The sequence below is a fragment of the Marinovum algicola genome (genome assembly GCF_900109145.1).
GTDB classification, from domain to species: domain Bacteria; phylum Pseudomonadota; class Alphaproteobacteria; order Rhodobacterales; family Rhodobacteraceae; genus Marinovum; species Marinovum algicola.
The window spans coordinates 1-55,776 of the sequence record NZ_FNYY01000004.1 but is presented as its reverse complement, the minus strand read 5'-3'; the positions used below and the strand labels follow the sequence as shown (position 1 = coordinate 55,776).

52 protein-coding genes and 1 tRNA gene are annotated in these 55,776 nt (G+C 65.7%); 40 read left to right on the top strand and 13 right to left on the bottom strand.

The features are described from left to right. The first annotated feature begins 6 nt into the window (after positions 1 to 6). From BMW90_RS07415 to speB, 4 genes are all read left to right on the top strand, one after another. Positions 7 to 402 carry a hypothetical protein gene (locus tag BMW90_RS07415; RefSeq protein WP_048533140.1) on the top strand — a complete coding sequence of 132 codons (396 nt, stop codon included), beginning with the start codon at positions 7 to 9 and terminating at the stop codon, positions 400 to 402. Between the two features lie 105 nt (positions 403 to 507). Continuing rightward, a complete protein-coding gene (locus BMW90_RS07410; protein ID WP_074835871.1) occupies positions 508 to 1,920 on the top strand; it encodes a leucyl aminopeptidase family protein in 1,413 nt (470 codons plus the stop codon). Then, positions 1,917 to 2,789, top strand: a complete 873-nt coding sequence (locus BMW90_RS07405) for a C40 family peptidase (RefSeq protein ID WP_074835869.1) — start codon at positions 1,917 to 1,919, stop codon at positions 2,787 to 2,789. Before BMW90_RS07410 ends, BMW90_RS07405 begins: the two co-directional genes overlap by 4 nt. Before the next feature lies 1 nt (position 2,790). After that, positions 2,791 to 3,741, top strand: coding sequence for an agmatinase (gene speB / locus BMW90_RS07400; RefSeq protein WP_074835868.1), 951 nt, complete (start codon positions 2,791 to 2,793; stop codon positions 3,739 to 3,741). A 56-nt stretch (positions 3,742 to 3,797) separates the two neighbouring features. Here speB and BMW90_RS07395 read toward each other — a convergent pair whose 3' ends face one another. Then, positions 3,798 to 4,283, bottom strand: coding sequence for a DUF3576 domain-containing protein (locus tag BMW90_RS07395; RefSeq protein ID WP_048533136.1), 486 nt, complete (start codon positions 4,281 to 4,283; stop codon positions 3,798 to 3,800). A 297-nt stretch (positions 4,284 to 4,580) separates the two neighbouring features. Between BMW90_RS07395 and BMW90_RS07390 the strand changes: the two genes are divergently transcribed. From BMW90_RS07390 to BMW90_RS07370, 5 genes are all read left to right on the top strand, one after another. After that, positions 4,581 to 5,633 carry a porin gene (locus BMW90_RS07390; RefSeq protein WP_048533134.1) on the top strand — a complete coding sequence of 351 codons (1,053 nt, stop codon included), beginning with the start codon at positions 4,581 to 4,583 and terminating at the stop codon, positions 5,631 to 5,633. Positions 5,634 to 5,771: 138 nt separating this feature from the next. Beyond that, entirely contained in the window at positions 5,772 to 6,428 is a 657-nt protein-coding gene (locus BMW90_RS07385) for a YggS family pyridoxal phosphate-dependent enzyme (protein ID WP_074835866.1), read from the top strand. A gap of 500 nt (positions 6,429 to 6,928) precedes the next feature. Further along, on the top strand, positions 6,929 to 7,381 hold the full coding sequence (gene hpaR / locus BMW90_RS07380) for a homoprotocatechuate degradation operon regulator HpaR (RefSeq protein ID WP_048533131.1): 453 nt from the start codon (positions 6,929 to 6,931) through the stop codon (positions 7,379 to 7,381). A gap of 90 nt (positions 7,382 to 7,471) precedes the next feature. Continuing rightward, positions 7,472 to 8,803, top strand: a complete 1,332-nt coding sequence (locus tag BMW90_RS07375; protein ID WP_074835865.1) for a UDP-glucose dehydrogenase family protein — start codon at positions 7,472 to 7,474, stop codon at positions 8,801 to 8,803. A gap of 3 nt (positions 8,804 to 8,806) precedes the next feature. Beyond that, on the top strand, positions 8,807 to 9,817 hold the full coding sequence (locus BMW90_RS07370) for an NAD-dependent epimerase/dehydratase family protein (RefSeq protein ID WP_074835863.1): 1,011 nt from the start codon (positions 8,807 to 8,809) through the stop codon (positions 9,815 to 9,817). A 285-nt stretch (positions 9,818 to 10,102) separates the two neighbouring features. Here BMW90_RS07370 and katG read toward each other — a convergent pair whose 3' ends face one another. After that, positions 10,103 to 12,274 (bottom strand): catalase/peroxidase HPI, encoded by a 2,172-nt coding sequence (gene katG, locus BMW90_RS07365; protein ID WP_139211253.1) that lies wholly within the window; start codon positions 12,272 to 12,274, stop codon positions 10,103 to 10,105. Between the two features lie 154 nt (positions 12,275 to 12,428). On the opposite strand from katG, the gene BMW90_RS07360 reads away from it, so the two are divergent. The 7 genes from BMW90_RS07360 to BMW90_RS07330 all read left to right on the top strand — a co-directional run bounded on the left by BMW90_RS07360 (position 12,429) and on the right by BMW90_RS07330 (position 18,856). Further along, entirely contained in the window at positions 12,429 to 13,379 is a 951-nt protein-coding gene (locus tag BMW90_RS07360) for a hydrogen peroxide-inducible genes activator (protein ID WP_074835860.1), read from the top strand. 180 nt (positions 13,380 to 13,559) lie between these two features. Beyond that, positions 13,560 to 13,805 (top strand): DUF4170 domain-containing protein, encoded by a 246-nt coding sequence (locus BMW90_RS07355; RefSeq protein ID WP_048533120.1) that lies wholly within the window; start codon positions 13,560 to 13,562, stop codon positions 13,803 to 13,805. 35 nt (positions 13,806 to 13,840) lie between these two features. Continuing rightward, positions 13,841 to 15,025 carry a 3-deoxy-D-manno-octulosonic acid transferase gene (locus BMW90_RS07350; RefSeq protein ID WP_074835859.1) on the top strand — a complete coding sequence of 395 codons (1,185 nt, stop codon included), beginning with the start codon at positions 13,841 to 13,843 and terminating at the stop codon, positions 15,023 to 15,025. Beyond that, complete coding sequence (gene lpxK, locus BMW90_RS07345; RefSeq protein WP_074835857.1) at positions 15,025 to 16,014, top strand: tetraacyldisaccharide 4'-kinase; 990 nt, start codon at positions 15,025 to 15,027, stop codon at positions 16,012 to 16,014. The genes BMW90_RS07350 and lpxK overlap by 1 nt, the downstream gene beginning before the upstream one ends. A 165-nt stretch (positions 16,015 to 16,179) precedes the next feature. Continuing rightward, positions 16,180 to 16,653: an SsrA-binding protein SmpB gene (smpB, locus tag BMW90_RS07340; protein ID WP_074835856.1), complete on the top strand. Its 474-nt coding sequence runs from the start codon at positions 16,180 to 16,182 to the stop codon at positions 16,651 to 16,653. A 155-nt stretch (positions 16,654 to 16,808) separates the two neighbouring features. Further along, positions 16,809 to 17,666 carry a 3-mercaptopyruvate sulfurtransferase gene (gene sseA / locus BMW90_RS07335; protein WP_048533114.1) on the top strand — a complete coding sequence of 286 codons (858 nt, stop codon included), beginning with the start codon at positions 16,809 to 16,811 and terminating at the stop codon, positions 17,664 to 17,666. Positions 17,667 to 17,671: 5 nt separating this feature from the next. Further along, positions 17,672 to 18,856: an amino acid aminotransferase gene (locus BMW90_RS07330; protein WP_074835854.1), complete on the top strand. Its 1,185-nt coding sequence runs from the start codon at positions 17,672 to 17,674 to the stop codon at positions 18,854 to 18,856. Between the two features lie 122 nt (positions 18,857 to 18,978). On the opposite strand, the gene BMW90_RS07325 is transcribed toward BMW90_RS07330, so the two are convergent. Next, a complete protein-coding gene (locus BMW90_RS07325; RefSeq protein ID WP_170850521.1) occupies positions 18,979 to 21,141 on the bottom strand; it encodes a transglycosylase domain-containing protein in 2,163 nt (720 codons plus the stop codon). Positions 21,142 to 21,401: 260 nt separating this feature from the next. Here BMW90_RS07325 and BMW90_RS07320 point away from each other — a divergent pair, with 260 nt between their 5' ends. The 4 genes from BMW90_RS07320 (at position 21,402) to BMW90_RS07305 (ending at position 26,380) form a co-directional block, all read left to right on the top strand. Then, positions 21,402 to 21,740: a P-II family nitrogen regulator gene (locus tag BMW90_RS07320; RefSeq protein ID WP_048533111.1), complete on the top strand. Its 339-nt coding sequence runs from the start codon at positions 21,402 to 21,404 to the stop codon at positions 21,738 to 21,740. A gap of 27 nt (positions 21,741 to 21,767) precedes the next feature. Next, complete coding sequence (locus BMW90_RS07315) at positions 21,768 to 23,108, top strand: ammonium transporter (protein ID WP_048533109.1); 1,341 nt, start codon at positions 21,768 to 21,770, stop codon at positions 23,106 to 23,108. Positions 23,109 to 23,351: 243 nt separating this feature from the next. Beyond that, positions 23,352 to 25,217, top strand: coding sequence for a DNA mismatch repair endonuclease MutL (mutL, locus tag BMW90_RS07310; RefSeq protein ID WP_074835851.1), 1,866 nt, complete (start codon positions 23,352 to 23,354; stop codon positions 25,215 to 25,217). Then, on the top strand, positions 25,214 to 26,380 hold the full coding sequence (locus BMW90_RS07305) for a DNA recombination protein RmuC (protein WP_074835850.1): 1,167 nt from the start codon (positions 25,214 to 25,216) through the stop codon (positions 26,378 to 26,380). Before mutL ends, BMW90_RS07305 begins: the two co-directional genes overlap by 4 nt. Before the next feature lie 98 nt (positions 26,381 to 26,478). Here the strand turns inward: BMW90_RS07305 and BMW90_RS07300 are convergent, their stop codons facing one another. Both BMW90_RS07300 and BMW90_RS07295 read right to left on the bottom strand, forming a co-directional pair. Continuing rightward, positions 26,479 to 27,120: a ChrR family anti-sigma-E factor gene (locus tag BMW90_RS07300; RefSeq protein WP_048533105.1), complete on the bottom strand. Its 642-nt coding sequence runs from the start codon at positions 27,118 to 27,120 to the stop codon at positions 26,479 to 26,481. An 8-nt stretch (positions 27,121 to 27,128) separates the two neighbouring features. Next, positions 27,129 to 27,674, bottom strand: coding sequence for a sigma-70 family RNA polymerase sigma factor (locus tag BMW90_RS07295; protein ID WP_048533103.1), 546 nt, complete (start codon positions 27,672 to 27,674; stop codon positions 27,129 to 27,131). 224 nt (positions 27,675 to 27,898) lie between these two features. Here BMW90_RS07295 and BMW90_RS07290 point away from each other — a divergent pair, with 224 nt between their 5' ends. From BMW90_RS07290 to BMW90_RS07280, 3 genes are all read left to right on the top strand, one after another. Next, positions 27,899 to 29,197 carry an NAD(P)/FAD-dependent oxidoreductase gene (locus tag BMW90_RS07290; protein WP_074835848.1) on the top strand — a complete coding sequence of 433 codons (1,299 nt, stop codon included), beginning with the start codon at positions 27,899 to 27,901 and terminating at the stop codon, positions 29,195 to 29,197. Next, positions 29,194 to 29,949 (top strand): DUF1365 domain-containing protein, encoded by a 756-nt coding sequence (locus BMW90_RS07285; RefSeq protein ID WP_074835846.1) that lies wholly within the window; start codon positions 29,194 to 29,196, stop codon positions 29,947 to 29,949. Before BMW90_RS07290 ends, BMW90_RS07285 begins: the two co-directional genes overlap by 4 nt. Before the next feature lie 145 nt (positions 29,950 to 30,094). Beyond that, the gene (locus BMW90_RS07280) at positions 30,095 to 30,826 is read left to right on the top strand and encodes an SDR family NAD(P)-dependent oxidoreductase (RefSeq protein ID WP_074835843.1); all 732 of its coding nucleotides are present in this window, start codon (positions 30,095 to 30,097) and stop codon (positions 30,824 to 30,826) included. Positions 30,827 to 30,866: 40 nt separating this feature from the next. Here BMW90_RS07280 and BMW90_RS07275 read toward each other — a convergent pair whose 3' ends face one another. Next, positions 30,867 to 31,463, bottom strand: a complete 597-nt coding sequence (locus BMW90_RS07275) for an MlaC/ttg2D family ABC transporter substrate-binding protein (RefSeq protein WP_074835841.1) — start codon at positions 31,461 to 31,463, stop codon at positions 30,867 to 30,869. A 1-nt stretch (position 31,464) separates the two neighbouring features. Continuing rightward, positions 31,465 to 32,277: an MlaA family lipoprotein gene (locus BMW90_RS07270; RefSeq protein WP_244526453.1), complete on the bottom strand. Its 813-nt coding sequence runs from the start codon at positions 32,275 to 32,277 to the stop codon at positions 31,465 to 31,467. A gap of 192 nt (positions 32,278 to 32,469) precedes the next feature. On the opposite strand from BMW90_RS07270, the gene BMW90_RS07265 reads away from it, so the two are divergent. The 6 genes from BMW90_RS07265 (at position 32,470) to BMW90_RS07240 (ending at position 38,299) form a co-directional block, all read left to right on the top strand. After that, positions 32,470 to 34,194, top strand: coding sequence for a type I secretion system permease/ATPase (locus BMW90_RS07265; protein ID WP_074835840.1), 1,725 nt, complete (start codon positions 32,470 to 32,472; stop codon positions 34,192 to 34,194). After that, entirely contained in the window at positions 34,191 to 35,489 is a 1,299-nt protein-coding gene (locus BMW90_RS07260; protein ID WP_074835838.1) for an HlyD family type I secretion periplasmic adaptor subunit, read from the top strand. Before BMW90_RS07265 ends, BMW90_RS07260 begins: the two co-directional genes overlap by 4 nt. Positions 35,490 to 35,557: 68 nt before the next feature. Continuing rightward, positions 35,558 to 36,022 carry a RidA family protein gene (locus BMW90_RS07255; protein ID WP_074835837.1) on the top strand — a complete coding sequence of 155 codons (465 nt, stop codon included), beginning with the start codon at positions 35,558 to 35,560 and terminating at the stop codon, positions 36,020 to 36,022. Next, positions 36,019 to 36,771 (top strand): glycerophosphodiester phosphodiesterase family protein, encoded by a 753-nt coding sequence (locus BMW90_RS07250; RefSeq protein WP_074835835.1) that lies wholly within the window; start codon positions 36,019 to 36,021, stop codon positions 36,769 to 36,771. The genes BMW90_RS07255 and BMW90_RS07250 overlap by 4 nt, the downstream gene beginning before the upstream one ends. Positions 36,772 to 36,818: 47 nt before the next feature. Continuing rightward, positions 36,819 to 38,006, top strand: coding sequence for a GNAT family N-acetyltransferase (locus BMW90_RS07245; protein ID WP_074835834.1), 1,188 nt, complete (start codon positions 36,819 to 36,821; stop codon positions 38,004 to 38,006). Further along, positions 38,003 to 38,299, top strand: a complete 297-nt coding sequence (locus BMW90_RS07240; protein ID WP_048533087.1) for a 4a-hydroxytetrahydrobiopterin dehydratase — start codon at positions 38,003 to 38,005, stop codon at positions 38,297 to 38,299. Before BMW90_RS07245 ends, BMW90_RS07240 begins: the two co-directional genes overlap by 4 nt. Before the next feature lie 95 nt (positions 38,300 to 38,394). On the opposite strand, the gene BMW90_RS07235 is transcribed toward BMW90_RS07240, so the two are convergent. Beyond that, the gene (locus BMW90_RS07235) at positions 38,395 to 38,883 is read right to left on the bottom strand and encodes a peroxiredoxin (protein ID WP_048533085.1); all 489 of its coding nucleotides are present in this window, start codon (positions 38,881 to 38,883) and stop codon (positions 38,395 to 38,397) included. A 101-nt stretch (positions 38,884 to 38,984) separates the two neighbouring features. Here BMW90_RS07235 and BMW90_RS07230 point away from each other — a divergent pair, with 101 nt between their 5' ends. Continuing rightward, positions 38,985 to 40,193 (top strand): NAD(P)/FAD-dependent oxidoreductase, encoded by a 1,209-nt coding sequence (locus BMW90_RS07230; protein ID WP_074835832.1) that lies wholly within the window; start codon positions 38,985 to 38,987, stop codon positions 40,191 to 40,193. Then, entirely contained in the window at positions 40,190 to 40,753 is a 564-nt protein-coding gene (rsmD, locus tag BMW90_RS07225; RefSeq protein ID WP_074835831.1) for a 16S rRNA (guanine(966)-N(2))-methyltransferase RsmD, read from the top strand. Before BMW90_RS07230 ends, rsmD begins: the two co-directional genes overlap by 4 nt. A gap of 267 nt (positions 40,754 to 41,020) precedes the next feature. Here rsmD and rlmH read toward each other — a convergent pair whose 3' ends face one another. From rlmH to BMW90_RS26660, 4 genes are all read right to left on the bottom strand, one after another. Continuing rightward, positions 41,021 to 41,491 (bottom strand): 23S rRNA (pseudouridine(1915)-N(3))-methyltransferase RlmH, encoded by a 471-nt coding sequence (gene rlmH / locus BMW90_RS07220; protein ID WP_074835829.1) that lies wholly within the window; start codon positions 41,489 to 41,491, stop codon positions 41,021 to 41,023. 9 nt (positions 41,492 to 41,500) lie between these two features. Next, positions 41,501 to 41,950: a ribosome silencing factor gene (gene rsfS / locus BMW90_RS07215; RefSeq protein WP_082154539.1), complete on the bottom strand. Its 450-nt coding sequence runs from the start codon at positions 41,948 to 41,950 to the stop codon at positions 41,501 to 41,503. Positions 41,951 to 42,013: 63 nt separating this feature from the next. Continuing rightward, complete coding sequence (locus BMW90_RS07210) at positions 42,014 to 43,369, bottom strand: mechanosensitive ion channel family protein (protein ID WP_082154538.1); 1,356 nt, start codon at positions 43,367 to 43,369, stop codon at positions 42,014 to 42,016. A gap of 183 nt (positions 43,370 to 43,552) precedes the next feature. Beyond that, positions 43,553 to 43,714, bottom strand: coding sequence for a hypothetical protein (locus BMW90_RS26660; RefSeq protein ID WP_158499046.1), 162 nt, complete (start codon positions 43,712 to 43,714; stop codon positions 43,553 to 43,555). A 253-nt stretch (positions 43,715 to 43,967) separates the two neighbouring features. Here BMW90_RS26660 and leuC point away from each other — a divergent pair, with 253 nt between their 5' ends. Together leuC and leuD are read left to right on the top strand one after the other, a co-directional pair. Beyond that, positions 43,968 to 45,371 (top strand): 3-isopropylmalate dehydratase large subunit, encoded by a 1,404-nt coding sequence (gene leuC, locus BMW90_RS07205; RefSeq protein WP_048533080.1) that lies wholly within the window; start codon positions 43,968 to 43,970, stop codon positions 45,369 to 45,371. A gap of 85 nt (positions 45,372 to 45,456) precedes the next feature. Continuing rightward, positions 45,457 to 46,062 carry a 3-isopropylmalate dehydratase small subunit gene (gene leuD / locus BMW90_RS07200; protein WP_074835828.1) on the top strand — a complete coding sequence of 202 codons (606 nt, stop codon included), beginning with the start codon at positions 45,457 to 45,459 and terminating at the stop codon, positions 46,060 to 46,062. A gap of 69 nt (positions 46,063 to 46,131) precedes the next feature. Here the strand turns inward: leuD and BMW90_RS07195 are convergent, their stop codons facing one another. Continuing rightward, positions 46,132 to 46,530, bottom strand: coding sequence for a mannose-binding lectin (locus BMW90_RS07195; RefSeq protein ID WP_074835826.1), 399 nt, complete (start codon positions 46,528 to 46,530; stop codon positions 46,132 to 46,134). Positions 46,531 to 47,038: 508 nt separating this feature from the next. Between BMW90_RS07195 and BMW90_RS07190 the strand changes: the two genes are divergently transcribed. From BMW90_RS07190 to BMW90_RS26125, 7 genes are all read left to right on the top strand, one after another. Beyond that, positions 47,039 to 47,866 (top strand): hypothetical protein, encoded by an 828-nt coding sequence (locus tag BMW90_RS07190; RefSeq protein WP_048533074.1) that lies wholly within the window; start codon positions 47,039 to 47,041, stop codon positions 47,864 to 47,866. A gap of 68 nt (positions 47,867 to 47,934) precedes the next feature. Further along, positions 47,935 to 48,912, top strand: a complete 978-nt coding sequence (locus tag BMW90_RS07185; protein ID WP_244526452.1) for an endonuclease/exonuclease/phosphatase family protein — start codon at positions 47,935 to 47,937, stop codon at positions 48,910 to 48,912. A gap of 163 nt (positions 48,913 to 49,075) precedes the next feature. Next, a complete protein-coding gene (gene leuB / locus BMW90_RS07180) occupies positions 49,076 to 50,182 on the top strand; it encodes a 3-isopropylmalate dehydrogenase (protein ID WP_074835824.1) in 1,107 nt (368 codons plus the stop codon). Positions 50,183 to 50,337: 155 nt separating this feature from the next. After that, a complete protein-coding gene (locus BMW90_RS07175; protein ID WP_048533071.1) occupies positions 50,338 to 51,282 on the top strand; it encodes a DMT family transporter in 945 nt (314 codons plus the stop codon). Between the two features lie 47 nt (positions 51,283 to 51,329). Beyond that, positions 51,330 to 51,406, top strand: a tRNA-Pro gene (locus BMW90_RS07170). A gap of 458 nt (positions 51,407 to 51,864) precedes the next feature. Beyond that, on the top strand, positions 51,865 to 52,887 hold the full coding sequence (locus tag BMW90_RS07165; RefSeq protein ID WP_074835823.1) for an AAA family ATPase: 1,023 nt from the start codon (positions 51,865 to 51,867) through the stop codon (positions 52,885 to 52,887). Then, positions 52,853 to 55,480, top strand: a complete 2,628-nt coding sequence (locus BMW90_RS26125; RefSeq protein WP_083415986.1) for a S8 family serine peptidase — start codon at positions 52,853 to 52,855, stop codon at positions 55,478 to 55,480. The genes BMW90_RS07165 and BMW90_RS26125 overlap by 35 nt, the downstream gene beginning before the upstream one ends. Positions 55,481 to 55,776: the final 296 nt, after the last annotated feature.

Here is a 55,776-nt window from a genome sequence, read left to right as displayed (position 1 = left end):
GCGTGAATGAAGGTGGGAACCGTGGAACGGATAGGAATGCTCGCATATGACGAAGGCGTCAGGCTCGACCAGGAGCGGATCGAAGACCTCTATCGCCGCATGGGCGACGCCGGCGCCGAGGATGTGGTGTGCCGCGCGCTCGAGGAAATTGCGGTGCGCATGTCTTACGCCAACAAGCTGCACAAGCGCGGCGATCTGGCCGAGATGCGCAAATGCCTGCGCTCGCTGTCGCGGATCGCCGATCAAATCGGGATGGTCGCGCTCTCTTCGGTGGCGCGCGATGTCTGTGCCTGCATCGATCAGAACGATGCGGTGGCCATGGCGGCCACGCTGTCGCGGCTGGCGCGCACCGGCGACCGATCGCTGACGGCGATCTGGGATTTGCAGGAATTCATGATGTAGCCCCCCGCGCTGGCGGCAGGACACGAGACAATCGCACCTCTGCCCTTGCAGGTGCGCCCGGGCAGGCTAGGCTGCGGCAAAATTCATTCCGCCGGAGTAACTGTCATGCCGCAGGACCATCCCCTGACATTCGCCGATGCCGATCAGGCATCGATCCCGCTTGCCCTGCTCACCGCCGAGGCCTTTGACGGCTGGCGCCTGGCCCAGGAGCCGGGCGCGCGCGGCTGGGCCGAAGCCAATGGCTTTGTGGCCGGGCCGGGGCAGGTGCTGCTGTTTCCTGGTGACGATGGCGCGCCCGAGGCCGCCCTGGGCGGTGTCGGATCGGCCAAGGACCGGGCCCGCGGTCGCTTTGCCCTTGCCGCCGTGGCGCAGAGCCTGCCGGCGGGCACCTATCACATCGAAAGCGGGCTGCCACAGGAACCGGCTGATATCGAGGCCGAGCTTCTTGGCTGGCTTCTCGCCGGCTACAGCTTTGACACCTATAAGGAAAAAACCGGGAAACAGGTCCGCCTCGTGGCCCCCGAAGGGGTCGATACCGCCCGGATCGAGGCGATTGCGGCCGGCGAGGCGCTGACCCGCGACCTGATCAACACCCCCGCCAACGACATGACGCCCGACGGGTTGCAGGCCGCCGCCGCAGCGCTGGCGCATGACCACGGCGCGCAATGCAGCGTGATCGGCGGCACCGAGCTTCTGGCCGAGAACTTTCCGCTGATCCACGCCGTCGGCCGCGCCTCGGATTGCGCCCCGCGGCTGATCGACATGCGCTGGGGCCAGTCCGGCCCCAAGGTGACGCTGGTGGGCAAGGGCGTGTGTTTCGACACCGGCGGGCTCAATCTCAAGCCCGGCAGTTCGATGGGGCTGATGAAAAAGGACATGGGCGGGGCTGCCACGGTGCTGGGGCTGGCGCAGATGATCATGGCGCTGGATCTGCCGGTGCAGCTGCGCGTGCTGATTCCGGCGGTGGAAAACTCGGTCTCGGCCGGCGCCTTCCGCCCCGGCGACATCCTGACCTCGCGCAAGGGGCTGACGGTCGAGATCAACAACACCGATGCCGAGGGCCGTCTGGTGCTGGCCGATGCGCTGGCACTGGCCTGCGAAGAGGAGAGCGACCTGGTGATCTCGATGGCCACGCTCACCGGCGCCGCCCGGGTGGCGGTGGGCCCCGATCTGGCGCCTTTCTACGCCGATGACGCCACCGCCGCCGCACTCGAGGCCGGCGGCAGGCGGGCGCACGATCCGCTTTGGCGCTTGCCCTTCTGGGAGCCTTACGAGACGATGATCGAACCCGGCATCGCCGATCTCGACAATGCGCCCAAGGGCGGGTTCGCGGGCTCGATCACCGCCGCGCTCTTCCTTCGCCGTTTCGTGAACGAGGATACCCGCTACGCGCATTTCGACATCTACGGCTGGCAACCCGAGGCCCGGCCCGGCCGGCCCAAGGGCGGCGTCGGCATGGGCGCGCGCGCCATCCTCGCCGCGCTGCCCGACCTGATGGGGCTGGAGCCGGCGGAATGACCGCCGACCCCCGGGTGCTCAAATCCAACGGCCGTGTGGCGCATGTCTCGCTCGAAGGGCAGGTGGCGGCGGCGCGGTTCACCGAAGGGGAGCTTTGGCAGGTGGTGACCGCCACCGCCGTGATCAGCGATGCCGGCGGAGCCAGGCGCGAACGCGAGCTTTTGCTCGGACAGGGCTTTCGCGTGCTCGAGGTGAGCGATGGCATGGCTTTCGGCTATTGCGAGCACAACGGTTACGTCGGCCATGTCGAGACCGACGCCCTGTCACGTGACATGCCGGCACCGACCCACCGGGTCGCTACGCGGATGAGCTATTGCAAGTCCGACCCGGATCTCAAGGCGCGCAACGAAGTTGCGGTTCTGCCGCATGGCGCCCGGGTCGCCACCCGCGATCAGAGCGGCGATTGGACCGAAATCGCCATCTGCGCCGGCGCAGACAAGGTAACGGCCTGGGTCTGGGCCCCCTCCGCGCATCTGGCGCCGCTGGCGCAGCGCTGCGCCGATCCGGTCGCGGTGGCCCGGCTCTACCTCGGAACGCCTTATCTCTGGGGCGGCAATTCGGCCTTCGGGATCGATTGTTCCGGGCTCGTCGAGGCCGGGTGCCTGGCCTGCGGCATCCCCTGTCCCGGCGATTCCGACCTGCAAGAGGCGGCGCTGGGCGCTACCCTGGCCGCGGATGCCGCGCTGCGCCGCGGCGATCTCCTGTTCTGGAAAGGTCACGTCGGCTGGGTTGCCGGCGCAGACCTTTTGCTCCACGCCAACGCCCATCACATGGCGGTGGCGGAAGAGCCGCTGGCTGCGGCCATTGCGCGAATCGCGGCCCAGGGCGGAGGCCCGGTCACCCGCCGCGCACGACTGGAAAGGCACTGACATGACACAGGATTTCTTTACCCCCGTCTCGGGCATGGAACTGCCGCGCTTTGCCGGCGTGCCGAGTTTCATGCGCTTGCCGGTGGTTCCCCCCGGCCATGCCCGGTTCGACGAGGTCGACATCGGCCTGATCGGCGTCCCCTGGGACAGCGGCACCACCAACCGCCCCGGGCCGCGCCACGGCCCGCGCCAGTTGCGCGACGCCTCGACGATGATCCGCGCCGAGAACGCCGCGACCCGGGTGCGCCCCTTCGAGGCGGCCAATTGCGCCGATCTGGGCGATGTCGGCATCAACCCGGCCGATATTGACGATTCGATGGATCGGATCACGGCGTTTTATCAAAGGCTTGTCCTTGCCGGCATCCGGCCGCTCACGGCCGGCGGCGATCACCTGACCTCGCTGCCGGTGCTGCGCGCCCTGGCCGAGGACGGGCCGCTGGGCATGGTGCATTTCGACGCCCATACCGATCTCTTCCACAGCTATTTCGGCGGCACGATGTACACCCATGGCACGCCCTTCCGCCGCGCCATCGAGGAAGAGCTGCTCGATCCGGCGCGGGTGGTCCAGATCGGCATCCGCGGCACCGCCTATGACTTCGAGGACCGCGATTTCGCCAAGGCGGTCGGCGTCCGGGTCATCCCGATCGAAGAATTCTTTGCCCGTGGCGTCACCGATGTGATGGCCGAGGCCTGCGAGATCGTCGGCGAGGCTCCGGTCTATGTCAGCTACGACATCGATTTCGTCGACCCGGCCTTCGCGCCGGGCACCGGCACGCCGGAAATCGGCGGCCCGAATTCCTTTCAGGCGCAACAGGTGGTGCGGGGCCTTGCCGGGCTCGACATCGCGGGGGCCGATCTGGTCGAGGTCTCACCGCCGTTCGACACCAGCGGCGCCACCGCCTGGCTCGGCGTGTCGCTGATGTTCGAACTTCTCTGCGTGATGACCGGCTAGGCCCGTCCGGCCGTGGCCGAACGTCCCGGCCCCTCAGAGGCTCCTGAAGGCGGGGGTCAAAGGCGCTTGTCCTGGGCCCGCAGCTGGCGGGCGCGGGTCAAGATGGCATCTTCGATGGCGCGGGCGGTCTCGGCGGAGACCGGTCCGGCGCGGGTCTGAAGCGCGAGGTTGAGCGAGCGGGCGTCCAGCGCCGGATCGGTGACATAGATCGTCGCACGATAGGCGCGGCCACCGCCCGGGGGCGTGCCATAGCCGGTGGTGATCACCCCGGTGAAGGGATCGACCGACTCGACCGGCAGGAAATCCAGCACTTCGAGCGCGGCATTCCAGATATATTTGTTGACCTTGCCGATCCGCGAACGGTCCTGCGGCCCGCGGAAGAAATCCCACAGCGTCGAGCGCGGCGCGCCCCGGTTGCCGTAGATTTCCTCCTCCAGCACCTCGTCGGTGCTGCGTCCCGGAGCGAACTGCGCGCCACAGGCCGTCAGCGCAAGCATGGCGGCCGCCAGAAGAATCGCGGCTTTTCTGGAAGTGGCGGTCATCAAGCGCTCCTGGCCGATAGGTTTCGGTGACGTCAGGCCCCTCAATACAAGCCGGGGCCAGAGACGACAAGATCCTCATTCGCAATCCCAATCCGCGGTTTTTCGGGTGACAGAAGGGTGCGCTGACGGGGGTATTCGCCGGGGCCTGATTTCTTGTGACAAAAGCGCATCACTCATGGCCTTGTTGCCGCCACAGTTTCGGCACGCGCTTGCATCGGGAGGGTCGGAAGGTGCATGAGAGGCTCATCAAGACCGGGCGACCGGTTTGGTACGTGCACAAGACACATGAGGGAAACAATGAAAAACATTCTGTTTGCAACCACCGCACTGGTCGCAACCGCAGGCTTCGCTTCGGCAGAAGTCACCGGCTCCGGCGCTGGCACCATTGACATCACCGGCCTGGCCGAGATGGGCATCATGGGAGGCGAAAACATCAACTTCGCTGGTCCGCTCGCCACTGGCACCACCGACCAGGAAGCTCAGTTCTTCACCGACATCGACGTCACCTTCTCCATGTCCGGCACCGCCGACAACGGCCTGACCTTCGGTGCGGCTGTCGACCTCGACGAAGGCGGCGCAGTGTCGAACGCGACCCAGAACAACGCAGACGACGGTGGCGTTGCCATGTTCGTTTCCGCTGGCGGCGCGACCCTGACCATGGGTGACACCAACGGTGCATTCGACCAGGCGCTGAAAGAAACCAACTTCGCAGGCGGTTCCATCGGCGACAACGAAGAGCACGTTGCATTCGGCGGCTTCGGCAACAACGGCCTCGACGGCTTCTACGACGGTCAGATCGCGCGTTTCGACTATGCTTTCAGCAACGTCACCGCATCGCTGTCGGCTGAAATCGACGACGCTGGCAACGACGACCCGGTCTGGGGTGTCGGTGTCCGTTACTCCGGCGAGTTCTCGGGCGTTGCTCTGGGCGTCGGCGTTGGCTACCAGTCGGTCAACGACGTGAACACCATCAGCTTCGGCGGTCTGCCGGTTGCCAACGACGCTTCGGCTTCGGTTGTGGGTGTGTCGGTTGACGCGGGCTTCGCCAACGGCGTGACCACCGGCTTCTCCTTCACCCAGCTCGAAATCGACGGTGACGAAGCAACCCACGGCGCTCTGGGCCTCGGCTACGAGATGAACGCTCTGGCAGTCGGCGTGAACTTCGGCCAGTACATGATCGACGGCGATGAGTACACCTCGGGCTTCGGCATCGCGGCGACCTACGACCTCGGCGGCGGCCTCTCGGCCAAAGCAGGTTACGGCAACTCGACCGTTCACGACCAGTTCACCACCACCGGTGACGACGAGAACGGCAACAGCTGGTCCGTCGGTCTGGCAATGTCGTTCTAAGAACGGCGCCAGCCACAGTTAGGGAAGAGCGGGTCGCAAGACCCGCTCTTTTCTTTTTTGAAGCCCTGGTTTTCCGGTGGCGCTTTTCCTCTGGCCCGTGCGAAGGATAGCAGCGGGACAAGACTGACGAGGCGCGCTATGGGACTGAACGAGATCACCGAACGGATGCACAAGGCCGAGGCCGCCGCCGGGCGCGAGACCGGGGCCACCCGGCTGATTGCGGTGTCCAAGAAGCAGCCCGACGACCGCGTTGCCGCCGTTCTCGATCAGGGGCATCGGATCTTTGGCGAAAACCGGGTACAGGAGGCCGCCGGCAAATGGCCCGGCTTCCGCGAGCGCTATGACGGCATCGATCTGCACATCATCGGTCCGCTTCAGACCAACAAGGCGCGCCAGGCCATGGAACTGGCGCAGGCAATCCATTCCCTCGACCGTCCCAAGTTGGCCCAGACGCTGGCGCGGCTGGCCCAGGAACTGGGGCAGTGCCCCGAGCTCTTTGTTCAGGTCAACACCGGCGAAGAGCCGCAGAAGGCCGGCGTCCTGCCGGCCGAGATCGACGGCTTTGTCAGCGAGTGCCGGGCGCTCGATCTTCCGGTGCGCGGGTTGATGTGCATTCCGCCGGTCGACGAGGCCGCCAGCCTGCACTTTGCCCTGCTGGCCAAGTTTGCCGCGCGCAACGGGCTGGGCGGCCTGTCGATGGGCATGTCAGGCGATTTCGAAGAGGCCATCGCGCTGGGGGCCACCCACGTCCGCGTCGGATCGGCTATCTTCGGCGCGCGGCCGGCCCCGGCCTGAGGCCGAATTCTATACGAACGTATAGGCCTCCTATCCGACAAGACATATGGCCATCCGGGTGAACCGCTGCCTTTAGTGCGCTCACCATGCGACAAACGGAGCATGGGGGTTCCTACCGCACTGCGATCCCGGAGAGACACGGGGGCGGTCAGGACCTGGACGGTCGTTCTGAACTCTGTTGGGTTCATCACTCACGGAACGATCCGTCGGCGGGCGGCTGGGGGAGCGGTCGCCCGCCTATAGGGCGCGTCTGTGCCATCGCCCGAAATTTCGCCCCTTTCCGGTATTTTGTCGGCCTGTTCACGGTATCGTGTTCTGGCGGGCTGTGCGACCCTTCCCGTTTGTCAGCCACCCTGCTGCGCGGTAACTGTGGTATCTGCGTAGTTCACACCGTGCCTCAGACGCTTGTGCTTTACGCTATCGCGGCTTACGGAAGCAAAAACGGTACCAATTGGCTCATTTTTGTGATCCGATGGCGTGGCAGGGAGTAAAAAAGCAATATGACGCAAGACGCCGCAGATTTTCCGCCAGTCGATTTGCCGCCCACCGATCAATCCTTGCCAATCGCTCTCTTGCGCGCCCGAGAGAGGTTAATGATCCCGATCCGCGAGGCCCTGCAAGTCACCGGCCTCACGGAACAGCAGTGGCGGCTCTTGCGGGTGCTTGAGGAATTCGGCCCTCAGGACGCCACCAAGCTGGCCGAGCGCGCCAGCCTTCTGATGCCCAGCCAGACCCGGATTGTGCAGAACCTGTCCGAAAAGGGCTATGTCACCCGCCGCACCAATCCCGAAGACCGCCGCAGGCAGGTGGTGTCGATCACCGCCGCGGGTCATCAGGTGCTGGTCAAGAACGCCCCCAAGGCGCGAGAAATCTCCGACGAGGTGGCGGCCGCCCTCGGCGAAGAGAAGGTCAAGATGCTGGTTTCGATCCTGGACGACATCATTCACATGTGATGCTTCGGTCCTGCGGCGCGACCCGAGGATTGGTCTTGCATCGCTGGCCGCGCTGCCGCAGAACGGCAGACATTCTGGCTGGAGGTTTTCATGAAGATCGCAATGCTCGGCACCGGTTACGTGGGGCTCGTCTCCGGCGTCTGTTTCTCGGATTTTGGCCATGAGGTGGTCTGTGTGGACAAGGATCCGCGCAAGATCGAAATGCTCAAGGCCGGCAAGGTTCCGATTTTCGAGCCCGGTCTCGACCGGCTGATGGCCACCAATGTCGAGGCAGGCCGGCTGACCTTCACCCTCGATCTGGCCGAGGCGCTGGACGGCGCGGATGCGGTGTTCATCGCCGTCGGCACGCCGACCCGGCGCGGCGATGGCCATGCCGATCTGACCTATGTGATGGCCGCGGCGCGAGAGATCGCCGGGACCGCCAAGGATTACATCGTGGTGGTCACCAAATCGACGGTCCCGGTCGGCACCAACCGCAAGGTGGCGCAGGAGCTGGCGGCGGCCAATCCCGATCTTCAATTCGACGTCGCCTCGAACCCCGAGTTCCTGCGCGAAGGCGCGGCGATCGACGATTTCATGAAGCCCGACCGCGTGGTCGTCGGCGTCCAGACCGAGCGCGCGGCGCAGGTCATGGCCGAGATCTACCGGCCGCTCTTCCTGCGCGATTTTCCGATCGTCACCACCGATCTCGAGTCGGCCGAGATGATCAAATACGCCGCCAATGCCTTTCTCGCCACCAAGATCACCTTCATCAACGAAATCGCCGCGCTTTGCGAAAAGGTCGGCGCCGACGTCAAGCAGGTGTCCAAGGGCATGGGCCTCGACGGCCGCATCGGCAACAAGTTCCTGCATGCCGGCCCCGGCTATGGCGGGTCCTGCTTTCCCAAGGATACCAAGGCGCTGGCCCGGATCGGCCAGGAACACGCCAGCCCGATGCAGATCACCGAGGCGGTCATCCAGATCAACGAGGAGGTCAAGCGCCGCATGGTCGAGAAGTTGCGCGACCTCTGCGACGGCAGCTTCAACGGCAAGACCGTCGCCGTGCTCGGCGTGACCTTCAAGCCCAATACCGACGACATGCGCGACGCGCCGTCGCTGACCATCGTGCCGGCGCTGGTGGGCGGTGGCGCCAGGGTGCGGGTCACCGATCCGCAGGGCCGCCACGAAGGCGAGGCGCTCTTGCCCGGCGTCGAATGGTGCGCCGATGCCTATGAGGCCGCGGACAAGGCCGATGTGGTGGTGATCCTGACCGAGTGGAACGAGTTCCGCGCGCTGGATCTCGAGCGGATCGCCGGCGGCATGGTGACGCCGCGCATGGCCGATCTGCGCAATATCTACTCCGAGGCGGTTGCGCTTGGCGCGGGCTTTGCCGAATACACCTCGATCGGGCGCGGCCGGGAAGCCAGCGCGCAGGCGGGCTGAGCCATGCCCAAGGCGCTGGTCACCGGCTCGGCCGGCTTCATCGGCTTTCATCTGTGCCAGCGGCTACTCGCCGATGGCTACGAGGTCATCGGCCTCGACGCGATGACCGATTACTACGACGTCACGCTGAAGCAGCGCCGGCAGGCGATGCTGTTGCAGGCCCCGGGGTTTCGCGCCGTCACCGACCGGATCGAGCGCGACGGGGTGCTGCAAGAGCTGATCGCGGCGGAGCGGCCGGATGTGATCGTGCATCTCGCCGCCCAGGCCGGGGTGCGTTATTCCATCGACAACCCGCAGAGCTATGTCGAGGCCAACCTGATCGGCACCTTCAAGCTGCTGGAAGCGGTGCGCGCTACGCCCTGCGCGCATCTTTTGATGGCCTCGACTTCTTCGGTCTATGGCGCCAATACCGAGATGCCTTATGCCGAGGGGCACAAGGCCGATACCCAGATGTCGTTTTACGCCGCCACCAAGAAGGCGAACGAGGCGATGGGCCATTCTTATGCCCATCTCTACGACCTGCCGATCACCATGTTCCGCTTCTTCACCGTCTACGGGCCCTGGGGGCGGCCGGACATGGCGCTGTTCAAGTTCACCAAGGCGATCCTGAACGGCGAGGCGATCGACGTCTACAACCACGGCGACATGCGCCGTGATTTCACCTATATCGACGATCTGGTCCAAGGTATCCGCCTGCTGATCGATGCGGTGCCGGAACGGCCCGGGGATGGCGTCGTGGCCGATGGCGACAGCCTGTCGCCGGTGGCGCCGTTCCGGGTGGTGAACATCGGCAATTCCGAGCCGGTGCAGCTTCTGGCTTTCATCGAGGCGATCGAAGCGGCCATCGGGCAGAAGGCCAGGCGCAACTACATGGAGATGCAGCCCGGCGACGTGCCCGCCACCTGGGCCGACGCCTCGCTGTTGCAGACCCTGACCGGGCACCGCCCGCAGACCGACGTGACAGCCGGCGTCGCGGCTTTTGTGGACTGGTATCGGGACTACTACGGGGTGTGACCCGTTCGCCCCCGCGCCCCGGGCCCGACCCGGGGCCCCTTGGTTCCGGGCGCGCGGTCCCGGAGCGGGGTCCGGGACGGGTGGTTTGCGGCAAGGACGCTGCGCAGACGGTCACGCGGCGCGGTGAGGCGGCTACGGTTTTCCAGCAAACAGGGGAGCATCTTCGCGCCCCGGGCCTGACCCGGGGCCTCTTGGTTCCGGGCGCGCGGTCCCGGAGCGGGGTCCGGGACGCGAGGGTTTCGGGGCGCGCCGTCCGGGGCTTGCACGGGCGACGCGCGTCTTGGCTCAGGCCGCCGCTTCGAGGTCGAAGCGGTCGGCGTTCATTACCTTGGTCCAGGCCGCGACGAAGTCACGCGCGAATTTCTCGGCGTGGTCGTCCTGGGCATACAGTTCGCAATAGGCCCGCAGGATCGAGTTTGACCCGAAGACCAGATCGAGCCGGGTGGCGGTCCATTTCTCTTCGCCGGTCTTGCGGTCGATGATCGCATAGGAGCCGTCGTCCTTCTTCTCCCAGCGGTTCGACATGTCGGTCAGGTTGACAAAGAAGTCTTGAACCAGCGCGCCTTCGCGGTCGGTGAACACCCCGTGCTTGCTGCCGCCGTGGTTGGTGCCCAGCATCCGCATGCCGCCGACCAGCACGGTCATCTCCGGCGCGGTCAGGCCGAGAAGCTGGCTGCGGTCGACCAGAAGCTCCTCGGGCGGCACCCCGAGATCCTCCTTCAGCCAGTTGCGATAGCCATCGGCGAAGGGCTCCAGCGGATTGAAGCTCTCGGCGTCGGTCATCGCTTCGCTGGCATCGCCCCGGCCCGGGGCAAAGGGCACGTCGACGGTCAGGCCGGCGGCGGCGATGGCCTTTTCGATCCCGACATTGCCGCCCAGAACGATGGCGTCCGCGAGCGAGGCCCCGGCGTCCTTGGCCAGCGGCGCGAGCGTGTCCAGCACCCGGGCCAGACGCTCCGGCTCGTTGCCTTGCCAGTCCTTCTGCGGCGCAAAGCGGATGCGCGCGCCATTGGCGCCGCCGCGCAGGTCCGAGCCGCGGTAGGTGCGCGCGGCGTCCCAGGCTGTCGAGACCAGCTCCGAGACCGACAATCCGCTGTCGGCGATGCTGGCTTTCAGCGCCGCGACGTCATAATCGGTCGCGCCGGCGGGGATCGGGTCCTGCCAGATCAGGTCTTCCTGCGGCACATCGGGCCCGATGTAGCGCACCTTGGGGCCCATGTCGCGGTGGGTCAGCTTGAACCAGGCGCGGGCGAAGGTGTCCTTGAAATACTCGGGATCGGCCATGAACTTCTGGCAGATCTCGTTGTAGATCGGGTCAACCTTCATTGCCATGTCGGCATCGGTCATCATCGGCATGGTGCGCTTGGACGGGTCCGAGGCATCGACCGGCATGTCCTCTTCGCGGATGTCCACCGGCTTCCACTGCTTTGCCCCGGCGGGGGATTCGGTCAGCTCCCACTTGTAGCCGAAGAGCATGTCGAAATAGCCCATGTCGAATTTGGTGGGATCGGCGGTCCAGGCCCCCTCGATCCCCGAAGAGATGGCGTTCGACGCCTTGCCGCCCTGGTTCTGGTTGACCCAGCCAAAGCCCTGCGCCTCGACGCCGGCCGCTTCCGGGTCCGGTCCGAGGGTCGAGGCGTCGCCTGCGCCATGTGCCTTGCCGATCGAGTGGCCGCCGGCGGTCAGCGCCGCGGTTTCCTCGTCGTTCATCGCCATGCGGGCAAAGGTTTCCCGCACATGCAGCGCGCTGCGCGCCGGATCGGGGTTGCCGTTGACGCCCTCGGGATTGACGTAGATCAGCCCCATCTGCACCGCCGCCAGCGGGCCGGTCATGGTGCCCGGATCTTCGATATCGCCGTAGCGTTCGTCCGACGGCGCCAGCCATTCCTTTTCCTCGCCCCAGAAAACATCGTTCTCGGGGTGCCAGATGTCCTCGCGGCCGAAGGCAAAGCCAAAGGTCTTCAGGCCCATGGATTCATAAGCCATGTTGCCGGCGAGGATCATCAGGTCGGCCCAGGAGATCCTGTTGCCGTATTTCTTCTTGATCGGCCAGAGCAGGCGGCGTGCCTTGTCGAGGCTGACGTTGTCGGGCCAGGAATTGAGCGGCGCAAAACGCTGGTTACCGGTGTTGCCACCGCCGCGACCGTCAGAGAGGCGATAGGAACCGGCCGAGTGCCAGGCCATCCGCACCATCAGCCCGCCATAGTGGCCCCAGTCCGCCGGCCACCAGTCCTGGCTGTCGGTCAGGAGCGCTTCGACGTCCTTTTTCAAGGCGTCGACATCGAGCTTTTTCAGCTCTTCGCGATAGTCGAAATCCTTGGGCATCGGATTCACCTTGGCATCGTGCTGATGCAGGATGTCGAGGTTGAGCGCGTTCGGCCACCAGTCGCGCGAGCGGCGCCCGGCCGGGCTGCTGCCATGCATCACCGGGCATTTGCCCATATCGTTACCGTCCATGTCCTTGTCTCCCATGATTGGCTGTCGTGACTTGCTTGTCAGGCACCCAACCGGTTTGCGCCACGCGGCGAATCCGGCTGGTCTGACGCGAGGCTAACAAAGGATTTCGATACAAGAAAATTGTATTTACGGATCGTTGTGATAATTAAATCTTATGATCAATCTGACCCTGAGACAATTGCGCTATTTCGAGGCGCTGGCACGGCACGGCCATTTCGGCCAGGCGGCGGCAGCCTGTTCGGTGTCACAGCCGGCCTTGTCGGTGCAGATCAAGGACATGGAGGAAATTCTCGGGGCGCCGCTCTTCGAGCGCGGCACCCGGCAGGCGCGGCTGACCGGCTTCGGCGAGGCGCTGGCGCCCAGGGTGCGCGAGATCCTCGGCGCGGTGGACGAACTGGGCGAGATGGCGCGGGCGACGCGCGGGCGTCTGATCGGGCGGCTCAGGATCGGGGTGATCCCCACCGTCGCGCCCTATCTGCTGCCCCGGGTGATCGCCGCGCTGACCCGGGGGTATCCCGGCATCGACCTGCACATCCGCGAGACTCTGACCGAGACGCTGATCGACGAGCTGACCGGCGGCCGGATCGATTGCGCCATCGTTGCCCTGCCGATCTCGGAAAGCGGGTTGACCGAGGTGGCGCTGTTCGATGAGGATTTCATGCTGGTGCGGCCCCGGGCGGATGCGGACAAGCCTGTGCCAGACCGCGAAAAACTGCGCGAGATGCGGCTCTTGCTGCTGGAAGAGGGGCATTGCTTCCGCGATCAGGCGCTCAGCTTCTGCAACATCCGCTCGGCGCTGTCGCGCGATGGGCTGGACGGCTCGTCGCTGACCACGCTGGTGCAGATGGTGGGCGCCGGCATCGGCGTGACGCTGATCCCCGAGATGGCGGTCGCGGTCGAGACCCGATCGGCCGATGTCGCGGTCTCGGCTTTCACCGAGGTCCGGCCCTCGCGCACCATCGGCATGATCTGGCGCAAGACCTCGCCGCTGGCGGCACAGCTCGCCGAACTGGCCACGGTGGTGCGCGCGGCGGGCACAGGGGCCGCCCGAGAGACCCGACCCGGGTCTGCCCCGGGTCCTCGTGGCCCCGGGGGCGCGGGCTGAAACGGCATGCAACGCGGCGCGAGCCCCCGGCGCGCTGGGCGGGAGGGGGCGAGGCATGGCGGGAAGGTTCGGGGCTGGAGCCGGTTTGCGGCGCCGGCGGAGGGCGAGATCCCGGCACCTTGACCCCGGCCCCTGCGGCGGTAGGTTCTGGGGCACATCACCGGCCAAGAGGAACCCTGAATGACCCAGCGTCTGCACCTTGTCTTTGGCGGCGAGCTTGTCGATCCCTCGGGAACCACCTTCAAGAACGTCGACGACATCCATGTCGTGGGAATTTTCCCCGATTACCAGACCGCCTACAATGCCTGGAAGGCCGAGGCCCAGCGCACGGTGGACAATGCCCACATGCGCTATTTCATTTCGCATCTGCACCGGATGCTGGACGAAGAGGCCGAAGGCTCGCCGACCGAAGAGGTTGAAAACTGACAGATCAGCCGCGCCCCCTGACCGTTCAGGCCCATATGGCCTGGGCCCGCCGCCGCGAGCGGCAGGACAGGATCTATCCGCCCCGGCCGCCGGGGCTTCTGGTCTGGGTCCATGCCACACGTGGCGAGCGCATCTCGGCCATCATGCAGCTGGCCGCGCGGTTGATCTCGCAGCGGTCGAATGCCTACGTGCTGGTCACCCTGGCCCCCGGCGTGACCGGGCCGAAACGGTTGAAGAAACAGATCATCATGGTGCCGGCCCCCGGCCTGCACCCCGAGGACATGCGCGAGTTTCTGGCGCATTGGCGGCCCGAGCTCTGCCTGTGGACCTGTGGCGATCTGGTGACCTCGCATGTGGTGACGGTGGCCGAGGCCGGGCTGGCGCTGTACCTGGTGGATGCACGCGAGGACGGGTTCGACACCCGTCCGGTGCCGCTGCTGCCCGACCCGGCGCCGGTGCTGCTGGAATATTTCACCGCGGTCATGGCCTCGGACGCCAATGCCGCACGGCGGCTGCGCAAGCTCGGCATGGCCGAGGAAGACCTGACCATCACCGGACCGCTGCAAGAGGGCAGCGCCGCGATCGGCTGCAACCAGACCGACCTGGCCGATATGCGCTCCGCCATCGGCACCCGGCCGGTCTGGCTGGCGGCGATGGTGCAGCCGGAAGAGCTGACCACGGTATTGCGCGCCCATCGCGCGGTCTCGTCCTGGGCGCATCGGCTGCTGTTGATCATCGTGCCGGACAAGCCCGAGATGGGCGATGACATGGCAAGACGGATGGAGCGCGGCGGCATGAGTTTCACCCGCTGGTCCGACAGCGAGTTTCCCGACGAGACAACCGAGGTGCATCTCGCCGACACCTACGGCGAGATGGGCCTGTGGTATCGGCTGTCGCCGATCTCCTTCATGGCCTCGTCGCTGGTGGCCGGGCATGGCGGCTGCGATCCGTTCGAGCCGGCGGCGCTGGGCTCGGCGATCCTCTACGGCCCCAACATCGGCCGGCATCTGCACGCCTATTCGCGCCTGGCCGAGGCCGGTGCGGCGCGAATCGTGCGCGACACCGACACGCTGACCACGGCGCTCAAGCAGCTGGTGGCCCCCGACCGGGCGGCGGCGATGTCGCTGGCCGCCTGGGAGATCGTGTCGGAGGGTGCGCAGGTGTCGGACCGGATCATGGATCTGATCCAGGACGCGCTCGACCTGGCCGAGGTGACCTGATGCGCGCGCCCGGCTTCTGGTTTACCCCGCCGGACCGGCTGGCTCTGGCGGCGCGCGCGCTGGCGCCGCTCGGCGCGCTGACCGCGCGGGCGACGGCGCGGCGGGTGGCGCGGGCGCCCGATCTGCGCGCCGAGGTGCCGGTGATCTGCGTCGGCAACCTCAATGCCGGCGGCACCGGCAAGACGCCGACGACGATGGACCTGCTGATGCGGCTGAGGGCGCGGGGGCGCCGACCGGTCGTTCTGTCGCGCGGCCACGGCGGCGCGCTGGAAGGGCCGGTCGTGGTCGATCCCAAGCGCCACGGCGCGGCGGATGTCGGCGATGAGCCGCTGTTGCTTGCGGCCTTTGCGCCGGTGGTGGTGGCGCGCGACCGGGCGGCGGGCGCCCGGCTGGCGGTGGCGGACGGCGCCGATGTTCTGGTGATGGACGACGGGTTCCAGAACCCGGGGCTGGCCAAGGACCTGTCTCTGGTGGTGGTGGATGCGGCCAAGGGCTTCGGCAACGGGCGGTGCCTGCCGGCGGGGCCGCTGCGCGAGCCGGTGGCGGCGGGGCTGGCGCGCGCCGATCTGCTGCTGTCGATTGGCGGGGCGGCGGCGCAGGCCGAGTTTCGCGCCACCTGGGGCGGGGCGATCAGCGTGCCGCATGTGACCGGCCGGCTGGAGCCCTTGCAGACCGGCATGGACTGGCAGGGGCTGCCGGTTCTGGCCTTTGCCGGGATCGGCCATCCGGAAAAGTTCTTTGCCACGCTGCGGGCGCTTGGCGCCGATCTGCGGCGCGGCGAGGCGCTGGAGGATCACCAGCCGCTGACCGCGGCCTTGATGGCGCGGCTCGAGGCGGAGGCGGCGGCGCAGGGGGCGCAGCTGGTCTGCACCGAGAAGGATGCGGTGCGCTTGCCGGCGGAGTTCCGGCAGAAGGTGCTGACCGTGCCGGTGCGTTTGGCGATTGCCGAGGATGCGGCTTTGGAGGCGGCGCTGGACCGGGCGCTGTAGCCCGACCCGCCCCGTCGCGCCAAAGGTGCACCGGCGATGATCGGCGCGCCACCCCGCCGATCGGCAACCGCGCGACTTGCGCTCCGGGGTGCGCAGCTCCTGTTTGACCCGTCTGCCATCAAGCCCTTGATGGACACGCCCCGCCGCCCGATATAGTCAGGTCCAATGGCCAAGAAGAAACAGACCGATCCGAACTACAAGGTGCTCGCGGAAAACCGCCGGGCCCGCTACGATTATGCCATCGCCGATGACGTCGAATGCGGCATGATCCTCACCGGTTCCGAGGTCAAATCCCTGCGCGAAACCTCGGCCAATATCGCCGAGAGCTATGCCGCCGTCGAGGATGGCGAGCTCTGGCTGGTGAACTCCTATATCGCGCCTTACGACCGTGCGATGTTTCCGCATGAAGAGCGCCGCCGCCGCAAGCTTCTGGTCTCCCGGAAGGAGCTGTCGCGGCTGTGGAACGAGACCCAGCGCAAGGGCATGACCCTGGTGCCGCTGGTGCTCTATTTCAACCACAAGGGTCTGGCCAAGCTCAAGATCGGCATCGCCAAGGGCAAGAAGAACTACGACAAGCGGGCGACCGATGCCAAGCGCGACTGGAACCGGCAGAAACAGAGGTTGCTGAAGGACGGCTAGGCCAGCGCCGCCCGGCACGCCGGCGCGGTGACAGGTCATCGCCCTCGCCGCGCCCGCACTGTGGCGGCGGGCGATGCGGGGCTGACCGGACAGCCCACTTGTCTCCTTCCCTGGGCTTGGATAGGAAGGGCCAATCGCATTTTTCAGGGGGCTTCATGGCGCAGGACGATCCCGGAACGCTGGTCTCGACCGACTGGTTGGCGCAACATCTCAAGGATCCGGATCTTCGCATCCTGGATGCCAGCTGGCACATGCCGGACGCCGGCCGTGACGCCCGTGCCGAATACGAGGCCGGGCATATCCCCGGCGCGCGTTTTTTCGACATCGACGAGATCAGCGACGCCCGTTCGGACCTGCCGCACATGGTGCCGCCGGTCGAGAAATTCATGAGCCGGATGCGCAGCCTGGGCGTCGGTGACGGCCATCAGGTGGTGGTCTATGACAGCACCGGCCTGTTCTCGGCGGCGCGGGTCTGGTGGCTGTTCCGGCTGATGGGCCAGGACAATATCGCCGTGCTCGACGGCGGTCTGCCGAAATGGCAGGCCGAGGGCCGCGAGATCGAGGACATGGCGCCGGTGATCCGTGACCGCCACATGACGGTGCGGGTGCAGAACGGCCTCGTGCGCGATGTCACCCAGGTCAGCGCTGCGGCCAAGCTGGGCACCCATGCCATCGTCGACGCCCGCAGCCCGACGCGCTTTACCGGCGAGACGCCGGAGCCGCGCGAGGGGCTGCGCTCGGGCCATATCCCCGGCGCGCGCAACGTGCATTACGCCAGCCTGCTGAATGCCGATGGCACCATGAAATCACCCGACGAGACCCGCGCCATCTTCGAGGCGGCGGGGGTCGATCTGTCCAAACCGGTCATTACCTCCTGCGGGTCCGGCGTGACGGCGGCGATCCTGTCGCTGGCACTGGAACGCATGGGGAAGGCCGATCATTCGCTTTATGACGGCTCCTGGGCCGAGTGGGGGCAATTCCCCACCGTGCCCGTTGCCACTGGAGAGGCCTGACGCCCATGCTGTCACATCTGACCGATCAACCCGCCGACAAGATCCTCGAGTTGATGAAGCTCTATCGCGACGATCCCCGGCCGCAAAAGATCGACCTCGGGGTCGGCGTCTACAAGGATGCCGACGGCAAGACGCCGATCTTTCGCGCCATCAAGGCGGCGGAAAAGAAACTCTGGGAGCAGGAAGAGACCAAGAGCTATGTCGGGCTGATCGGCGATCCGGCGTACCGCGATGCGCTGGCCGGTCTGATCCTCGGCGACGCGGTGCCCAGCGACAAAATCGCCGGCGCGGCGACGCCCGGCGGCACCGGCGCGGTGCGCCAGTGCTTCGAGCTGGCGCGGATGGCCAACCCGGACGTGCGGGTCTGGGTCTCCGATCCGACCTGGCCGAACCACCTGTCGATCCTCAAGTTTATGGGGCTGCCGACGCAATCCTATCGCTATTTCGACAGCGAGACCCGGGCGGTGGATTTCGACGGCATGATGGCCGATCTGGCCGAGGCGCAACCCGGCGACCTGGTGCTGCTGCACGGCTGCTGCCACAACCCGACCGGGGCCAACCTGAACATGTCGCAATGGCAGGCGGTGGTCGACCTGCTCTTGAAGACCGGCGCGACGCCGATGATCGACATCGCCTATCAGGGCTTTGGCGACGGCCTGGATGCGGATGCGGCGGGCACCCGGCTGGTGGCCTCTTCGGTGCCCGAGCTGCTGATCGCGGCCTCCTGCTCGAAGAACTTCGGCATCTACCGCGAGCGCGCGGGCCTCGCCCTGGCGATCAGCCAGGAGGCGGCGCGGCGCGACACGCACGAAGGCGCGCTGGCCTTCCTCAACCGGCAGAACTTCTCCTTCCCGCCGGATCACGGCACGCGGCTGGTGACGCTGGTGCTGACCGATCCCGATCTGCGCGCCGACTGGGCGTCCGAGCTGGAGGACATCCGGCTGGGCATGCTCAAGCTGCGCGAGCAGCTGGCGGCGGAATTGCAGGCGGCCTCAGGCTCGGACCGCTTCGGCTTTGTCGCCGAACACCGTGGCATGTTCTCGCGCCTCGGCACCACCCCGGAGATGGTCGAACGTCTGCGCGAGGATCACGCGATCTACATGGTGGGCGACAGCCGGATGAACATCGCCGGGCTCAACGCCCACACCGTTCCCGTGCTGGCCAAGGCCATCGTCGACACCGGCATCTGAGGCCTTGCGGGGGCAGGGGGCTCTGCCCCCGTCCGGCAGAGCCGGACTCCCCCGAGGGTATTTTGAGCAAGAGGAAAGCAAGGGCCGGTCCGTCAGGGGCCGGCCCGCTATGTTTGTCGGGTTCAGTTGCCGCCGAACAGGTCGCGCAGCACCTGTTGCAGCACCGTCTCGGCGAGGTTCTCGGCCGGCGCCCGGCGGCGCGGCTGCTGTTGTTCGGGTTGCGGCTCGGGCGCCGGGGCGGCCGGCACATCCATCGGCAGCTCGCGCACCGGCAGGCCTTCGTGCACCCGCCGCATGGTCTCGTGCCAGATCGCGGCCGGCAGCCCGCCGCCGGTCACGCCGGTCAACGGCGTGTTGTCGTCATACCCCATCCAGACGCCGGCGACGTAATCGGCGGTGAACCCGATGAACCAGGCGTCGCGCGCGGCTTGCGTGGTGCCGGTCTTGCCCGCAGCCGGACGGTCCGGCAGGGCGGCGCGGCGGCCGGAGCCTTCCGAGACCACCTTTTCCATCATGTAGACCAGCGCGCGCGCGGCTTCCTTCTGGATCACCCGTTCGCCGATGCCGCCGGTGGCGTCCATCATCGGGACGTCCTCGCCCAGCAGCTTCAGCTCGACCAGGCCATAAGGCGTCACCGCCGAGCCGCCGTTGAGGATACCGGCATAGGCGCCGACCATCTCGATCAGCGTCGATTCCGAGGCCCCCAGCGCCATCGCCGGCGTGTCGGCCAGGGTGCTGTCGATGCCGAAATCGCGCGCCACCTTCTGCACCAGGTCACGGCCCAGCGCCTCGGAAATCTTGACGGCGGGGATGTTGAGCGAGTTCTTCAGCGCCTCGGTCAGCGTCACCGTGCCCTTGAAGTCGTTGGTGTAGTTCTTCGGGCACCACTCGCCGGACCCGGGAATGTCCATGCAGAACGGCTCGTCGCGGACCTTGTCGAAGGGCGAATAACCCATCTCCATGGCGGTGGCATAGACAAAGGGCTTGAAGGACGAGCCGGTCTGCCGCTGGGCCTGGGTGGCGCGGTTGAAGACGCCCGACACCCGCGTCCTGCGGCCGCCCACCATGCCGCGCACCGCGCCATCGGCCGACATCACCACGATCGCGGCTTGGGCCTTGGAGCCTTCGCGCACGTTGTTTTCGAAGATCTGGATCATCGCCTCTTCGGCCGCGCGCTGGATGCGCTGGTCGAGCGTGGTGCGGATGATCACGTCCTCGGTGGTGTTGCGGGTAAAGAACTCGGGGCCCGACGCCATGACCCAATCCGCGAAATAACCGCCGGCTTCGGCCTCGGCCGCCTCGGACAGCACCGCCGGGTTGGCCTGGGCGCGATCGGCCTCGGCCTTGTCCAGATAGCCCTGTTCCTCCATCAGCCGGATCACCGTCGCGGCGCGGCGCTGCGACCGCTCGAGGTCGTTGGTCGGCGCATAGCGCGACGGCGCCACCAGCAGCCCGGCCAGCATCGCCGCCTCGGCCGGTTCCACCTCATTGGCGGATTTGCCGAAGTAGCGCTGGCTGGCGGCCTCGAATCCGCGCGAGCCTTCGCCGAGGAAGGCGCGATTGAGATAGACCGTCAGGATCTCGTTCTTGGAATATTTGACCTCCATGGCGATGGCATAGGTCGCTTCCTTGATCTTGCGCCAGAGCGAGCTTTCGCGGCAATCGGCCTCGTAGGCGCGTTCGCTCTCCCAGTCCTTTTCGTTGTAGGGGGTGCCGAGGCACAGCAGCTTGGCGGTCTGCTGGGTGATGGTCGAGCCGCCGTGGCCCGACAGCGGCCCGCGCCCTTCGCTGAGGTTGATGCGAATGGCGCTGGCCACGCCGCGGGGCGAGACTCCCAGGTGGTTATGGAAGCGGCGGTCCTCGGTGGCCACCACGGCGTTGCGCAGATGCGGGCTGACGGTCTCGGCATCGATGGCGCCGCCGAACTGTTCGCCGCGCCAGGCAAAGACCTCGCCGGTGTTGTCGAGCATGGTGACGGAGCCGCGGGCCCGGCCGTCAAGCAGCGCCTGCACCGGGGGCAGGGTGGAATAGTAATAGGCCACGCCGCCGCCGATCAGCAGGGCGATCACCGCGGCCACCCGCACCGCCGCCTTCCAGAGCAGCCCGAAGACCCAGCGCAGCATCATCGACAGATAGCCGACAGGCCCCCGCCGCACCGGTTTGCGGCTGGGCCGGGCCGTGCGTTTGCGGCTCTTGGGCGGTGTCTTGCCCGAAGGGGCGCCGGATTTTCCGGGGTACCTCTTCTCCGCCACCAACCGCGGTTTCCGACGACCGGAATCACTCATGTCACTAACCTGCTCGGGATTATCGCTTTGCACCCAAATTAGCGGTTTCGACCCGAAATGTTGAGAGCATGCGACCGATCCCACCGTTTATTTACTGACTAATTTTTAATCACGCCGCAGAGATTGTGCAAAAATTGTGCAAACGCCGCTGTTTTCGCCGTCTTTTACTGCACTGAAAACTTCACCAACACCCTGAAGCACCGTTTTTCTGCATCTGCGAAATCCGCGGGCCCCGGGCTCGCTTACCGAAAGGGAAGAACGTGAAACTCATCATTGCGACAATCAAGCCGTTCAAGCTTGAAGAAGTGCGCGAGGCGCTGACCGGCATCGGCGTGCGCGGCATGATGGTGACCGAGATCAAGGGCTTCGGCTCGCAGTCCGGGCACACCGAGATTTACCGTGGCGCGGAATACGCCGTGAACTTCGTGCCCAAGATCAAGCTCGAAATCGTCGTGTCCGCCGCCATGGCCGACCAGGTTGTCGAGACCATCACCAGCACCGCCCAGACCGGCAAGATCGGCGACGGCAAGATTTTTGTGCTCGACGTGGCACAGGCCGTGCGCGTGCGCACCGGCGAAACGAACGACGACGCGCTGTAAGCGCAGCGGACATAGGGGATAGACCACATGAAAACTCTTACCAAACTGGGACTTGCCGCCGCGTTGATCGCCGCGCCCAGCCTCGGGCTTGCCCAGGATGACGGCCCGGTGCCCGGCGTGAACGCCGCGACCGACAGCGTCTTCATCTTCAATTCGCTGCTGTTTCTGATCGGTGGCTTTCTTGTCTTCTGGATGGCCGCGGGTTTCGCCATGCTCGAGGCGGGCCTCGTGCGCGCCAAGAACGTGACCATGCAGCTGACCAAGAACATCGCGCTGTTTTCCTTTGCCGCGATCTTCTACTACCTGATCGGCTACAACCTGATGTACCCGCTGGGCACATGGGCGATTGACGGCATCCTGTCGGGCGTCTGGGGCCCCGGCGTGCTCGAGGCCGTGGGCGTGACCGCCGATGCGGCGGATGACTACGGCTATGCCTCGACCGGCTCGGACTTCTTCTTTCAGCTGATGTTCTGCGCCGCCACCGCCTCGATCGTGTCGGGTGCGCTGGCCGAACGCATCAAGCTTTGGCCCTTCCTGATCTTTACCGTGATCCTGACCTCGATCATCTATCCGTTGCAGGCGTCGTGGAAATGGGGCGGCGGCTTCCTGGATGCGATGGGCTTCCTCGATTTCGCCGGTTCGACCGTGGTGCACTCGGTCGGTGGCTGGGCCGCTCTGGCCGGCGCGCTGATCCTCGGGCCGCGTATCGGCAAATACACCAAGGACGGCAAGACCGTGCCGATCCCGGGCCACAACCTGGCTCTGGCAACCCTCGGCACCTTCATCCTGTGGCTCGGCTGGTTCGGTTTCAATGGCGGCTCGCAGCTGGCCATGGGCACCGTGGGTGACGTCGCCGACGTGTCGCGCATCTTTGCCAACACCAACACCGCCGCGGCCGGTGGCGCCATCGCCGCGCTGATCCTGACCCAGGTGCTCTACAAGAAGCCGGACCTGACCATGGTGCTCAACGGCGCGCTGGCGGGCCTGGTCTCGATCACCGCAGAGCCGCTGACCCCGACGCTCGGTGCCGCGACCCTGATCGGTGCGGTCGGCGGCGTGATCGTGGTCTTTGCGGTGCCGTTCCTCGACAAGCTCAAGATCGACGACGTGGTCGGCGCCATTCCGGTGCACCTCTTCGCCGGCGTCTGGGGCACCATCGCCGTGGTCTTCACCAATGGCGACGCCTCGCTGGGCACGCAGCTCTATTCCATCATCGTGGTCGGTATCTTCGTCTTCGTGGTCTCGAGCGTGATCTGGTTCATCCTCAAAACCACCGTGGGCATCCGCGTCGGCGAGGAAGAAGAGATCAACGGTCTCGACATGGCCGAGCTGGGCATGGAAGCCTACCCGGAATTCTCCAAGGGCTAAGCCCGGAGTGACAGGACTGAGAGGCCCGGGTGGAAACGCCCGGGCCTTTTTCATGTCAGGGTCATTCCTTTTTTGCTCCCGTGTCGGAGGCCGGGCAGGGGCCCCGGTTCAGGTCCGGGGCGCGAACGCGGGACATGCCCGCCCCGGCCCCCGCGCCGTGGCCTCCCGGCCCCTTGGGGCCGCTCGAGGTCAGCCGCGAAACCCCCTCGCAGAATCAAATGCGGCCATGCTAGGTTTTGGGGTATGAAGGATCAGCCCCCCAATATCCGCGACAGAGACGCGCCTGAAATTCGCCAGCTCGACGATGCGGCGGTGAACCGCATCGCCGCCGGCGAAGTGGTGGAGCGACCGGCTTCGGCGGTCAAGGAACTGGTGGAAAACGCGCTCGATGCCGGTGCCACGCGGATCGAGATCGACATTGCCGCCGGCGGCAAGAGCCTGATCCGGGTGCGCGACAACGGTTGCGGCATGACGCCCGAACAGCTACCGCTGGCGCTCAGCCGCCATGCCACCTCCAAGATCGATGGCTCCGACCTCCTGAACATCCATTCCTTTGGTTTCCGGGGTGAAGCGCTGCCCTCGCTTGGCGCGGTGGGGCGTCTGACGATCACCTCGCGCGCCGGCGGGCAGGAGGCGGCGATGATCCACGTCGAGGGCGGCGATCATGGGCCGGTCAAGCCCGCCGCCTGCAACCGGGGCACCACGGTCGAGCTGCGCGACCTGTTCTTTGCCACCCCGGCGCGGCTCAAGTTCCTGCGGTCGGACCGGGCCGAGATGCAGGCGATCTCCGACGTCGTGAAACGGCTGGCCATGGCCGAGCCCTTCACCGGCTTCACGCTGCGCGATGTCACCGGCGATCAGGCGCGGGTCAGCTTTCGCGCCGAGCCGATGTCGGGCGAGCTGTTTGACGCCCTGAACGGCAGGCTGACGCAGATCCTCGGCCGCGAATTCAGTGAGAACGCGGTGCCGCTCGATGCCGAGCGCGAGGGCCATCACCTCACCGGCTTTGCCGCGCTGCCGACCTATTCGCGCGGCTCGGCGGTGGCGCAGCACATGTTCGTCAATGGCCGCCCGGTGCGCGACAAGCTGTTCTACGGCGCGCTGCGCGGGGCCTATGCCGATTTCCTGTCGCGCGACCGGCATCCGGCGGTGGCGCTCTTTGTCGATTGCGATCCGCGGCTGGTCGACGTCAACGTGCACCCGGCCAAGAGCGAAGTGCGTTTCCGCGACCCCGGTCTGGCGCGCGGGCTGATCGTCTCGGGGCTGCGCCATGCGCTGGCGGGGGCCGGGCACCGGGCCTCGACCACCGTCGCCGGCGCTACCCTGGGCGCCATGCGGGTCGAGCCGACCGAGCCCCGCGTCTACCAGATGGACCGGCCGCCGCTCGACCGTCCCGGCCCGGCGGCGCGGCAGGCGGCGTATCAGGCGCAGGCGCCCGGCTTTGCCGAGATGGCACAGAGCTACAGCGCCCGGGTCGAGCCGGCGCCGGAGCCCGTGGTCGACACCACGGATGCGCCGGCGCCGCAGAACCATCCGCTCGGCGCCGCCCGGGCCCAGGTACATGAGAATTACATCATCGCCCAGACCGAACAGGGCATCGTGCTGGTCGATCAGCATGCTGCGCATGAGCGGCTGGTCTATGAACGGTTGAAGCGGCAGGCGGCGGAAAGCGGCATCGCTGCCCAGGCGCTCCTGATCCCCGAGGTGGTGGAGTTGTCGGACACCGATTGCGCCCTGCTGCTGGAACATGCTCCGGCGCTGGCGGATCTCGGTCTCACCGTCGAGCCTTTCGGCGGCGGTGCCGTGGTGGTGCGCGAGACCCCGGCGATCCTCGGCGAAGTCAACGCCGAGGCGCTCTTGCGCGACATTCTCGACGAGCTGCATGATCTCGGGCAATCCGCCCAGCTGCGCGAACGGATCGATGCCATCCTCAGCCGCGTCGCCTGTCACGGCTCGATCCGCTCCGGCCGCCGGATGCAGGCCGAAGAGATGAACGCGCTCCTGCGCGAGATGGAGGCGACGCCGCATTCCGGCCAGTGCAACCACGGCCGCCCGACCTATGTGGAGCTCAAGCTCTCCGACATCGAGCGGCTGTTCGGCCGCACATGATCCGGATCGGCGACACCCCCCTGACGCTGGATGACCCGCAGGTTCTGGCGCTGCTGGTCGCTGGCCTGGTGCTTGTCGTCGTGCTCTGGCTGCTGGTCTCGACCGCCCGCGCGGCCGCCCGTTCGGCCCGGCTGACCGAGCCACTGGCGCAGCAGATGGGGATGCTGGGCCATCGGGTGCAGAGCCTGAGCGAAGGCCAGGAGCGGCTGTCGGGCGGGCTGCATCACGTCAGCGAGGCGCAGGCGCAGAGCCAGATCAAGATGCTGCAACTGATGGAGCAGCGCCTGGGCCAGGTGCAACAGCAGATGCAGGAAAACCTGCACGGCTCGGCCCGCCGCACCGCCAGGAGCCTCGGCGAATTGCAGGAGCGGCTTTCGGCCATCGACAAGGCGCAGGACAATATCACCAAGCTCTCGGGCGACGTGCTGTCGTTGCAGGACATCCTGTCGAACAAGCAGACCCGGGGCGCGTTCGGTGAGATCCAGCTCAACGATATCGTCACCAAGGCGTTGCCTTCTGACAGCTACACCTTGCAGGCGACGCTCTCCAATGGCCGTCGCGTCGATTGCCTGATCCACCTGCCCAACCCGCCGGGGCCGATCGCCATCGATTCGAAATTCCCGCTCGAGGCCTATGAGGCGCTGCGCCGTGCCGACAGCCCCGAGCGGGCGCAACGCGCGGCGCAGTTGCTGCGGCAATCGCTGCGCAAGCACATCCGCGACATCGCCGAGCGCTACATTCTCGACGGCGAGACCGCCGAGGGCGCGCTGATGTTCCTGCCCTCCGAGGCGATCTATGCCGAGCTGCACGGCAATTTCCCGGAAGTGGTGCGCGAGGGGTTCGCCGCCCGGGTCTGGATCGTCTCGCCCACCACCTGCATGGCGACGCTGAACACCATGCGCGCGATCCTCAAGGACGCGCGGATGCGCGAACAGGCCGGCGCGATCCGCAAGGAACTGAGCCTGCTCTTTGCCGATGTCGAGCGGCTGGGCACACGGGTCGAGAGCCTCGACCGGCATTTCGGCCAGGCCGCCAAAGATATCTCCGAGATCAAGATCAGCGCCGACAAGGCCGGCCGCCGGGCGCGCCGGCTCGACAATTTCGATTTCGAGGAACTGGCGCCTGAGAGCGGTGAAAACGTGGTGCCCCTGCCGCGGACATAGGGCAGTCGCGCCCCGGACCTGGTCCGGGGCCTCTTGGTGGGCGGGCGAGGTCCCGGATCAGGTCCGGGACGGGGGCGCCTGGCCCGAAGCCTCCGGCCTCAGATACCGAGGAAGGGTTGCGCCAGGCGGGGCAGCCAGCCGCGGAATTTCAACGGCGCGTCGGTGACGGCGAGGCAGATGCAATCCTCGCCGATATCGGCGATCGGCGTGTGTTCGTCGGCCTCGGTGGCGACCTCGACATCGCCGGGGCCAAAGCGCGCGTCCTCGTCGAAGAACGCGCCGCGCAGCACCAGCGTCAGTTCGAGCCCCTTGTGACCATGGTCGGGCATCGCCGCCCCGGCGGGAATGTACAGCAGCCGCGCGGTGGCCTCTGGCGAGGTCTTGAGCACGGCCTGTTTGACCCCCATGCCCACCGGACGCCAGGTTACATCCGCCAGGCTGCCGCCGATGTAGCCGGCCAGCGGCGCCGGAATATCGGCCGGGCGCGGCGCCGGGGCTTCTGCCGGTGTGTCGCGGATCATCACCAGCGCCGATGAAAGGGCATCGGCGGCCATCTCTTGGCTCTCGGTCTCGGCCAGAAGCGCGCCGCCCACTGCGTCATAGCTCTCGACAGCGGCACGGCAGGCGTCGCACATCGAGACATGGGTGGCGACGGCGAGGTTGAAGGCCTCGGGCAGGGTGCCCGCCGAATAGGCCATCAGCAGGGCGTCGGTCAGGTGGTGGGTGATCTCATCGGTCATGGCGGTGCTCATTTCATGGCATGGCGCAAGCGGTCGAGCGCCAGTCGAATGCGGGATTTGATCGTGCCCAGCGGCAGGCCGGTGGCCGCGGCAATCTCGCCGTGGCTCATCTCGCCGAAATAGGCGCGCTGGATCAGCTCGCGCTGCGTCTCGGGCAGGCGGGCGATGGCCGCGCTCAGCTGCGCGCTTTCCTGTTGCAGCGTCACGATATCGGCCTGATCGGGCGCTTCCTCGGGGCCCCAGCTCAGGTCTTCGGGCTCGGGGCGGCGCTGTCGGCGCAGCACATCGATCCGTTTGTTGCGGGCGATGGTAAAGATCCAGGTGGCGACGCTGGCGCGCGCCGGATCGAACAGATGCGCCTTGCGCCAGAGCGTGACCATCACCTCCTGCGCGCATTCCTCGGCAATCGCCGGATCCCCGCCCGAGCGCATCAGAAAGGCTTTCACCCGTGGCGCGAAATGCGCAAACAGCTCGGCAAAGGCGGTCTCGTCCCGCGCGTCGCGGATGCGAATGACATGGGCCACCCAATCGGCCCGTGCTGGCGCGGATTTCATCTGTCGTTTCTGTTCCCCTGACGTCACGGAGCCGATGGCCCCGGGAACATAAGACGGCGAAACCGGCGGAATGTCACCCGCCTGACGGGGTTTTGTCGCGATCAGCATGTGCAGGATACGGCGGGGCGCGGGGAATGGATCATTGGTTCTGCCAGTTTTTTTCATCCGTTTCGCGGCTGGCGCCGTAGACCTGATGATACCGAGCCAAACAACAGGACGACCTCATGCCGCTTGACCCCTCTTCCCCCTTTCGCCGCAGGATTGCCGTCATCGGTGGTGGCATTTCCGGCATGGGGGCTGCGCATTTCCTGGCCGACGCGGCCGAGGTCACGCTGTTTGAGGCCGGGCCGCGGCTGGGGGGCCATGCGCGCACGGTGATGGCGGGGCAGGGCGGGCAGCAGCCGGTGGACACCGGGTTCATCGTCTTCAACCACGCCAATTATCCGCGTCTGTCCGCGTTGTTCCAACAGCTCGGCGTGCCTGTGGCGCCGAGCAACATGAGCTTTGCCGCCTCGCTGCGCGGCGGCGAGATGGAATACGGGCTCGAAAACCTCAAGGCGGTGTTCAGCCAGCGCCGCAACATGTTCAACCCGAAGTTCCTCGGCATGATCCGCGACATCCTGCGGTTCAACGCCCGGGCGCTCGATGCCGCCAACGACCGGCACCAGCCGCTGGGAGATTTCCTGGAGCAGATGCAGCTTGGCGACTGGTTCCGCGATTATTACCTGCTGCCGCTCTCCGGTGCGATCTGGTCGACGCCGCCGGAGCAGATCATGCGGTTTCCGGCGCAGGCGCTGATCCAGTTTTTCGAGAACCACGCGCTGTTGCACCATTCCGGGCAGCATCAATGGTATACGGTGCAGGGCGGATCGGTGGAATATGTGCGCCGGCTCGAGGCCAGCCTGCGCCGCCGTCTGGTCGATCTGCGGATCGGCGCGCCGGTCCGCGCCGTGCGTCGCTTTCCCGATCATGTCGAGCTGCGCGTCGCGGGCGGCGGCTGGGAGGTGTTCGACGAACTGGTGCTGGCCACCCATTCCGACGACAGCCTGGCGCTGCTGGCCGATCCCGCGACCGAAGAGGCCCGGGCGCTGGGCGCGATCGGCTATCAGCCCAACGAGATCACCCTGCATGCCGATCCCCGCGCTATGCCACGGCGGCGCGGCTGCTGGTCGTCCTGGAACTACACCGAAGGCCGCAGTGCGCGCGATGGCAAGATCGACCTGACCTACTGGATGAACAAGTTGCAGCCGATCCCGGCGAACGACCCGATGTTTGTCACCCTGAACTCCCGCAAGCCGATCCGAGACGAACTGATCTACGATCAGGTCACTCTGCGCCATCCGGTCTATGACCTGGCCGCGCTGCGGGCGCAGGGCGAGGTGGCGGGGTTCAATGGCGCGCGGCGCACCTGGTTCTGCGGCGCCTGGATGCGCAATGGCTTTCACGAAGACGGTCTGGCAAGCGCGGCGGATGTCGCCGACCGCATCCTGGCGCGCCCCGATGTCATGGTGGCCGCGGAATGACCCAGGTCGAGCATATCGCCGGCCACACCTGGCACGGACGCAAGGGCGAGGTCGAGAACAGCTTTCGCTATGCGGTCGACTATGTGCTGCTCGATGCCGAGGCGGATGTGGCGGGCCCCCGGCTCTTTGGCCGCAACCGGGCCGGGCTGACCTCGGTGCACGACAGCGACCACGGCGGCGCGCCGAAACAGGGGCGCGGCCCGGCCTGGCTGCGCGAGGTTCTGGCCCGATATCAGGTGCCGCTGGGCGGGCGGGTGCAGCTTCTGGCGCAGCCACGGGTGTTGGGCCATGTGTTCAACCCGGTGAGCTTCTGGCTGATCCATGACGAGGCGGCGCGGCTCTGCGCCGTGATCGCCGAGGTGACCAATACCTTCGGCGACCGCCATTGCTATCTCTGTCACAAGCCGGATTACTCACCGCTCACGGCAGAAGACCGGATCGCCGCGCGCAAGATCCTGCATGTCTCGCCGTTTCAGCCGGTGGCCGGGCAGTATACCTTCCGCTTCGACATCCGGGCCGACCGCATCGGCATCTGGATCGATCTCGACACCGGCCAAGGCGGGGTGACCGCCACCCTGACCGGCCCGCGCGCGCCGCTGACCGATCGGGCGATCCTGGGCTTCTGCCTGCGCCGGCCGTTCGGAGCGCGGCGGGTGCTGGCGCTGATCCACTGGCAGGCGCTCAAGCTGTGGTGGAAAGGCGCGCGGTACCGCAGGCGGCCGGAGGCGCCGCGCCAGGAGGTTTCGCGCTGAGGCTGGCGCCGGGCTGCGACCGGCCTATCTGTGCCAGAGCCTGGCGGTTGTATCCCGGGCCGGATGGCCCGATCATCAACCGGAGCCGATTACACAAATTTGGCGCGCCGGGCCGCGAGGCGGGGGCGCGCCTGCTGGAGGCAAGATGACGGAATTCGTGGGCAAACGCTATTGGATCGTGGGCGCGAGCGAGGGGCTGGGCCGGTCGCTGGCGCATAAGCTCAGCCGGGCGGGGGCGCATCTGATCCTCTCGGCGCGGTCGGAAGACCGGCTGCGTGAACTTGCGGCGGAGCTGCCCGGGCGGGCGCAGGTGGTGGCCTGCGACGTGACCGATGCCGACGGGGTGGCGCGCGCCGCCGCCGAGGCGGGGGAGATCGACGGGCTGGTCTATCTCGCCGGGGTCTACTGGCCGCAGCCGGCGCAGGCCTGGAACGCCGAAGAGGTCGCCGCGATGTGCGACGTGAACTTCACCGGCGCCGCGCGGGTGCTGGGGCAGGTGGTGCCGGGCATGGTGGCGCGCGACAGCGGCCATATCGTCATGACCGGCTCGCTCGCGGGCTTTCGCGGGCTGCCCGGCGCGACCGGCTATGGCGCCTCGAAGGCCGGCGTCATGGCCATGGCCGAGGCGCTGCACGCCGATCTGCGCGGCTCGGGCGTCAGGGTGCAGCTGGTCAATCCCGGGTTCATCCGCACCCGCCTGACCGACAAGAACGACTTCAGGATGCCCGCTCTGATGGAGCCCGAGACGGCCGCCCTGTCGATCTTCGAGCACATGAATTCCGACCGGTTCAAGAAGAGCTTCCCCGTGCCTTTCGCCTGGCTGTTTCGGCTTGGGCAGTTCCTGCCGGACGGCATTTACTACCGGCTATTTGCCTAGGATCAGCGGCGCGGCCGCCGGCGTCGGGCAAGCCCCTCCGTCAGCTTGCGCTGCGCAGGTCCTGGATCATCGCGTCGATATCGCCGCCCCGGCGGTCGATCATCGCGCCGATTTCGGTGCGTTCGGTCAGCAGCAGGTTCACGCCTTCGATCTTCATGTTGAAGAACAGGTCGCGGCCGGCATTGTCCGACACCATGAAATCAAGCGCGAAAGGTGCCTCGCCGCGCAGATGCGCGATGCAGTTCACCTCGTAGAAGCTCTTGACCTGGCGCACGCCGTTCACCTCGATCCGGCCGCCGATGAATTCGCGGAAGCGGGCGCCGTATTTGCGTGAGATATAGCCGGTGAAGGCCTCCTGAAAGGCGCGTTTCTGCGCGGCACTGGCGCGGCGGCCGTCCACCCCCAGCGCATAGGCGGCAATCGTCGGCACATCGGCATAGCGCCGGAAGATCCGCTCGAACTCGGCGTTCATCGCGCTCTGTGACTGGCCGGAGGCGATCACCCGGTTAATATCGGCCACCAGCGCGTCGACCAGGGTTCTGGCGCGGGCCGGGGTCAGGGCCAGGGCGGGCAGGGCCGAAAAGGACGTCGCCGCCACAGCTGCCACGGTGCCGGTGAGGAAGTGTCTGCGCAACATGTCACTGTTCTCCGTAAAGCTCTTCATATGGGTCGACAATCTGGTCTGACAACTCTGCATAAGGGTCAATTTCGCCCGAAGCCGCGTCAAGACCTGAGCCTTGCCCCGTTCCGACTTCGAACCGGCGGTTCTGGAGGTAGATCAGGCGGGATTGGGCGTAACTGTCTGCGCTTTCGTAGAAAATCGAATCCACCGAGGCGGCGTAGCGACCCCTTTGACCGACTTCGGCGACCGCTGCCGGCAGCCTGAGATAGAGCTTTTCCGGCCAGGGGATCACATTCAGGGGATCAAGCGCCAAATCCACCACCTGGCCCACTGCGTCGCGTTCGGTCGCGGGGCCGAGGATGGGCAGTTCGAGAAAGGCGCCTTCGGGCACGCCCCACACCGCCAGGGTCTGACCAAAATCGGCCTCGTCCTCCTGAAGGCCGAAATCGGCCGCCACGTCGAAGACCCCGCCAAAGCCCAGCGTGGTGTTCAGCCCGAAGCGCACGCTGTTGTGCAGCGCGCCGCCAAGGTCGAATTGCAGCACCTGGTTGACCACCGCGCCCGGCACCGCAAGGTTGTTGGCGAAATTGGTCACCATGTCCTGGGCCGGTTCCGGCACGTTCCGGGCATAGGCGATCGCTACCGGGCGGGTGACCTGGCGATCAAAGGCCTTGCTGCGTTCGTGTATCTGGCGGTTGCGGGCCTCATAGGGATCGAAGATGCCGTCGCGGGTGACCTGCCCGGGCTCGGGCAGGGTGCAGGCGGCCAAAAGGCCAAGCGCGAGCCCGGCAAGGGCCCTGCGGATCCTGGATGTAAAATCTGACGGCACTGGCAATCTCAATCGCTTCGCAATAATCGCTATGTAGTCTATTCAGGACCGATGCCCACGGCGTAATCCGGGGCTTTGCGGCGTTGTGGCCATTGGGCGACACTGGTTTAATCTGACCTATCGGGGCATGGTGAGCAAGCCGTCCGGCGGCCATCAAGTCCGGGTCACGGTAACAAGAGCGAGAAACCGCGTATGCAACCACGCGAAGCCGGTCTGAGCGAATTGCGCAAGGTGCGCCGGGAGAGCCGCGGACTCTATTGGGCGGTGGGGCTGTTCAGCTTTTTCGCCAACCTGCTGATGCTGACCGGGCCGCTTTACATGCTTCAGGTCTATGACCGCGTGCTGTCGAGCCGGTCCGAGGCGACGCTGGTAGCGCTTTCGGCGCTGGTGATCTTTCTCTATGCGACGATGGGGCTGCTGGATTTCGTCCGCGGCCGGATCATGGCACGGGTCGGCGCGCGGTTTCAGGCGCGGCTGGATGACCGGGTGTTCAACGCCAGCCTGCGGCGCGCGGCGGCGCGACCCGACGCGGCCGCGGCCACCGGGCTGCGCGATCTGGAATCGGTGCAGCGCTTTCTGACCTCGCCGGTGCTGATGGCGCTGTTCGATCTGCCCTGGACGCCCTTTTTCCTCGCCGGGATCGCCATCTTCCATCCGTTGCTCGGGCTGATGGCGCTGGGCGGCGGGGCGGTGCTGGTGGCGATCGCGCTGGTCTCGCAACAGATGCAGAAAGCGCCGGTGCAGGCCCATGGCCGCGCCGCGCATGAATCCGAGGCGGTGGCCAGCCGGATGCGCGACGAGGCCGAGATGGTCCATGCCATGGGCATGCACAAGGCCGCGCTGGCGCGCTGGAAAGGCGCCCGCAAGCTGGCGCTCGACGGCCAGATCCGAAGCTCTGACGTCAGTGGCGGCTTTACCGCGCTGACCCGGGCGCTGCGGCTGCTGCTGCAATCGGCGATGCTGGGGCTCGGCGCCTGGCTGGTGCTGCGTGGCGAGCTGTCGGCCGGCGCGATGATCGCCGGCTCGATCCTGCTGGGTCGGGCGCTGGCGCCGATCGAGGTGCTGATCGGCCAATGGGGTGTGGCGCAGCGCGCGCGCCATGGCTGGCAGGCGCTGGCGCAGCTCCTGGGCAGCACGCCGCCGGAAAAGCCGCGGATGGAGCTGCCCCGGCCCAGAGCGCGGCTCGAGGTGCAACAGCTCACCATCATTCCGCCGACCGAGCGGCAGGCGGCGCTGCGGATGATCTCCTTCGATCTCAAGCCGGGGCAGGCGCTGGGCGTGATCGGCCCTTCGGGGGCCGGCAAATCGACCCTGGCGCGCGCGCTCACCGGGCTCTGGACGCCGGCCTCGGGGCGGATCCGCCTCGACGGGGCGACGCTCGATCAATATCCGCCGGAAAAGCTTGGCCAATACATCGGTTACCTGCCACAGAAGGTCGAGCTGTTCGACGGCACCATCGCCGAGAACATCGCCCGGCTCGAAGCGGAGCCGGATGCCGACAAGGTGGTGCAGGCGGCACAGATGGCGGCGGCGCACGAGCTGATCCTGAAGCTGCCGAACGGCTATGACACGGTGATCGACGCGCATGGCGGGCGGCTCTCGGGCGGGCAGATGCAGCGTATCGGGCTCGCCCGCGCGCTGTATCGCAACCCGGAGATCCTGGTGCTCGACGAGCCCAATTCCAACCTCGACAACCAGGGCAGCGCCGCCGTCAATGCCGCCATTCGCGCCGTCAAGGCGCGCGGCGGTGCGGTGCTGATCATGGCGCATCGGCCGGCGGCGATCCAGGAATGCGATCTGTTGCTGGTGCTCGATCACGGCGCGCGGGTGGCCTTTGGCCCGCGCGACGAGGTGCTCAAGAAAACCGTGCAGAATGCGGCACAGATCCGCCAGGCCGGGCCGGGAGGGGTGCAATGAACCGGGAATTCTCTGTCCGTACGCCGCTGTTTCTCGGCGCGCTGGCGCTGGTGGCGCTGGTCGGCGGCTTTGGCGGCTGGGCAGCGCTCAGCCGGATCAGCGGCGCGGTGATCGCCTCGGGGCAGGTCGAGGTGCACCAGAACCGGCAGGCGATCCAGCACCCCGATGGCGGCACGGTCTCGGAACTGCTGGTGGGTGAGGGCGATATCGTTGCCGGTGACCAGGTGCTGCTCCGGCTCGACCCGGCGCTGGTGCGCGGCAAGCTGACCATCGCCGAAGACCAGATGCACGAGATCATGGCCCGGCGCGGACGGCTCGAGGCCGAGCGCGATGGCGCCGCGCGCCCGGAGTACGACCCGCGCCTGCGTGACGCCGCCGCCGAGATGCCCTCGGTGGCCGAGATGATCGCCGGCCAGACCCGGCTGTTCCTGGCGCGCGCCGAATCCACCGCGGGCGAGATCGACCGGCTGCGCGCCCAGTCGCGGCAGATCGCCGTGCAGATCGAGGGCATCGAGGCGCAACAGGAAGCGCTCGATGAGCGCCGGGCGCTGATCGAAGAGGAGCTGGAGAACCAGCAGACCCTGCTCGACAAGAAGCTGGCCCAGGCCTCGCGGGTGCTGGCGGTGCAGCGGCAGCGGGCCGAGCTTCAGGGGCTGGCGGGCGAGTTGACGGCACAGAAGGCACAGGCGCTGACCCGGATTGCCGAAATCGACATCACCATCCTGTCGATCGGGTCGCGGCTGCGCGAAGAGGCGATCACCCAGCTGCGCGACCTGCGCGTGCGCGAATGGGAGCTGGCCGAGGAGGTGACCGCGCTGCGCGACCGGCTGGGCCGGATGGAGATCCGCGCACCGGTGGCCGGTGCGGTCTATGACCTGGCGGTGTTCGGCAAGGGCGCGGTGATCCGCCCGGCCGAGCCGCTGATGTTCCTGGTGCCGCGTGACCGCCCGGCGGTGATTGCCGCCCGCGTCGCGCCGATCAATATCGACGAGGTGCGCGTCGGCCAGGAGGTGCTTTTGCGCCTGACCTCGCTGAGCCAGCGCGAAACGCCCGAGATCTTCGGCGAGGTGGTCAAGATCTCCGGCGACGCCTTTGTAGACGAGGTCAGCCGCCAGCCTTACTACCGCGCCGAGATCGTGCTGCGGCCGGGCGAAGTGGCCAAACTGCCGGCGGGCACGGCGCTGATCCCCGGCATGCCGGTCGAGGCGTTTCTGCGCACCGAGGCGCGCTCGCCGATGGTCTATCTGCTCAAGCCGCTGGCCGATTACCTGGCCCGGGCGATGCGCGAAAGTTGAGCCATCGAAGGGCCTTGCCCTGAGGTCCGCCGCGCACTAGCGTCGCGGCAAATCTCAGGAGGTGCCCGATGGACAACCCGATAGAAGCCCGCATTGCAGAGCTGGGCCTTGCCCTGCCCGACGCCCCCGCGCCGGCCGCGAACTACGTGCCTTTCGTGCGCTCCGGCGACACGCTTTACGTCTCTGGCCAGATCTCTTCCGGTGCCGAGGGGCTGATCCTCGGCAAGCTGGGAGAGGACATGGCGGTCGAGGCCGGGGCGGCGGCGGCGCAGGCCTGCGCGCTGAGTCTGCTGGCCCAGGTGCGCGCCGCCTGCGAAGGCGATCTGGGGCGGTTGAAACGGGTGGTCAAGCTTACCGGCTTTGTCAATTCCACCCCGAATTTCACCGACCAGCCCAAGGTGATCAATGGCGCCTCGGACCTGATGGTCGAGGTTCTGGGCGAGGCCGGACGGCATGCCCGCTCGGCGGTCTCGGCGGCGTCGCTGCCGCTCGGCGTGGCGGTCGAGATCGAAGGCATCTTCGAGATCGCATGACCCTGCCCGCCGCCTTTCAGACCCGCCCGATCGCCCACCGCGCCCTGCATGACCGCAGCGACGGGCGGCCCGAGAACTCGCGCGCCGCGATCCGCGCGGCCATCGCGCGGGGCTATGGCATCGAGATCGACCTGCAACTTTCGGCCGACGGTCAGGCGATGGTGTTTCACGATTATGCCCTCGACCGGCTGACCAGCGCGCGGGGCGCGATCCGGGACCGGACGGCCGAGGCCCTGGGCGCGATTGCGCTGACCGGCGGCGACGAAGGCATTCCGACCCTGGCCGAGGTGCTCGCGATCACTGCGGGACAGGTGCCGCTGCTGGTCGAGATCAAGGATCAGGACGGCGCGATGGGGCCGGATGTGGGCCCGCTGGAACAGGCCACCGCGCAGGCGCTCGACGGCTATGCCGGGCCGGTGGCGGTGATGTCGTTCAACCCGCATTCCATGGCCGAGATGGCGCGCCTCGCGCCCGATCTGCCGCGCGGGCTGACCACCTGCGCCTTTGACGATGGCGACAGCGCGAAGCTGCCGGAGGCGACCCGCGCGCATCTGCGCGACATCGCCGATTTTGACCGGGTTGGCGCCAGTTTCATCAGTCATGATCTTTCGGATCTGACGGCCGCCCCGGTCACCGCGCTCAAGGCCCGCGGGGTGCCGGTGCTGTGCTGGACCGTGCGCACGCCCGCGCAGGAGGCAGCGGCGCGCCGGGTGGCCTGCAATATCACCTTCGAGCAGTATTTGGCTTGAATGCGCGTCCCGAGACGCCAAGTCTCTGAAGGACGAAGGCAGGTGTGATGCGCGAAACCCAGATTGAAATCCAGACCCATGACCGGATATCCGAGATCGGCGCCGCCGTCTGGGATGCCTGTGCCTGCCCCGAAACAGACGACGGCGGGCGGCCTTTTGACCCGTTCACCACCTACCGCTTTCTCGAGGCGCTTGAGGCCAGCGGCTCGGTCGGGCGCGGCTCCGGCTGGCAGCCGACCTACCTGACCGCGCGGCTGGGCGGCGAGGTGATCGCCTGCGCGCCGCTTTATGCCAAGAGCCACAGCCAGGGCGAATATATCTTCGACCACAATTGGGCGCATGCCTATGAGAACGCCGGCGGCGACTATTACCCCAAGCTTCAGGTTGCGGTGCCCTTCACCCCGGCCACCGGTCGGCGCTTTCTCACCCGGCCGGGCTTTGCCGAAATCGGCGCCTCGGCGCTGATACAGGGCGCGATCCGGCTGGCGGCCAACAATGGCCTGTCGTCGCTGCATGTGACCTTCTGTACCGAAGAAGAGGCCCGGGCGGGCGAAAGCATGGGTCTGCTGCGCCGTCAGACCCAGCAGTTCCACTGGGAAAACCACGATTACGAAGATTTCGACGCCTTCCTCGCCGCGCTCTCGTCGCGCAAGCGCAAGACCATCCGCAAGGAACGCCAGCGCGCCCGAAGTTTCGGCGGCACGATCCGCACCCTGACCGGCGATCAGATCGAAGCCGAGCACTGGGATGCCTTCTGGGTGTTCTACCAGGACACCGGGAGCCGAAAATGGGGCACGCCCTATCTGACGCGGGCGTTTTTCGACATCGCCCAGGAGGCGCTGCGCGACGATATCGCGCTGGTGCTGGCGGAGCGCGACGGCAGGCCGGTGGCGGGGGCGCTGAATTTCATCGGGCGCGAAGTGCTGTATGGCCGCTATTGGGGCTGTATCGAAGATCACCCCTGCCTGCATTTCGAAGCGTGTTATTATCAGGCCATCGACTTTGCCATCAGCCGGGGGCTGGCGCGGGTCGAGGCCGGGGCGCAGGGCGAACACAAGCTGGCGCGCGGATATCTGCCGGTGCCCTGCCATTCGCTGCATTGGGTGGCCGACAAGGGCTTTGCCGAGGCGATTTCGCGCTATCTCGAAGCGGAGCGCACGGCGATTGACGAGGATATCGAGATCCTGACAAGTTATGGCCCGTTCCGGCGCGACCAACAGGAGGAACAGCAATGAGCGAGAAACTGTCTGACACGGGCCGCAAGACCATGCTTGCACCGCTGGTCGCCAAGGGCTGGACAATCGACGACGATCGCGACGCGATCTGCAAGACCTATGTGTTCGACGATTTCATCGACGCCTTCGGCTGGATGACGCGGGTCGCGATCTATGCCGAGAAATGGAACCATCACCCGGAATGGTCGAATGTCTACAAGACCGTCGAGGTGGTGCTGACGACCCATGACGTCGACGGGCTGTCCTCGCTCGACGTCAAGCTGGCCCGCAAGATGGACCAGCTCGCCGATTGAGCCCCGCGCCCCGGACCTGATCCGGGGCCTCATGGTCGGGGCCGTGGTCCCGACCTGCGGGGCGAGGTCCCGGATCGGGGTCCGGGACGGGGAGATCAGATCGCCGCCAGCAGCGCCTCACCGGCCGAGGCTTCGCAGACGCCGGGGCTTTCCTCGCGGTGCAGCACCTGGACGACGCCGTCCTCGGCATAAAGCGCGTAGCGCACCGAGCGGTCAAAGAACCCCACGGCGGGCGCGGTGAAGTTCATGCCGATCGCCTTGGTGAACTCGGCCCCGGAATCGGCCAGAAAGCTCAGCCCGGCGGCATTGGCACCGCTGCTTTCGCCCCAGGCGTGCATGACGAAGGGATCGTTGACCGAGACGCAGATGATGTCCTGCACGCCCTTGGCCTCGAACGCCGCCCGGGTGCGGATGAAGCTCGGCACATGGGCCGAGGAACAGGTGCGGGTAAAGGCGCCCGGCAGCCCGAAGATCACCGTTTTGCGGCCCTTGAGCCGTGCCCCGAGATCCACCGTCTCGGGCCCGTCGGCGCCGATCCGCAGCAGGGTGGCCGTGGGCAGGGTGTCGCCGGATGAAATCGTCATGTCTGTGGTCCTATTCGAATTGCGTTCGCCGTGACGCCCGATATAGGCTTTGCCGCGGCGAGGGCCAGCAAGATATTCGGATTTCAGCGAAAGGACAGCCCATGGCGCATTTCATCGTGGTCGGCGGCGGGCAGGCCGGGGCATCGCTTGTTGCCAAGCTGCGCAACAGCGGCTTTGACGGCCGGATCACCTTGATCGGCGCGGAACCGGTGCCGCCTTATGAACGGCCGCCGCTGTCCAAGGCCTATCTGCTGGGCGAAATGGCGCAGGAGCGGCTCTATCTGCGGCCGGCGCACTTCTATGACGATCTGGACATCACGCTGCGGCTGAACACCGAGGTGACGGAGCTCGACGTCGGCGCCAAGACGGTGTCGCTGGGCGCGGAGGGGCTGGCCTACGACAAGCTGGCGCTCTGCACCGGGTCGCACCCGCGCAGGTTGCCAGCGGCGATCGGCGGCGATCTGGGCAATGTCTTTACCGTGCGCACCCTGGCCGATGTCGACGCGATGGCGCCGCAGGTGCGCGAGGGGGCGCGGGCGCTGATCGTCGGCGGCGGCTACATCGGGCTCGAGGCGGCGGCGGTGGCGGCCAAGAAGGGCATGCAGGTAACCCTGGTCGAGATGGGCCAGCGCATCCTGCAACGGGTGGCGGCGAGGGAGACCTCGGACCATTTTCGGGCGCTGCACAAAAGCCACGGGGTTGATATCCGCGAAGGTGTCGGGCTCGAACGTCTGCTGGGCGACGGCGACGTCAGCGGCGCCAGGTTCACTGATGGCAGCGAGATCGCGGTCGACATGGCGGTTGTCGGGGTCGGCATCGTGCCGGCGACCGAGCTGGCCGAGGCGGCCGGGCTGGAGATCGACAACGGCATCAAGACCGACGCTCGTGGCAGGACCTCGGCGCCGGATGTCTATGCGGCCGGGGATTGCACCTCTTTTCCCTATCGGGGCACACGCATTCGTCTGGAAAGCGTGCCCAATGCCATCGATCAGGCCGAGGTTGTGGCGCAGAACATGATGGGCGGCGATGTGGACTATGTCGCCAAGCCGTGGTTCTGGTCGGATCAATACGATTGCAAGTTGCAGATTGCCGGGCTCAACACCGGCTATGACCATGTCGAGACCCGCCATGGCGACGATGGGCGCACCTCGTTCTGGTATTTCCACGGCGCGCAGTTGGTGGCGGTCGACGCGATGAACGACGCCCGCGGCTACATGGTGGCCAAGCGGCTGATCGAGGCCGGCAAGACCATCACCCGCGACGAGGTGCACACCCCCGACGGCGATCTGAAGAAGCTGCTGAAACGGTGAGGATCATCGCCGGAGAGCACCGCGGCCGCGCCCTGACCCCGGTGGGCAAGGGCGACGCCGGCGCGCATCTGCGGCCCACCACCGACCGGGTGCGCGAGAGCCTGTTTTCCATGCTGGGCGGCGGCCGCTTTGGCGCGCCCTTCGATGGCACGCGGGTGCTCGATCTCTTTGCCGGCACCGGCGCGCTGGGGTTCGAGGCGCTGTCGCGCGGCGCCGCCGAGGTGGTGTTTGTCGATGACGGCCGCAAGGCGCAAAAGCTGATCCGCGCCAATATCGCGCTGCTGCGCGAGGCCGGGCGGGCGCGGCTGATCGCCCGCGATGCCACCCGGCTTCCGGCAAACGAGGGGGCGGGGTTCGATCTGGTCTTTCTCGATCCGCCATATGGCAAGGCGCTGGGCGCCAAGGCGCTGGCCGCGGCGCAAGCCGGCGGCTGGATCGCCGCCGATGCGCTGATCGTCTGGGAGGAAAGCACGGCACAGGTCGCGCCCGAGGGATTCGATCTGCTCGAGGCGCGCCGGTACGGCGATACCTTTATCAGCCTTCTGGAGCCAGTAAACTGACGGCTGTGGCATTGCGGTGACAGCGGATCTGTGGCATTGTGTCCCTGTCTTGCATGCGACCACCCTCACGGCGGCCCGACGGGCCGCAGCACGGCATGCCACGGCGCCGCCCGGCTGCGCACGGGCCGCAAGCAATTGCGGCTAAGCCGAAGCGGCGCCGTGGCTACGTGTGCGGGGCAGGGGCCGCGCAAAGCGTCTTTTCTGACAACGCCGATCTGACTTCGCTTCGGATGAGACGTCGGCGTGAGGGGCGGGCAGGAGCGCGTTTCAGACCCGGTGATACGGCGCGCCGGCCAGGATCGAGGCGGCGCGATACAGCTGCTCGCTCAGCATCACCCGCACCAGCATATGCGGCCAGACCATCTTGCCGAAAGACAGCGCCATGTCGCATTCCGCGCGCAACCCGCGGTCGATGCCATCGGCGCCACCGATGATCAGCGCCAGATCGCCGCGGCCATCATCGCGGTGACGCGCAAGGACATCTGCAAAGTCGGGAGAGCTCATCAGCTTGCCGCGCTCGTCCAGCGCCAGCTTGACCGCGCCATCGGGCAGCGCCTTGCGCAACAGGGCGGCCTCGGCGGGCATGCCGCCGCCCTTGCGGTCCTCGACCTCGTGAAAGGTCACGGGGCCCAGCCCGAGAGCCCGGCCCGTCCTGTCGAAGCGCGTGGCATAATCCTCGATCAATGTCTTCTCGGGGCCCGCCCTGAGGCGGCCCACCGCGCATATATGCACACGCATCCGGCTGGGTCAGTGGCCCGTGGGCCGCGACGCGGCTTCGCCTGTCGGCAGCCACATCTTCTCCAGCTGGTAGAACTCGCGCACCTCGGGGCGGAAAACGTGAACGATCACATCGCCGGTGTCGATCAACACCCAGTCACCGGTTTCCTTGCCCTCGGTCTTGGCGCTGCGGCCAAGATCGGCCTTGAGCATGTCGACAAGCTTTTCCGAAATCGCCGCGACCTGACGTGACGACCGGCCGGAGCAGATCACCATGTAGTCGCCCATGGCCGTTTTGCCGCGGAGGTCGATCTCCACGATGTCCTCGGCCTTGCTGTCGGAAAGAGATGTCAGGATTTGCGCAAGCAGCTCTTCGCTGGTGACTTCCGCATGTTGGCCCGTACGGGGCGCGCCTTGAACGGCAGAATTTGCCGCAACGGTAAGAGTCAGGACTCGGTCCTCCTTGGTTTCGCGCCGCATCGCCCGGCGCTTGGCGTACCCTCAATCTAGCAATCCGAGGGTCACAATTCAATGAAACTGGGCTCAGGGTTGCAATATGCCGCCGGACTCGGTTTCCTCCGCCCGGTCATTGAGCATCCGCACCTCGCGCTGCGGGAAGGGGATCGAGATGTCGTTTTCCTGGAAAGCGTCCCAAAGCGCAAGGTACACATCGCCGCGGATGTTGGTCAGCCCGCCGGTCGGATCGCTGATCCAGAAGCGCAGGATGTAATCGACCGAACTGTCGCCGAAGCCGACGATATGGCAAACCGGGGTCTTGGGATGTTCCAGCACCCGTTTGACGCCCGAGGCCGCCGCGATGGCCAGCTTGCGCACCTTGTGCGGGTCGTCGCCGTAGGCGGTGCCGAAAAAGATATCCAGCCGCACGAAATCCGAGGAATGCGACCAGTTCACCACCTGGCCGGTGATCAGATCCTCGTTGGGGATCAGGTATTCGCGGCCATCGCGGGTGACGACGCTGACATAGCGCGCGCCGAGCGCGTTGATCCAGCCAAAGGTCTCGCCCAGGCTGATCACATCGCCCGGCTTGATCGACTTGTCGATCAGGATGATGATGCCCGACACCAGGTTCGACACCACCTTTTGCAGCCCGAAGCCGAGGCCGACGCCGATCGCCCCCGAGAGCACCGCCAGCCCGGTCAGGTCGACGCCGACCATGTTGAGCCCGATGAAGAAGGCCGCGCCGTAAAGCACCACCTGGAGGAATTTCACCGCCAGCACCTGCATCGAGGGCGAGATATCCTCGTTGCGCCGGATCCGGGTGGCGGTGGTCTTGGCGATGAAGCGCGCCAGCGCAATTGTCACCGTCAGGATCACCAACGCCTGCACCAGCAGCCAGGCCGAAAGCCGCATGTCGCCGAGAGTGATTGCCAGGCCTTCGAGCAGGCGCTGGGTGTCCGCGGTCAGCCCGAGGATCGACAGGGTGACCCAGATCCAGGCGCCGTACCGGACCGTGGTGCGCAACAGCGGATTGTCGATCAACCGGGTGGCAAAGACGACAAACAGCCAGGCGGCGGCAAGATTGGCAAAGATCGCAAGCAGGTAGGAGCGCGAGGGCCAGGTCACCTCGCGCATGATCAGCACGGCGATCCACATCAGGGCGACAAAAAAGATCATCCTGAGCCGGCGATGCACGATCACCAGCACCCGCATCCGCCAGCGCGGCCAGCCTTCGCGGCCGCGCATCCAGTCGTGCAGCCGCGGACGGGCGAGGCTTCCAACGCCCCAGGCCACCGCCAGAAGGGTCACCGCGATGAGCACCTGATAGCGGATCCAGGGGCGCAGCAGCATGTTGAAATAGAACTCGGCCCAGGCCTGCGCGTTGGTAAGAAAGCCCTCGAGCAGGGCGATTGCGTTGGCGGGGTCGGTCTGCGGGTCCATCTGGGCTCCTGGTGCGGGGAAGATCAGCTTGCACCGTCAGGTTTCACCAGACAAGCCTTGTCGGGCGGGCGGTTAGGCGCCGCTCGGACCACAGGCGCAACGCGCCGGGGCCATGGCGGCCCGACCGGCGCTGCCGGGACAATACGTTTCGAGTGCTGCGATGGCGCGGCGCCGCAGGGGCGCCTAATGCGGCCCCTGGCCGGTCGCGTCGATCACCGCGCGGAGGGTGTTTTCCGAAAAGCCGGTCTGCGAGGGTGTCGCGCCGCCCTGGACAGATTGCACGGCAAGCCCCGCGGTCAGGACCGCGGCGCAGAGGCCCAGATAGATCACGCTCAGCTTGCTCATTGTTCAACCCCGCCCACGCCCCGGCCCCGGCTTTCAGGGGGATCACGTTTTCCGGGAAACCTTCGCTTAGGCTTGCGAGAATCTCGCCCAACCTGTAAGGGCCAGCTATGCAAATGCTGACGGATATTCAAGACCGCGCCCGCCTGAGCGAGCGGTTCTTCGGTGCGACCTTCACGGTTCTCGCACGGCTATAAGCGGCCTTTTGCCAATCCGCCCCTGAAATGATGATTAATTGAACGGGAGAGGACCAGCCATGTCCCCCAAAACGCTCTATGACAAGATCTGGGATGCGCATGTCGCGCATGAGGCCGAAGACGGCACCAGCCTGCTGTATATCGACCGCCATCTGGTGCACGAAGTGACCAGCCCGCAGGCCTTTGAAGGCCTGCGCATGGCGGGCCGCAAGGTGCGCGCGCCGGAAAAGACCATCGCCGTGCCGGATCACAACGTCCCCACCACCCCCGACCGGGTGAACGGCATCGACAACCCCGAAAGCCGCATCCAGGTCGAGGCGCTCGACAAGAACGCCAAGGAGTTTGGCGTGCATTACTACCCGGTCAGCGACGTTCGCCAGGGCATCGTGCACATCGTCGGGCCGGAACAGGGCTGGACCCTGCCGGGCATGACCGTGGTCTGCGGTGACAGCCACACGGCGACCCACGGCGCCTTTGGCGCCCTGGCGCATGGCATCGGCACCTCCGAGGTCGAACACGTGCTGGCCACCCAGACGCTGATCCAGAAGAAATCCAAGAACATGAAGGTCGAGATCACCGGCAAGCTGCGCCCCGGTGTCACCGCCAAGGACATCACCCTGTCGGTGATCGGCGAGACCGGCACCGCCGGCGGCACCGGCTATGTCATCGAATATTGTGGCGAGGCGATCCGCGACCTGTCGATGGAAGGCCGGATGACGGTCTGCAACATGGCGATCGAAGGCGGCGCCCGCGCCGGCCTGATCGCGCCGGACGAGACCACCTTCACCTATATCAAGGGCCGGCCGCACGCGCCGAAAGGCGCGCAATGGGAAGCGGCGCTGACCTGGTGGAAGACGCTCTTTTCCGACGATGACGCCCATTGGGACAAGGTGATCACGATCAAGGGCGAAGACATCGCCCCGGTGGTGACCTGGGGCACCTCGCCCGAGGACGTGCTGCCGATCACCGCCAAGGTGCCGGCGCCCGAGGATTTCAAGGGCGGCAAGGTCGATGCGGCGAAACGCTCGCTGGATTACATGGGCCTCAAGCCGGGCCAGCCGCTGACCGAGATCGAGATCGACACGGTCTTCATCGGCTCCTGCACCAACGGCCGGATCGAGGACCTGCGCGCCGCGGCCGAGATCCTCAAGGGCAAGAAGATCAAGGACGGCATGCGGGCCATGGTCGTTCCCGGGTCGGGCCTCGTGCGGGCCCAGGCCGAGGAAGAGGGCCTGGCGGATATCTTCAAGGAAGCCGGATTCGAATGGCGCATGGCCGGCTGTTCGATGTGCCTGGCGATGAACCCCGACCAGCTGTCCGAGGGCGAGCGCTGCGCCTCGACCTCGAACCGCAACTTCGAGGGCCGTCAGGGCTACAAGGGCCGCACCCACCTCGTTTCCCCCGCGATGGCGGCGGCGGCGGCAGTGACCGGCCACCTGACCGATGTGCGCGAGATGATGTAACGGCACAGGTGCGCGGAAACCGCACACCCTACGCCCCACCCGTAGGGTGCGCATGTACTGCGCACCGTCCGACAAGGAAGAACCGATGGAAAAATTCACCAAACTCACCGGCACCGCGGCGCCCATGCCGCTGGTCAATATCGACACCGACATGATCATCCCCAAGGTGTTCCTGAAATCGATCCAGCGCACCGGCTTCGGCAAGAACCTGTTCGACGAGATGCGCTACAACCGCGACGGCTCGGAAATCCCGGATTTCGTGCTGAACAAGCCGCAGTACCGCGACGCCGAGATCCTCGTCGCCGGCGACAACTTCGGCTGCGGTTCGTCGCGGGAACACGCGCCCTGGGCGCTGAAGGATTTCGGCATCAAATGCGTGATCTCCACCTCCTTCGCCGACATCTTCTACAACAACTGCTTCAAGAACGGCATCCTGCCGATCGTCCTGCCGCAGGAAGATGTCGACAAGCTGATGGATGACGCCGAGCGCGGCGCCAATGCCAAGCTGACCATCGACCTGGAAAACCAGACCATCCAGGGCCCCGATGGCGGCACCATCACGTTCGAGGTCGATGCCTTCAAGAAACATTGCCTGATGGAAGGCCTCGACGACATCGGGCTGACCATGGCCAAGGAAGCCTCGATCGACAGTTTCGAGGCCAAGGCGGCGCAGGAGCGTCCCTGGGTCTGAGGCCCACGGCCTGCACGACGGTCACGGAAACGGCGCGGTCCTCCGCGCCGTTTTTTGTTGCGGCCCCGTTCAGTTCGACAGGGTGCCGTCGGAATTGCCGATGCCGGGCACATTGATCGAGGTCTCTTCGAATGTGCCGGCCTCGGTGCGGCAGTTGGCGGTCAGGGTCACGCCGTCGATATTGGTCTCGAGCATGATGTTGCCGCAGCTCTTCTGAAAGCTGGCGACGTCTCCCGACATCTCGAGCCTGCCGTTGTTGTTGGCGATCGCCGGTATGGCGATGCTGGTCTGGTTGGGCGAGCCGTCGGCGCGCAGGCAGGTGGCGTGGATCTCGGCCCCGCCGTCAGCGCCGTATTGAAACGAGGTGTTGGAGCAGGTGTTCGGAAAGGTGCTGGCGTCGGAATGGCCGGCGGCCAGAACCGCACCCGGAACGAGACTCAGCAGGGCGGTTGCGACAAGCGTTCTCATGGAGGTCTCCCCTTGATCTATCCGGCCGCTTCAGGCGCGACCCGAGCGGAGCGTACCCGAGGCAACCTATCACCCAAAGGTAGAATTGCGCGAATCAGGCTCCCTCGGAGCAGGAAAGATGGTGCCCCGTGACCGGGGTGACAGGCGGATGCGATTGTGAGGGGGCGCCGCAATCGCGCTCGAAAGACGATTGCAGCGATACTTTCGAATAGGGCGGCAATTCGAAGGAATATGGTGGGGCTTGTATCCCTATACCTATGCGCCGCTACATCTGGTGTGCGCTGTTTTCATTGACGTTTTCCTGCCCTATTATTGATGCAATCGGGCACCACCTATCCCACGAAATTGCCCGAATAGTTTCAATACTGTGAACAGACGGTTGAGAGACCGGCCGAAAGGGGGCAACAATTGGGCAAGAATGAGGCAGGCCGCAGAACCCAAGCGGCATCAAACTGGAACAAGGGCACGGCATCGTACCGTGTCCAACCGGATTGAAGGGAACGGGGCAGTGATTTCACGCATATTCGGTGCGGCGGTACGGGCGTTGCTGGTGTCAAGCCTGGTGGTTCTGCCAGCTTTGATGCTGGGCCCGAACGGTTCCGATGGCGCACAGATATCGGTGCTGGTCGCGCTCCTCGCGGCGGTCTTTGTCTTTGCCGAATATTCCTCGTCCTACCCCAGCTTTGTCGAGTTCCGGCACGCGCCGCCGTTCAACCGCATGCGCTTTGTCATGCTGATGCTGATGGTGATCTGCCTGACCTGGCTGACCCGTCATGCCGGGCATCCCGGCGTGCTGACCGGCATCGTCTCGCGCGGGGCTTCGGCAATGGGCGAACTGCTCGATCTGCCGTATTCGCCGGTGCGCATCTTCATCTACGGCCTGCCCACGGATTCCAGCCTCGAGCTGATCGAGCGGGCCCGCGACGGCGCGGCGATGGTCTATGCCATGTCGCTTACCGCTCTTGGCACGTTCGCGCTTCTGGTGCATGTCTATGACTGGCCGTCGCGCAACGGGGCGTTCAACGTCTGGGTCAACCTGCCGCTTTTCGATCCGACCACCGGCGGCGACGTGCTGCCCCGGCTGCGCCGCGACGGCTGGCTCAACATCGCGGCAGGGGTTGTCCTGCCCTTCGTGATCCCGGCCGGTATCCGGCTGGCCTCCGGGGTGTTCGATGCCTTCACGCTGTTTGACTCGCAGAGCTTTGTATGGACGATGGTTGCATGGGCCTTCATTCCCGCCAGCATGATCATGCGCGGCATCGCCATGGGCCGGGTGGCCGACCTGATCGAGGAAAAGCGCCGCCGCGCCTATGCGCGCGCCCAGCACGCTGGCTGATCCTTCTTTTCTGTTGCCTGGTCGGGCCGCCGCTTGGCGCCGAGCCGCTGCGCCTTGCCACTTGGCATGTGGAACTGAGCCGCAAGGGGCCCGGCCTGCTGCTGCGCGATATCCGCAAGGGTGAGGATCCGCAGGTCGCGGCGGTGGTGCGGCTGCTGGCCGAGGTGCGGCCCGATATCCTGCTGCTCACCGACATCGACCATGACCTGACGCTGCTGAGCCTGCACGCGCTGCGCGACCGGATCGCCACGGCGGGACCCGATTATCCGCATCTTTTCGCACCGGCACAGAATGCCGGGCGCGACATCGGGGTGGATCTCGATGCTGACGGGCGCCGGCAAGAGCCCGAGGATGCGCTGGGCTTCGGCTTTTTCACCGGCGACAACGGCATGGCGCTGCTGTCACGCTATCCGCTGGCGGCGGGCGCGCGGGATTTCTCGGCGCGGCTCTGGCGCGACCTGCCGGGCAATCTGATGGCGGGGGCGGAGCTCCCGGCGGCGGCGCAGGACGTGCTGCCGCTGTCAAGCGTGGCGCATTGGGCGGTGCCGCTGACCCTGCCGGGCGGCCAGTTGACCGTGCTGGCCTTTTCCGCCACGCCCCCGGTGTTCGACGGGCCCGAGGACCGCAACGGCCGGCGCAACCACGACGAGGTGATCTTCTGGCGGCACTATCTCGACGGCGCTTTCGGGGCGGTGCCGCAAAACCTGGTGCTGATGGGCAATGCCAACCTCGACCCCGAGGATGGCGAGGGCCGCCATGCGGCGATCCGCACGCTGCTGGCCGACCCGCGCCTGCAAGACCCGGCTCCGCGGGATCCGGCCGCCGCGGAAGAGGCCACTCCCGGCCAGCGCGGCGATCCGGCGCGCGACACCGCCAATTGGACCGATCCGGTGCCGGGCAACCTGCGGGTCGATTACGTCCTGCCCGCGGCCGATCTGACGGTGCTCGGCAGCGGCACCCGCTGGCCGGCGCCCGACAGCCTGGCGGCACGGGCCTCGCGGCATGCGCTGGTCTGGGTTGATATCGACTGGCCGCCGGGCCGGTGACCCCGTCCCGGACCTGATCCGGGGCCTCCCCCTTGGCCCGGAGGCCCCGGAGCGCGGTCCGGCGCGCGCGGGACGAGAGGCGCGCGGGCCTCGTCATTCTTGACCCTCCGGCAGGCATTGGATAGGCGATGCGGGAACGTTTTTGTGACAAAGGAACCGCCTCATGAGCACGCCTTCCCTTCTGATCCTGCCGGGTGACGGCATCGGCCCCGAGGTCATGCAGCAGGTCCGCCGGATCATCGACTGGTACGGCGACAAGCGCGGGCTCAAGTTCGAGGTCAGCGAAGATCTCGTCGGCGGCTGCGCCTACGACAAACACGGCACGCCGCTGCATGACGACACCATGGCCAAGGCGCAGGAGGTCGATGCCGTCCTGCTGGGCGCCGTGGGCGGGCCGCAATACGACACCCTCGACTTCTCGCTCAAGCCCGAGCGCGGCCTTCTGCGTCTGCGCAAAGAAATGGACCTCTATGCCAACCTGCGCCCGGCACAATGTTTCGACGCGCTGGCGGATTTCTCGTCGCTGAAAACCGACGTGGTTTCGGGCCTCGACATCATGATCGTGCGCGAGCTGACCTCGGGTGTCTATTTCGGCGAGCCGCGCGGCGTGATCAAGGAAGGCAACGAGCGCGTCGGCATCAACACCCAGCGTTACACCGAGAGCGAGATCGCGCGCGTCGCCCGGTCGGCCTTCGAACTGGCCCGCAAGCGTGGCAACAAGCTCTGCTCGATGGAAAAGGCCAATGTGATGGAAAGCGGCGTGCTCTGGCGCGACGTGGTCACCGAGGTGCATCAGGCGGAATACCCCGATGTCGAGCTGTCGCACATGTATGCCGACGCCGGCGCCATGCAGCTCACCCGCTGGCCCAAGCAGTTCGACGTGATCGTGACCGACAATCTCTTTGGCGACCTGCTGTCGGACCTCGCGGCGATGCTGACCGGTTCGCTCGGCATGCTGCCCTCGGCCTCGCTCGGCGCGCCGATGGAGAACGGCCGGCCGAAGGCGCTCTACGAGCCGGTGCATGGCTCGGCGCCCGACATCGCGGGGCAGGGCAAGGCCAACCCGATCGCCTGTATCCTGAGCTTTGCCATGGCGCTGCGCTACAGCTTCGACCAGGGCGCCGAGGCCGACCGGCTGGAAAAGGCTGTCGAAAAGGTGCTGGCCGACGGCGTGCGCACCGCCGACCTTTTGCAGGCCGAAGGCGCCAAGCCGGCCTCGACCTCCGAGGCTGGCGACGCCGTTCTCGCGGCGCTCGACGCCTCGCTCTGAGCCAGACCGCGTGATCGCCCCCGCGCGGGGCGATCACGCCACGGCTTGCGGCTCCGGTCCGGGCCGCGCCGCCCCGGGGCTTGATCCCCGGCGTCAAATCGCCGTAACACGTGCATGACGCAAATTGGCCGCGGCCAGAACTTCTGCGAGACCCCATGAACATCAAAGGCCTGCTCTTTGCCCTTTTGGGCTTTGCCATGTTTTCGGTGCATGATGTCGTGGTGAAATACCTCGGCAGCAGCTATTCGCCGGTCCAGATCATCTTTTTTGCCGGGCTGTTCAGCTTTCCGTTGCTGACCTTCGTGCTGATGAGCGATCCGACCCGCGAGAACCTGCGCCCGGTGCATCCCTGGTGGGTCTCGGTGCGGGTCTTTGGCGCGCTGGGGGCGGGCCTTCTGGCGTTTTATGCCTTTTCCGTGCTTCCCCTTGCCCAGACTTACACGCTGCTCTTTGCCGCGCCGATCCTGATTACCGTGCTGGCGATCCCGATGCTGGGCGAAAGCGTCGGCCCGCACCGCTGGGCGGCGGTGCTGATCGGGCTGCTGGGGGTGATCGTGGTGCTGCGGCCCGGTGCGCAGGAGCTGACGCTGGGCCATGCGGCGGCGCTGGGCTCTGCCTTCTGCAACGCGCTGTCCTCGGTGGTGGTGCGCAAGATCGGCAAGGAAGAGCGCACCGTTGTGCTGCTGCTCTATCCGCTGGCGGGCAATTTCATCCTGATGGGCCTGGCACTGCCCTTTGTCTATGTGCCGATGCCGATGCTGGATCTCGGCGGTCTCGGCATCATGGCCTTGCTGGGCTTTACCGCCAGCATGTGTGTCATCGCCGCCTATCGCTTCGGCGAGGCGGCCATCGTGGCGCCGATGCAATATTCGCAAATCATCTGGGCCACCTTCTTCGGCTTTCTGCTGTTCGGTGAAAGCCTGGATCGGCCGACGATTTCCGGCGCCGGGCTGATCATCCTTTCCGGCCTCTACATCGTCTATCGCGAGAGCCGCGGCGGCAAATCCAGCAACACGCCGGTGCTGCGCAACCGCAGTCGCGGCTACAGCCCCGGCAGCCTTCGCACGTCGGCGATCCTGAAGCGCTGGAAAAGCGACTGAAACCTCTTGCATTGCCGCAAGCACCGATGTAATCCGCCGGTCACGGTCGGAGTGTAGCTCAGCCTGGTAGAGCACTGTCTTCGGGAGGCAGGGGCCGGAGGTTCGAATCCTCTCACTCCGACCAATGAAACAAGTGTCGATAGTCAGGGCATTTGCCCTTTGGCGTCACGATGTGCCCTTTGGGTGCCGCCGCGCTCTGGCTCGGTTTGCCCGCCGCTAGAGGGCAAACACCTTATCTGCACCCGCCATGCGGGTGCGCCGCTTCATGAAAACGTGGAATCTGCCCGGAACCCTAAGGTTGCCGACAAGGCTAATGGCTGACACAGCGAGCCTACGCTTCGCTGCGTTGTCGCGGAAATTTCGGCCCAAAGTGGCCACTTGTGATCACACGGCGCGCAGCGGTGCGGTTCCGCCGAAACGGTCGTTCAAACTTCGAACGATGATGCGGACGCGGCATTGCCCAAGAGGGTCGCCTCGCCTAGGTCAACGCTCTTGCGGAAAGAAAAACGGCTAATCGGATGACATTCTTTAGAATCCGTCATAGAAGTACGAAATCGGTCAGATACCGGACTGGAGAATTTTGTGCGCAGCGAGCTGATCGTCGAACTTGTCAAGGCCGGAGTATCGGGTAACCAGGACGCCGTCCGGGTTACTGCTGAAGCCATCGCGGCTGAGGAGCGCGCGAAGAAGCACACTGGCGTCGCTGATCGTATTGCCAAAGCGGTTTCTGCTGCGCCTGTCTCCAATATTTCAGGACGCCCGGCCAACGGCAGCCTAAGAGTTCGAGATGGCTCGGGCGGAATTGATCGCCGCCATCCTGAGCGAGCATTGTCTCAGCTCTATCTGACCCAAGCAAACCGAAATGCGTGCCTTGAACTCATCGAAGAGCAGGCGCGCGCCGATGTACTAAGGGCACATGGATATGAACCCCGGCATCGGCTGCTGCTTGTTGGTCCGCCGGGCAACGGCAAAACGTCCTTGGCGGAGTCCATAGCTTCTGAGCTTGCCTTGCCATTGTTCGTCGTTCGATATGACGCGGTCATCACCAGCTACCTCGGTGAAACCGCTCAAAGGCTCCGGAGGCTGTTCGATTATGTCCGAACCGAGCCCTGCGTCCTCTTCTTTGATGAGTTCGACGCGATCGGCAAGGAACGAGGGGACCTGCACGAAACCGGCGAAATAAAGAGACTGGTCACTTCGCTGTTGTTGCAGCTTGACGATCTCCCATCCTACTGCGTTCTGGTTGGAGCCACCAACCATCCCGAGCTACTGGACCGCGCAACGTGGCGCAGGTTCGAAATCCGTCTGACGCTCGATCGCCCCGATGATGAGCACATGACGTCCTATTTTGCTGAGCGACTTCGGGAATTCGATGGTCCGGGTGGATATACGCCGAAGCGTCTCAGAGAAGCGGTAGCGCCACTCAGCTTTTCTGAGGCCGAGACCTTTTTTCATGACTTACATCGTCGCTGCGCTCTTGCACAGGGACGTATAACATTGAGAACATTGATCAACGATCGAATACGTGCTTGGCACAACCAATCCGGCCGAGCACCAGAAGGTGATTTCCATGACCGAGCGACCGATCCTCCCCCTTCCGATTAGAGAGCGGCCGGCTCAGCGTATCCAAGGCTCTCCACCCAAGATGCCCCGTCCGCGGCGCGCTGCAGGTGGCCACACGGTTCAGGCTGAGCGCTTTGAACGAGAATTCTCACGCCTCGATCAAGCTTTTCAAGGCGAAGATGCCAGCGTCTCGCTTCGGGCAGATCCTGCTGGAATAGCGCCCGAGCGCGCGATGGTGTTTGTCTCTGCCGTTCCGATCGCAAATCTCATTCGAGTGGCGCGCGATGCAGGTATTGAGGTGCTGGCTGAGGTGGACCTCGAAGACGATTACGCCCTCCCTGACGGGATGCCAATCGATGGAATCGAGTTCGCAAATCCAACTCTATATGCCACGATGCCCACTGAAGGCTCATTGCAGACCTTACGTCGGCTTTGGCGAACTTACAGGCGAGGTGAAGACCTTCCGGACGGTCAAACTCCTTGGCGCAATCTCTTTGACCTATTGGCTGAACTCCGTCCTTGGGGACCACAGGATCGTTTGACACGCGAGGCACGCGAAATCATTCGTGATCGTTTACCCTTCGACGACGAAGTCGCCGTTAGCCTCGAACTTGAGATTTGGCCAACGCGCAGCGATGAGCGCCGAAATCAATGGCGACGAGAAGCTCAAGCACGGGTTGAAGCTTTCGGGGGCAACATAATTGCGCGCAGCGTAATCTCCGAGATCGATTTCGTTTATGACGCTCTACTGGTATCGATGCCCGCTGGGGCCGTCCGAGAGATGCTGGACAATCCCGCCGCGCCGGAAGGGCTGGCGACGTTGGACGGGTTGCAGTTTATCTTACCTCAAACCATAGCCCAATCGATACCGGTTGAAGACGAAGCAGGGGACGCTGGCCCGGGGCACGAATCAAGAGATCGGCATGACGCTCAATTTGACCCTGAACTCCCAGCTCGCGCACTGCTTCTGGATGGCACCCCCATTGCGGCACATCCTGATCTGAACGATGGCGTTTACATCGAGGATGTGCATGATCTTGTGCGCCTGTCACAGGTTCGGCAGCGTCGTCATGCGACCTCAATGTCTTCGTTGATTCTTCGAGGTGATTTGGACGCTGATGGTGTACCAGTTTCCGACAGCAGACTTCTGTCGGTTCCCGTGCTCGTCGACAATGACAATGCTGCAGTTTCGCCTGAAAGTCGCCTATTCGTCGACGTCATCCATACAGCGCTTGTTGCGGCGTTAGAGGGCCAAAACCCGATTGCTCCTGATGCCTTCGTCGTGAATCTCTCCATCGGCGTGATGAATGGGCATTTCACGGGCCGCTTGAGCGCCTTGGCCCGGTTGCTTGACTGGTGGGCATATAGGGCCGGCGTTCTCTTTGTCGTATCGGCCGGAAATGTTGGCGATGCGTTAACAGTCTCCGGGATCAACGCCACCGCATTTGAGGATGCGGCCATCGAGACTCGTCAAGCGTTGGCGGATGAAGCACGGCGAGCCCAACGGCATAGGCGAACTCTGCTATCTCCAGCAGAAGCCATGAACGTGCTTACGGTTGGTGCCGCTTCGACGAGCAGCGCCGCCAAGGGTGTCGGGACGCTGCCTGCTGGCGTGCTCTCTGTTCATGACGCAGCATCGGTGGTTCCAGCGGTTTCGTCAGCGGCTGGGCCTGGTGCATACCGGGCCATCAAGCCTGATGTATTGGCAGTCGGCGGCCGTCATGATGTCCGCATTTCTTCCAGTGGCGGAAATCTAAACCTTCGGGTAGCAAATGCCCTTCCCGCGTCCGGCCTCCTTGTCGCTGCGCCACCGCAATCGTCCGCAGTATCCGGTCACCGAGCTTGGGCATGCGGCACAAGTTGTGCAGCCGCGCTCACCACCAGATCCATCTTGCAAGCGGCCGCTGCATTGACAGGCCCAGACGGCGCCTACGAAGGACAAGAACTCCCTCGACGCGACATGGCGCTTCTGACGCGAACCCTGACTGTCCACGGGGCTCGTTGGCCAGAAAGCGCAGCAGACCTTCGCAGCTCCCAAATGGCGTCAGGCCAGCACCATGAACATGCCGGTGCTGAGGTCCTGTCCGGATACGGTTATGGCCTTGTAAACGAAGACCTTATGAGCGAAGGGCCGCCCAAGGGAGCGACGTTGGTCGGACTCGGCACAGTCCGCAAAGATGGTGCACGGGTCTTCGAAATGCCGCTGCCTCAGTCATTGTCAAATGACCGGGTGCATAGATCGCTCCTCGTCACACTTGCCTGGTTCTCTCCTATCGATATCGCTCGCGCAAGGTACAGGCTCGCACGCCTTGAGGCGGTTGCCGCTGATGAAGGGGATGAACCAGATAAGGAATGGCGACTTAAGATGAAGGGTGACGTTCCGACGTCAAATGCTATTACCAAAGGAACCGTATGGTCGCGTCGGCTATCCCACGCGCGCGTCTTGACCCCCACATTCGGCGCAGATGCGATCATACCAATCCGAGTACAATGCAGCGACTCTTCGGGTGGCGGACTGAGCCCAGACGAAGACATCCGCTTCGCCATAGCCGTTACGCTGCAACTGGCCATCGATACCCGTTACGACATTCAAACAGAGATCGAGAACCGCTTGAGGATACGGCAAACTCAGTAACTGTTGAGACATTTGGCGTCGCAAGACGGAATGGATCACGGCCTTCACGATTCTTGAGATGAACGTCCGCTCTGACGAAATGCTGCGACGGCAATGCCGCATCGCCGAAAATCTGCTGTCCGCCCTTGGCGTGCTGTTCTCACCCTCTTGCCGTTAACCTTGCACGACGCTTGCTCACCGTTCCGCGGTCAATGTTCATCTCCCTAGGGTCAGGACCCATTGATTTCCGCCTGTCGGCGTGATTCACGGTTCGAAAAACGAGCGGTGAACATGTCCGATCTTTTCTGGCTGACAGA

Excerpts from the sequence above, each read along its gene's own strand:
- BMW90_RS07415 (WP_048533140.1), top strand. The coding sequence starts at position 7 with ATGAAGGTGGGAACCGTGGAACGGATAGGAATGCTCGCATATGACGAA.
- BMW90_RS07410 (WP_074835871.1), top strand. The coding sequence starts at position 508 with ATGCCGCAGGACCATCCCCTGACATTCGCCGATGCCGATCAGGCATCG.
- BMW90_RS07405 (WP_074835869.1), top strand. The coding sequence starts at position 1,917 with ATGACCGCCGACCCCCGGGTGCTCAAATCCAACGGCCGTGTGGCGCAT.
- speB (WP_074835868.1), top strand. The coding sequence starts at position 2,791 with ATGACACAGGATTTCTTTACCCCCGTCTCGGGCATGGAACTGCCGCGC.
- BMW90_RS07395 (WP_048533136.1), bottom strand. The coding sequence starts at position 4,283 with ATGACCGCCACTTCCAGAAAAGCCGCGATTCTTCTGGCGGCCGCCATG.
- BMW90_RS07390 (WP_048533134.1), top strand. The coding sequence starts at position 4,581 with ATGAAAAACATTCTGTTTGCAACCACCGCACTGGTCGCAACCGCAGGC.
- BMW90_RS07385 (WP_074835866.1), top strand. The coding sequence starts at position 5,772 with ATGGGACTGAACGAGATCACCGAACGGATGCACAAGGCCGAGGCCGCC.
- hpaR (WP_048533131.1), top strand. The coding sequence starts at position 6,929 with ATGACGCAAGACGCCGCAGATTTTCCGCCAGTCGATTTGCCGCCCACC.
- BMW90_RS07375 (WP_074835865.1), top strand. The coding sequence starts at position 7,472 with ATGAAGATCGCAATGCTCGGCACCGGTTACGTGGGGCTCGTCTCCGGC.
- BMW90_RS07370 (WP_074835863.1), top strand. The coding sequence starts at position 8,807 with ATGCCCAAGGCGCTGGTCACCGGCTCGGCCGGCTTCATCGGCTTTCAT.
- katG (WP_139211253.1), bottom strand. The coding sequence starts at position 12,274 with ATGGACGGTAACGATATGGGCAAATGCCCGGTGATGCATGGCAGCAGC.
- BMW90_RS07360 (WP_074835860.1), top strand. The coding sequence starts at position 12,429 with ATGATCAATCTGACCCTGAGACAATTGCGCTATTTCGAGGCGCTGGCA.
- BMW90_RS07355 (WP_048533120.1), top strand. The coding sequence starts at position 13,560 with ATGACCCAGCGTCTGCACCTTGTCTTTGGCGGCGAGCTTGTCGATCCC.
- BMW90_RS07350 (WP_074835859.1), top strand. The coding sequence starts at position 13,841 with ATGGCCTGGGCCCGCCGCCGCGAGCGGCAGGACAGGATCTATCCGCCC.
- lpxK (WP_074835857.1), top strand. The coding sequence starts at position 15,025 with ATGCGCGCGCCCGGCTTCTGGTTTACCCCGCCGGACCGGCTGGCTCTG.
- smpB (WP_074835856.1), top strand. The coding sequence starts at position 16,180 with ATGGCCAAGAAGAAACAGACCGATCCGAACTACAAGGTGCTCGCGGAA.
- sseA (WP_048533114.1), top strand. The coding sequence starts at position 16,809 with ATGGCGCAGGACGATCCCGGAACGCTGGTCTCGACCGACTGGTTGGCG.
- BMW90_RS07330 (WP_074835854.1), top strand. The coding sequence starts at position 17,672 with ATGCTGTCACATCTGACCGATCAACCCGCCGACAAGATCCTCGAGTTG.
- BMW90_RS07325 (WP_170850521.1), bottom strand. The coding sequence starts at position 21,141 with ATGAGTGATTCCGGTCGTCGGAAACCGCGGTTGGTGGCGGAGAAGAGG.
- BMW90_RS07315 (WP_048533109.1), top strand. The coding sequence starts at position 21,768 with ATGAAAACTCTTACCAAACTGGGACTTGCCGCCGCGTTGATCGCCGCG.
- mutL (WP_074835851.1), top strand. The coding sequence starts at position 23,352 with ATGAAGGATCAGCCCCCCAATATCCGCGACAGAGACGCGCCTGAAATT.
- BMW90_RS07305 (WP_074835850.1), top strand. The coding sequence starts at position 25,214 with ATGATCCGGATCGGCGACACCCCCCTGACGCTGGATGACCCGCAGGTT.
- BMW90_RS07300 (WP_048533105.1), bottom strand. The coding sequence starts at position 27,120 with ATGACCGATGAGATCACCCACCACCTGACCGACGCCCTGCTGATGGCC.
- BMW90_RS07295 (WP_048533103.1), bottom strand. The coding sequence starts at position 27,674 with ATGAAATCCGCGCCAGCACGGGCCGATTGGGTGGCCCATGTCATTCGC.
- BMW90_RS07290 (WP_074835848.1), top strand. The coding sequence starts at position 27,899 with ATGCCGCTTGACCCCTCTTCCCCCTTTCGCCGCAGGATTGCCGTCATC.
- BMW90_RS07285 (WP_074835846.1), top strand. The coding sequence starts at position 29,194 with ATGACCCAGGTCGAGCATATCGCCGGCCACACCTGGCACGGACGCAAG.
- BMW90_RS07280 (WP_074835843.1), top strand. The coding sequence starts at position 30,095 with ATGACGGAATTCGTGGGCAAACGCTATTGGATCGTGGGCGCGAGCGAG.
- BMW90_RS07275 (WP_074835841.1), bottom strand. The coding sequence starts at position 31,463 with ATGTTGCGCAGACACTTCCTCACCGGCACCGTGGCAGCTGTGGCGGCG.
- BMW90_RS07265 (WP_074835840.1), top strand. The coding sequence starts at position 32,470 with ATGCAACCACGCGAAGCCGGTCTGAGCGAATTGCGCAAGGTGCGCCGG.
- BMW90_RS07260 (WP_074835838.1), top strand. The coding sequence starts at position 34,191 with ATGAACCGGGAATTCTCTGTCCGTACGCCGCTGTTTCTCGGCGCGCTG.
- BMW90_RS07255 (WP_074835837.1), top strand. The coding sequence starts at position 35,558 with ATGGACAACCCGATAGAAGCCCGCATTGCAGAGCTGGGCCTTGCCCTG.
- BMW90_RS07250 (WP_074835835.1), top strand. The coding sequence starts at position 36,019 with ATGACCCTGCCCGCCGCCTTTCAGACCCGCCCGATCGCCCACCGCGCC.
- BMW90_RS07245 (WP_074835834.1), top strand. The coding sequence starts at position 36,819 with ATGCGCGAAACCCAGATTGAAATCCAGACCCATGACCGGATATCCGAG.
- BMW90_RS07240 (WP_048533087.1), top strand. The coding sequence starts at position 38,003 with ATGAGCGAGAAACTGTCTGACACGGGCCGCAAGACCATGCTTGCACCG.
- BMW90_RS07235 (WP_048533085.1), bottom strand. The coding sequence starts at position 38,883 with ATGACGATTTCATCCGGCGACACCCTGCCCACGGCCACCCTGCTGCGG.
- BMW90_RS07230 (WP_074835832.1), top strand. The coding sequence starts at position 38,985 with ATGGCGCATTTCATCGTGGTCGGCGGCGGGCAGGCCGGGGCATCGCTT.
- rlmH (WP_074835829.1), bottom strand. The coding sequence starts at position 41,491 with ATGCGTGTGCATATATGCGCGGTGGGCCGCCTCAGGGCGGGCCCCGAG.
- rsfS (WP_082154539.1), bottom strand. The coding sequence starts at position 41,950 with ATGCGGCGCGAAACCAAGGAGGACCGAGTCCTGACTCTTACCGTTGCG.
- BMW90_RS07210 (WP_082154538.1), bottom strand. The coding sequence starts at position 43,369 with ATGGACCCGCAGACCGACCCCGCCAACGCAATCGCCCTGCTCGAGGGC.
- BMW90_RS26660 (WP_158499046.1), bottom strand. The coding sequence starts at position 43,714 with ATGAGCAAGCTGAGCGTGATCTATCTGGGCCTCTGCGCCGCGGTCCTG.
- leuC (WP_048533080.1), top strand. The coding sequence starts at position 43,968 with ATGTCCCCCAAAACGCTCTATGACAAGATCTGGGATGCGCATGTCGCG.
- leuD (WP_074835828.1), top strand. The coding sequence starts at position 45,457 with ATGGAAAAATTCACCAAACTCACCGGCACCGCGGCGCCCATGCCGCTG.
- BMW90_RS07195 (WP_074835826.1), bottom strand. The coding sequence starts at position 46,530 with ATGAGAACGCTTGTCGCAACCGCCCTGCTGAGTCTCGTTCCGGGTGCG.
- leuB (WP_074835824.1), top strand. The coding sequence starts at position 49,076 with ATGAGCACGCCTTCCCTTCTGATCCTGCCGGGTGACGGCATCGGCCCC.
- BMW90_RS07175 (WP_048533071.1), top strand. The coding sequence starts at position 50,338 with ATGAACATCAAAGGCCTGCTCTTTGCCCTTTTGGGCTTTGCCATGTTT.
- BMW90_RS26125 (WP_083415986.1), top strand. The coding sequence starts at position 52,853 with ATGACCGAGCGACCGATCCTCCCCCTTCCGATTAGAGAGCGGCCGGCT.